Annotated in this window: 49 protein-coding genes and 1 pseudogene; 21 read left to right on the forward strand and 29 right to left on the reverse strand. The window is 61.5% G+C overall.

Annotation, left to right across the window (positions count from 1 at the left end; all coding sequences use genetic code 11):
• Positions 1 to 37: 37 nt before the first annotated feature.
• The gene (locus tag APH41_RS00915) at positions 38 to 412 is read right to left on the reverse strand and encodes a DUF423 domain-containing protein (protein ID WP_054917012.1); all 375 of its coding nucleotides are present in this window, start codon (positions 410 to 412) and stop codon (positions 38 to 40) included.
• A gap of 74 nt (positions 413 to 486) precedes the next feature.
• Here APH41_RS00915 and mtgA point away from each other — a divergent pair, with 74 nt between their 5' ends.
• Positions 487 to 1,209, forward strand: a complete 723-nt coding sequence (mtgA, locus tag APH41_RS00920; RefSeq protein ID WP_054917014.1) for a monofunctional biosynthetic peptidoglycan transglycosylase — start codon at positions 487 to 489, stop codon at positions 1,207 to 1,209.
• Positions 1,210 to 1,397: 188 nt separating this feature from the next.
• Here mtgA and rpoH read toward each other — a convergent pair whose 3' ends face one another.
• From rpoH to ftsY, 4 genes are all read right to left on the reverse strand, one after another.
• Positions 1,398 to 2,252, reverse strand: coding sequence for an RNA polymerase sigma factor RpoH (gene rpoH, locus APH41_RS00925; protein WP_003176698.1), 855 nt, complete (start codon positions 2,250 to 2,252; stop codon positions 1,398 to 1,400).
• Positions 2,253 to 2,382: 130 nt separating this feature from the next.
• Positions 2,383 to 3,405 carry a permease-like cell division protein FtsX gene (ftsX, locus tag APH41_RS00930; RefSeq protein ID WP_054897584.1) on the reverse strand — a complete coding sequence of 341 codons (1,023 nt, stop codon included), beginning with the start codon at positions 3,403 to 3,405 and terminating at the stop codon, positions 2,383 to 2,385.
• A complete protein-coding gene (gene ftsE, locus APH41_RS00935; RefSeq protein WP_003195112.1) occupies positions 3,402 to 4,073 on the reverse strand; it encodes a cell division ATP-binding protein FtsE in 672 nt (223 codons plus the stop codon). Before ftsE ends, ftsX begins: the two co-directional genes overlap by 4 nt.
• Positions 4,070 to 5,470: a signal recognition particle-docking protein FtsY gene (gene ftsY / locus APH41_RS00940; RefSeq protein ID WP_054897585.1), complete on the reverse strand. Its 1,401-nt coding sequence runs from the start codon at positions 5,468 to 5,470 to the stop codon at positions 4,070 to 4,072. Before ftsY ends, ftsE begins: the two co-directional genes overlap by 4 nt.
• Before the next feature lie 232 nt (positions 5,471 to 5,702).
• Between ftsY and APH41_RS00945 the strand changes: the two genes are divergently transcribed.
• From APH41_RS00945 to APH41_RS00960, 4 genes are all read left to right on the forward strand, one after another.
• On the forward strand, positions 5,703 to 7,058 hold the full coding sequence (locus APH41_RS00945) for a pitrilysin family protein (RefSeq protein WP_003195117.1): 1,356 nt from the start codon (positions 5,703 to 5,705) through the stop codon (positions 7,056 to 7,058).
• Positions 7,051 to 8,541, forward strand: coding sequence for a pitrilysin family protein (locus tag APH41_RS00950; protein WP_020301928.1), 1,491 nt, complete (start codon positions 7,051 to 7,053; stop codon positions 8,539 to 8,541). The genes APH41_RS00945 and APH41_RS00950 overlap by 8 nt, the downstream gene beginning before the upstream one ends.
• Positions 8,541 to 9,158 (forward strand): 16S rRNA (guanine(966)-N(2))-methyltransferase RsmD, encoded by a 618-nt coding sequence (gene rsmD, locus APH41_RS00955; RefSeq protein ID WP_034128953.1) that lies wholly within the window; start codon positions 8,541 to 8,543, stop codon positions 9,156 to 9,158. Before APH41_RS00950 ends, rsmD begins: the two co-directional genes overlap by 1 nt.
• Positions 9,159 to 9,318: 160 nt before the next feature.
• Positions 9,319 to 10,317 carry a hydrolase gene (locus APH41_RS00960; RefSeq protein ID WP_054917016.1) on the forward strand — a complete coding sequence of 333 codons (999 nt, stop codon included), beginning with the start codon at positions 9,319 to 9,321 and terminating at the stop codon, positions 10,315 to 10,317.
• 116 nt (positions 10,318 to 10,433) lie between these two features.
• Here APH41_RS00960 and APH41_RS00965 read toward each other — a convergent pair whose 3' ends face one another.
• Positions 10,434 to 11,288, reverse strand: coding sequence for a sulfurtransferase (locus tag APH41_RS00965; RefSeq protein ID WP_054897588.1), 855 nt, complete (start codon positions 11,286 to 11,288; stop codon positions 10,434 to 10,436).
• Positions 11,289 to 11,321: 33 nt separating this feature from the next.
• Positions 11,322 to 11,993, reverse strand: coding sequence for a TetR/AcrR family transcriptional regulator (locus tag APH41_RS00970; protein WP_005792294.1), 672 nt, complete (start codon positions 11,991 to 11,993; stop codon positions 11,322 to 11,324).
• 145 nt (positions 11,994 to 12,138) lie between these two features.
• Here APH41_RS00970 and APH41_RS00975 point away from each other — a divergent pair, with 145 nt between their 5' ends.
• The 5 genes from APH41_RS00975 to APH41_RS00995 all read left to right on the forward strand — a co-directional run bounded on the left by APH41_RS00975 (position 12,139) and on the right by APH41_RS00995 (position 16,787).
• Positions 12,139 to 13,566, forward strand: a complete 1,428-nt coding sequence (locus tag APH41_RS00975) for a coniferyl aldehyde dehydrogenase (RefSeq protein WP_054917018.1) — start codon at positions 12,139 to 12,141, stop codon at positions 13,564 to 13,566.
• A 29-nt stretch (positions 13,567 to 13,595) separates the two neighbouring features.
• Positions 13,596 to 14,141 carry a hypothetical protein gene (locus tag APH41_RS00980; protein ID WP_020301931.1) on the forward strand — a complete coding sequence of 182 codons (546 nt, stop codon included), beginning with the start codon at positions 13,596 to 13,598 and terminating at the stop codon, positions 14,139 to 14,141.
• Between the two features lie 53 nt (positions 14,142 to 14,194).
• Entirely contained in the window at positions 14,195 to 15,790 is a 1,596-nt protein-coding gene (locus APH41_RS00985; RefSeq protein ID WP_054917020.1) for a GMC family oxidoreductase, read from the forward strand.
• A 103-nt stretch (positions 15,791 to 15,893) separates the two neighbouring features.
• Entirely contained in the window at positions 15,894 to 16,373 is a 480-nt protein-coding gene (coaD, locus tag APH41_RS00990) for a pantetheine-phosphate adenylyltransferase (RefSeq protein ID WP_003195136.1), read from the forward strand.
• Between the two features lie 162 nt (positions 16,374 to 16,535).
• Complete coding sequence (locus APH41_RS00995) at positions 16,536 to 16,787, forward strand: YfhL family 4Fe-4S dicluster ferredoxin (RefSeq protein ID WP_003195146.1); 252 nt, start codon at positions 16,536 to 16,538, stop codon at positions 16,785 to 16,787.
• Positions 16,788 to 16,910: 123 nt separating this feature from the next.
• Here the strand turns inward: APH41_RS00995 and mutM are convergent, their stop codons facing one another.
• Positions 16,911 to 17,723, reverse strand: a complete 813-nt coding sequence (gene mutM / locus APH41_RS01000; protein WP_003195148.1) for a bifunctional DNA-formamidopyrimidine glycosylase/DNA-(apurinic or apyrimidinic site) lyase — start codon at positions 17,721 to 17,723, stop codon at positions 16,911 to 16,913.
• A gap of 21 nt (positions 17,724 to 17,744) precedes the next feature.
• A complete protein-coding gene (locus APH41_RS01005; protein WP_169918786.1) occupies positions 17,745 to 18,557 on the reverse strand; it encodes an HDOD domain-containing protein in 813 nt (270 codons plus the stop codon).
• 277 nt (positions 18,558 to 18,834) lie between these two features.
• Here APH41_RS01005 and APH41_RS01010 point away from each other — a divergent pair, with 277 nt between their 5' ends.
• From APH41_RS01010 to ilvD, 3 genes are all read left to right on the forward strand, one after another.
• Positions 18,835 to 20,031, forward strand: coding sequence for a class I SAM-dependent rRNA methyltransferase (locus tag APH41_RS01010; RefSeq protein ID WP_054917021.1), 1,197 nt, complete (start codon positions 18,835 to 18,837; stop codon positions 20,029 to 20,031).
• A 124-nt stretch (positions 20,032 to 20,155) separates the two neighbouring features.
• Positions 20,156 to 21,346: an MFS transporter gene (locus APH41_RS01015; RefSeq protein WP_054917024.1), complete on the forward strand. Its 1,191-nt coding sequence runs from the start codon at positions 20,156 to 20,158 to the stop codon at positions 21,344 to 21,346.
• Positions 21,347 to 21,575: 229 nt separating this feature from the next.
• A complete protein-coding gene (ilvD, locus tag APH41_RS01020) occupies positions 21,576 to 23,417 on the forward strand; it encodes a dihydroxy-acid dehydratase (RefSeq protein ID WP_003195159.1) in 1,842 nt (613 codons plus the stop codon).
• A gap of 205 nt (positions 23,418 to 23,622) precedes the next feature.
• Here ilvD and APH41_RS01025 read toward each other — a convergent pair whose 3' ends face one another.
• The 4 genes from APH41_RS01025 to APH41_RS01040 all read right to left on the reverse strand — a co-directional run bounded on the left by APH41_RS01025 (position 23,623) and on the right by APH41_RS01040 (position 28,945).
• Positions 23,623 to 26,064, reverse strand: coding sequence for a TonB-dependent siderophore receptor (locus APH41_RS01025; RefSeq protein ID WP_054917025.1), 2,442 nt, complete (start codon positions 26,062 to 26,064; stop codon positions 23,623 to 23,625).
• A 129-nt stretch (positions 26,065 to 26,193) separates the two neighbouring features.
• Positions 26,194 to 27,141, reverse strand: coding sequence for a FecR family protein (locus APH41_RS01030; RefSeq protein ID WP_054917027.1), 948 nt, complete (start codon positions 27,139 to 27,141; stop codon positions 26,194 to 26,196).
• On the reverse strand, positions 27,138 to 27,671 hold the full coding sequence (locus APH41_RS01035) for an RNA polymerase sigma factor (protein ID WP_034128963.1): 534 nt from the start codon (positions 27,669 to 27,671) through the stop codon (positions 27,138 to 27,140). Before APH41_RS01035 ends, APH41_RS01030 begins: the two co-directional genes overlap by 4 nt.
• 212 nt (positions 27,672 to 27,883) lie before the next feature.
• Positions 27,884 to 28,945, reverse strand: coding sequence for a hypothetical protein (locus APH41_RS01040; RefSeq protein WP_054917029.1), 1,062 nt, complete (start codon positions 28,943 to 28,945; stop codon positions 27,884 to 27,886).
• A 242-nt stretch (positions 28,946 to 29,187) separates the two neighbouring features.
• On the opposite strand from APH41_RS01040, the gene APH41_RS01045 reads away from it, so the two are divergent.
• Positions 29,188 to 30,579 (forward strand): L-cystine transporter, encoded by a 1,392-nt coding sequence (locus tag APH41_RS01045; RefSeq protein WP_054917031.1) that lies wholly within the window; start codon positions 29,188 to 29,190, stop codon positions 30,577 to 30,579.
• 12 nt (positions 30,580 to 30,591) lie between these two features.
• On the opposite strand, the pseudogene APH41_RS29585 reads toward APH41_RS01045, so the two are convergent.
• Together APH41_RS29585 and APH41_RS01050 are read right to left on the reverse strand one after the other, a co-directional pair.
• A pseudogene (locus tag APH41_RS29585) lies at positions 30,592 to 30,678 on the reverse strand (outer membrane lipoprotein carrier protein LolA); the annotation flags it as partial.
• A gap of 13 nt (positions 30,679 to 30,691) precedes the next feature.
• Positions 30,692 to 31,204 (reverse strand): dihydrofolate reductase, encoded by a 513-nt coding sequence (locus APH41_RS01050; RefSeq protein WP_034128966.1) that lies wholly within the window; start codon positions 31,202 to 31,204, stop codon positions 30,692 to 30,694.
• A gap of 69 nt (positions 31,205 to 31,273) precedes the next feature.
• On the opposite strand from APH41_RS01050, the gene APH41_RS01055 reads away from it, so the two are divergent.
• Both APH41_RS01055 and APH41_RS01060 read left to right on the forward strand, forming a co-directional pair.
• The gene (locus tag APH41_RS01055; protein WP_034128967.1) at positions 31,274 to 32,653 is read left to right on the forward strand and encodes a DUF2868 domain-containing protein; all 1,380 of its coding nucleotides are present in this window, start codon (positions 31,274 to 31,276) and stop codon (positions 32,651 to 32,653) included.
• Positions 32,646 to 34,013 (forward strand): DUF3482 domain-containing protein, encoded by a 1,368-nt coding sequence (locus APH41_RS01060; protein WP_054898687.1) that lies wholly within the window; start codon positions 32,646 to 32,648, stop codon positions 34,011 to 34,013. Before APH41_RS01055 ends, APH41_RS01060 begins: the two co-directional genes overlap by 8 nt.
• A 29-nt stretch (positions 34,014 to 34,042) precedes the next feature.
• Here APH41_RS01060 and APH41_RS01065 read toward each other — a convergent pair whose 3' ends face one another.
• The 6 genes from APH41_RS01065 to APH41_RS01090 form a co-directional block, all read right to left on the reverse strand.
• Entirely contained in the window at positions 34,043 to 35,170 is a 1,128-nt protein-coding gene (locus APH41_RS01065; protein WP_054917032.1) for a TIGR03364 family FAD-dependent oxidoreductase, read from the reverse strand.
• Between the two features lie 123 nt (positions 35,171 to 35,293).
• Positions 35,294 to 36,307, reverse strand: coding sequence for a putative 2-aminoethylphosphonate ABC transporter substrate-binding protein (locus tag APH41_RS01070; RefSeq protein ID WP_034128970.1), 1,014 nt, complete (start codon positions 36,305 to 36,307; stop codon positions 35,294 to 35,296).
• A gap of 22 nt (positions 36,308 to 36,329) precedes the next feature.
• Positions 36,330 to 38,042 (reverse strand): putative 2-aminoethylphosphonate ABC transporter permease subunit, encoded by a 1,713-nt coding sequence (locus tag APH41_RS01075; protein ID WP_054917034.1) that lies wholly within the window; start codon positions 38,040 to 38,042, stop codon positions 36,330 to 36,332.
• 1 nt (position 38,043) lies between these two features.
• Positions 38,044 to 39,108 carry a putative 2-aminoethylphosphonate ABC transporter ATP-binding protein gene (locus APH41_RS01080; protein ID WP_054917035.1) on the reverse strand — a complete coding sequence of 355 codons (1,065 nt, stop codon included), beginning with the start codon at positions 39,106 to 39,108 and terminating at the stop codon, positions 38,044 to 38,046.
• Between the two features lie 224 nt (positions 39,109 to 39,332).
• Entirely contained in the window at positions 39,333 to 40,196 is an 864-nt protein-coding gene (locus APH41_RS01085) for a LysR family transcriptional regulator (protein ID WP_054917036.1), read from the reverse strand.
• 16 nt (positions 40,197 to 40,212) lie between these two features.
• Positions 40,213 to 42,513 (reverse strand): heavy metal translocating P-type ATPase, encoded by a 2,301-nt coding sequence (locus APH41_RS01090; protein WP_054917037.1) that lies wholly within the window; start codon positions 42,511 to 42,513, stop codon positions 40,213 to 40,215.
• Between the two features lie 85 nt (positions 42,514 to 42,598).
• On the opposite strand from APH41_RS01090, the gene cadR reads away from it, so the two are divergent.
• On the forward strand, positions 42,599 to 43,039 hold the full coding sequence (gene cadR / locus APH41_RS01095) for a Cd(II)/Pb(II)-responsive transcriptional regulator (RefSeq protein WP_003195185.1): 441 nt from the start codon (positions 42,599 to 42,601) through the stop codon (positions 43,037 to 43,039).
• 130 nt (positions 43,040 to 43,169) lie between these two features.
• Here the strand turns inward: cadR and APH41_RS01100 are convergent, their stop codons facing one another.
• Together APH41_RS01100 and lgt are read right to left on the reverse strand one after the other, a co-directional pair.
• Positions 43,170 to 44,003, reverse strand: coding sequence for a thymidylate synthase (locus APH41_RS01100; RefSeq protein ID WP_014720362.1), 834 nt, complete (start codon positions 44,001 to 44,003; stop codon positions 43,170 to 43,172).
• A 51-nt stretch (positions 44,004 to 44,054) separates the two neighbouring features.
• On the reverse strand, positions 44,055 to 44,867 hold the full coding sequence (gene lgt, locus APH41_RS01105; protein ID WP_003195189.1) for a prolipoprotein diacylglyceryl transferase: 813 nt from the start codon (positions 44,865 to 44,867) through the stop codon (positions 44,055 to 44,057).
• Positions 44,868 to 45,083: 216 nt separating this feature from the next.
• Here lgt and APH41_RS01110 point away from each other — a divergent pair, with 216 nt between their 5' ends.
• On the forward strand, positions 45,084 to 45,830 hold the full coding sequence (locus APH41_RS01110; RefSeq protein ID WP_054917038.1) for an NRDE family protein: 747 nt from the start codon (positions 45,084 to 45,086) through the stop codon (positions 45,828 to 45,830).
• Positions 45,831 to 46,068: 238 nt separating this feature from the next.
• On the opposite strand, the gene ptsP is transcribed toward APH41_RS01110, so the two are convergent.
• Together ptsP and APH41_RS01120 are read right to left on the reverse strand one after the other, a co-directional pair.
• On the reverse strand, positions 46,069 to 48,348 hold the full coding sequence (gene ptsP / locus APH41_RS01115) for a phosphoenolpyruvate--protein phosphotransferase (protein WP_003195193.1): 2,280 nt from the start codon (positions 48,346 to 48,348) through the stop codon (positions 46,069 to 46,071).
• Positions 48,349 to 48,370: 22 nt separating this feature from the next.
• Complete coding sequence (locus tag APH41_RS01120) at positions 48,371 to 48,850, reverse strand: RNA pyrophosphohydrolase (RefSeq protein WP_003176750.1); 480 nt, start codon at positions 48,848 to 48,850, stop codon at positions 48,371 to 48,373.
• Between the two features lie 143 nt (positions 48,851 to 48,993).
• Here APH41_RS01120 and APH41_RS01125 point away from each other — a divergent pair, with 143 nt between their 5' ends.
• On the forward strand, positions 48,994 to 49,650 hold the full coding sequence (locus APH41_RS01125; protein WP_054917040.1) for an HAD family phosphatase: 657 nt from the start codon (positions 48,994 to 48,996) through the stop codon (positions 49,648 to 49,650).
• Between the two features lie 105 nt (positions 49,651 to 49,755).
• Here the strand turns inward: APH41_RS01125 and APH41_RS01130 are convergent, their stop codons facing one another.
• Together APH41_RS01130 and ilvA are read right to left on the reverse strand one after the other, a co-directional pair.
• Positions 49,756 to 50,169 carry a DUF2269 family protein gene (locus APH41_RS01130; RefSeq protein ID WP_054917042.1) on the reverse strand — a complete coding sequence of 138 codons (414 nt, stop codon included), beginning with the start codon at positions 50,167 to 50,169 and terminating at the stop codon, positions 49,756 to 49,758.
• Between the two features lie 40 nt (positions 50,170 to 50,209).
• Positions 50,210 to 51,724, reverse strand: coding sequence for a threonine ammonia-lyase, biosynthetic (gene ilvA / locus APH41_RS01135; RefSeq protein WP_034128978.1), 1,515 nt, complete (start codon positions 51,722 to 51,724; stop codon positions 50,210 to 50,212).
• A gap of 138 nt (positions 51,725 to 51,862) precedes the next feature.
• Here ilvA and rpiA point away from each other — a divergent pair, with 138 nt between their 5' ends.
• Both rpiA and APH41_RS01145 read left to right on the forward strand, forming a co-directional pair.
• A complete protein-coding gene (gene rpiA / locus APH41_RS01140) occupies positions 51,863 to 52,534 on the forward strand; it encodes a ribose-5-phosphate isomerase RpiA (protein ID WP_003195201.1) in 672 nt (223 codons plus the stop codon).
• A 333-nt stretch (positions 52,535 to 52,867) separates the two neighbouring features.
• Positions 52,868 to 54,814 (forward strand): autotransporter domain-containing protein, encoded by a 1,947-nt coding sequence (locus APH41_RS01145; protein WP_054917044.1) that lies wholly within the window; start codon positions 52,868 to 52,870, stop codon positions 54,812 to 54,814.
• On the opposite strand, the gene APH41_RS01150 is transcribed toward APH41_RS01145, so the two are convergent.
• Positions 54,815 to 55,723: an SdiA-regulated domain-containing protein gene (locus tag APH41_RS01150; protein ID WP_038451901.1), complete on the reverse strand. Its 909-nt coding sequence runs from the start codon at positions 55,721 to 55,723 to the stop codon at positions 54,815 to 54,817. It abuts the gene before it with no gap.
• Between the two features lie 121 nt (positions 55,724 to 55,844).
• Positions 55,845 to 56,423, reverse strand: a 579-nt coding sequence (locus APH41_RS01155) for an SdiA-regulated domain-containing protein (RefSeq protein WP_177333538.1), incomplete at its 5' end; no start/stop codon positions are given.

Genomic DNA, 56,423 nt, shown 5'->3' on the forward strand with positions numbered 1-56,423 from the left:
GATTGGAACCTGAAGGTCAGCTCCAAGCGTCAAGCGGTCAAAGCTGCAAACGCCACGCCGCCAGGCCCAGGAAGAACCAGCCGAGCAGGAACGCCAGCCCGCCAAACGGCGTGATGATCCCCAGTTTACTGATGCCGGTCATCGTCAGCACATACAGGCTGCCCGAGAACAGCAGGATACCGACGGTAAACGAAATACCCGCCCAAGTGACCAGCCGACCCGGAATATGCGCCGCCAGCAAGGCCACGCCGAACAGTGCCAGGGCATGCACCAACTGGTAGGTCACACCAGTATGAAAGATCGCCAGGTAGTCGATGCTCAGGCGGTTTTTCAGGCCGTGGGCGGCGAACGCGCCCAGGGCGACACCGGTAAAGCCGAAAAAGGCAGCCAGCATCAGAAAGCTACGCAGCATGGGGAACTCCAGTCAGACTCATCGGGCAGGGTCTGTATAATGGCCCGCTCAACGGGTTCGGCCAAGCCATCTCTATGCTGCGTGTCCTCTTCAAACGCTTTCTCAACGTCGTGAAATGGTTTGCCATCGGCAGTGTGTTGCTGGTGCTACTGTTTCGTGTGGTGCCGCCACCGTTCACTGCGCTGATGGTGGAGCGCAAGGTCGAGTCCTGGGTCGACGGTGAGCCTATCGACCTGCAACGCAGCTGGGTGCCATGGGATGAAATATCCAATGACCTGAAAGTGGCGGTGATGGCCGGTGAAGACCAGCGCTTCCCACAACATTGGGGTTTTGATTTCGGCGCGATCCAGGCGGCGATTCTGCACAACGAACGCGGCGGCTCGATTCGCGGTGCCAGCACCCTGAGCCAGCAGGTGTCGAAAAACCTGTTCCTGTGGGCCGGCCGCAGCTATTTGCGCAAAGGCCTGGAGGCGTGGTTTACCGGTTTGATCGAGGTGTTGTGGCCCAAGCAGCGGATTCTTGAGGTGTACCTCAACAGCGTGGAATGGGATGAAGGTGTGTTTGGCGCAGAGGCAGCGGCGCGGCACCATTTTGGCGTGAGCGCCAAGGGCCTTTCGCGGCACCAGGCCAGTTACCTGGCGGCGGTATTGCCCAATCCACGGGTGTGGAGTGCCAGCCATCCGACGGCCTATGTGGCACGGCGGGCGGCGTGGATTCGCCAGCAGATGAGCCAATTGGGCGGGGATGGTTACCTGGTGGAGCTGAACAACTCTCGAAAGGCACCGTGGTCCGACTGACACAATATGGGACCTGTGGGAGCTGGCTTGCCTGCGATAGCGGTGGGTCAGTAACCCATGCTTCAGCTGACACGGCCTCATCGCAGGCAAGCCAGCTCCCACATTAAACCGAGTTGGGCTTGAGACTTTTCGAACACAAACAAAAATGCCCCGGTCTTTCGACCGGGGCATTTTTTGTTCGCTGCATTTTAAGCGGCGATCGACAACTTCAGCTTGTTCATCGCGCTTTTCTCAAGCTGACGAATCCGCTCGGCCGACACGTTGTACTTCTGCGCCAGGTCGTGCAGCGTGGCCTTTTCTTCTGCCAGCCAACGCTGGTAGAGGATGTCACGACTGCGGTCGTCCAGCACTTCCAGCGCTTCGTGCAGGTTGTGGTTGGAGTTGTCGCTCCAGTCGGCGTCTTCCAGTTGACGCGCCGGGTCGTACCGGTGGTCTTCCAGGTAGTTGGCCGGCGATTGGAAGGCGCTGTCGTCATCCGCTTCGGCGGCTGGGTCGAAGGCCATGTCATGGCCGGTCAGGCGGCTTTCCATCTCGCGCACTTCACGCGGCTCCACGCCGAGGCTTTCGGCCACGCGGTGGACTTCTTCGTTGTTCAGCCACGCCAGGCGTTTTTTCTGGCTGCGCAGGTTGAAGAACAGCTTGCGCTGGGCCTTGGTAGTGGCCACTTTCACGATGCGCCAGTTGCGCAGGATGAACTCGTGGATTTCCGCCTTGATCCAGTGCACGGCAAACGAAACCAGGCGCACGCCCATTTCAGGGTTGAAACGCTTCACTGCCTTCATCAGGCCAACGTTGCCTTCCTGAATCAGGTCGGCCTGGGCCAGACCGTAGCCGCTATAGCTACGGGCGATATGTACGACAAAACGCAGGTGGGCGAGCACCATCTGCCGAGCCGCCCCCAAATCCTGCTCATAGTAGAGACTCTCGGCCAGTTCACGCTCCTGCTCGGGCGTCAGCAATGGAATGCTGTTGACCGTGTGCACATAAGCCTCCAGGTTCGCACCCGGGACCAAGGCATAAGCAGGTTGCAAAGAAGTGGTCATACGAAAAAACCTCCGACTCACATAACTCGTGCAGTTCAGCACTGCGAAAATTGACCTGGGAACCGTAGGACAAGTTCCCTAAACCGCTGATACGGTCAATACAAACGAAACCACATTAATCTGGCATTAACTACTTCGGTGCCAGCTCGCGTAAATGCCGTGCCACCGCAATCCACGCACCGATATACCCCAACAACACCGCGCCAAGCAAGAGACTCAGACCATCGGCTACCGGCACACCGGCCAGCGCGAAATCACTGCCGTAGAGCCCGGCCAGGCCAACAACCGCGTCGTTCAACCAATCCAGGCCAAACGCCAGTACGCCCCAGGACAAGATCCCCGCACCCAAGCCATACAGCGCGCCCATGTACAGGAAAGGCCGACGCACATAGCTGTCTGTGCCGCCCACCAGTTTAATCACTTCTATCTCGGTGCGACGGTTTTCAATATGAAGACGAATGGTATTACCTATCACCAAAAGTAATGCAGACACTAATAACACCGTCAGGCCGAACACAAAGCGGTCACCCAGCTTGAGGATTGCGGCCAGGCGCTCTACCCAGACTAGATCAAGTTGGGCCTGTTGCACCTTCGGCATCTCTGCGAGTTTTTGTCGCAGGGCTTCCAGCGCCGGCTTGTCGACCTCGTTCGGCGTTACCAACACCACGCCCGGCAGCGGGTTCTGCGGCAGCTCCTTGAGCGCCTCGCCCAGGCCCGATTGCTGCTGGAACTCTTCGAGGGCTTGGTCGCGGCTGATGTACTCGGCCTCGGCTACCCCCGGGATGTTCTTGATGTCGTCACGCAGCGCTTCGCCTTCCTTGCTGCTGGTGTCCAGGTTCAGGTACAGCGAAATCTGCGCCGCCCGCTGCCAGGAACCGCCCAGGCGCTCCACATTATTAAGCAACAGCGACAAGCCCATCGGCAGGCTCAAGGCCACCGCCATCACCAGGCAAGTGAAAAAACTACCGATCGGCTGTTTGCCCAGGCGCCGCAGGCTGTCCAGCAGGCTAGCGCGATGGCTTTCAATCCAGGCGTGCACCAGGGTACCGAAGTCCGGGCCGTCGTCGTCGTCGTGTTTTTTCTTTTTCGGTTGCGGGTCGGCCGGTTTCGGCGCCACGCGTTCGGATACTTTAGGGCTGCGTGTAGCACTCATACGCCCGCCTCCCCATCGCCGATCAGGCGGCCGCGCTGCAGGGTCAGCATGCGATGACGCATACGGGCAATCAGGGCCAGGTCGTGGCTGGCAATCAATACGCTGGTGCCCAGGCGGTTGATATCTTCGAACACCCCCATGATCTCGGCCGCCAGGCGCGGGTCGAGGTTACCGGTGGGTTCGTCCGCCAGCAGCAAAGCCGGGCGATGGACGATGGCGCGGGCGATACCGACACGCTGTTGCTGGCCGGTGGACAGGTCGCCGGGGAAGAGGTCGGTCTTGTCCGACAAGGCTACACGCTCCAGGGCCGAGTCCACGCGCTTGACGATCTCGGCCTTGGACAGCCCCAGTATCTGCAACGGCAGGGCCACGTTGTTGAACACCGTACGGTCGAACAGCAACTGGTGGTTCTGGAACACCACGCCGATCTGGCGGCGCAGAAACGGAATTTGCGCATTGCTGATGGTAGCCAGGTCCTGGCCCGCCAGCAGCAACTTGCCTGTGGTCGGGCGTTCCATGGCCAGCAGCAGGCGCAACAGCGTACTTTTGCCCGCGCCCGAATGGCCGGTGACAAACAAGAATTCGCCGCGACGCACTCGAAAGCTCAGCTCATGCAAGCCCACATGCCCGTTGGCATAGCGTTTACCGACCTGTTCGAATCGAATCATGAACGCTCCCGCTCGGCAAACAGTGCCTGTACAAAGGGTTCGGCTTCAAAGGTGCGCAGGTCGTCGATGCCTTCACCGACGCCGATATAGCGAATCGGTAACCCGAACTGTTTGGCCAGGGCGAAAATCACACCGCCCTTGGCCGTGCCGTCGAGCTTAGTCAATGCCAGGCCGGTCAGTTGCACCGTCTGGTTGAATTGCTTGGCCTGGCTGATGGCGTTCTGGCCGGTACCAGCGTCGAGCACCAGCAAGACTTCGTGGGGTGCATCGGCGTCAAGCTTGCCGATCACGCGGCGCACTTTCTTCAGTTCTTCCATCAAATTGTCTTTGGTGTGCAGGCGGCCGGCTGTATCGGCGATCAGCACATCGATGTTGCGCGCCTTGGCGGCTTGCACAGCATCGAAAATCACCGACGCAGAGTCGGCACCGGTGTGCTGGGCAATCACCGGGATCTTGTTGCGCTCGCCCCACACCTGCAACTGCTCGACGGCTGCGGCACGGAAGGTGTCACCGGCGGCGAGCATGACTTTCTTGCCCTCCCCCTGCAGCTTCTTGGCCAGTTTGCCGATGGTGGTGGTCTTGCCAGCGCCGTTTACACCTACAACGAGGATGACGAACGGCTTTTTCGGGGTGATCACCAGCGGCGCTTCAACCGGCTTGAGCATGGCGGCCAGCTCAGCCTGCAGGGATTTGTACAGGGCGTCGGCGTCGGTCAACTGCTTGCGCGCGACCTTCTGCGTCAGGCTCTGGATGATCACGGCGGTGGCTTCGACGCCCACGTCGGCGGTGAGCAGGCGGGTCTCGATGTCTTCCAGCAGCTCGTCATCAATGACTTTCTTGCCCAGGAACAGGCTGGCCATGCCTTCGCCAATACTGGCGCTGGTCTTGCTCAGGCCCTGCTTGAGACGGGCAAAAAACCCGGTTTTGCTGGTTTCGGTGGTGGCGACGACAGGCTCTGGCTCGACGACGGCAGGTGCGGCAACAACCGGTGCCGGCACTTCAACGACGGGCGGAACTTCAGCCACAACCTCTACCGGCGCCGGCTCAACCACTGCAGGAATCGGCGGCACGACGTGCTCGGCCTGAACATCCTCCACCAACGCCACAGGCTCTTCGGCCACCGGCAGTTCCAACCAAGGCTTGTGCTCAGGCGCAGGCTCAAGTTCCGGCTCGGCCTCGACGACCGGCTGCAACACCGGCTCAGCCATCGGCAACACCACCGGAACTGGCGTCTCGGCAACCGGTTCGGCTTCTATTACGGGTTCAGGGGTGGGTTCAGCGTGAACCTGTGGCTGTTCGACGACGGTTTCCTGCGGCTTTTTGCGCAGCCATCCGAACAGGCCTTTCTTCTCGCCAGCCGCAGCTGGGGTCTTCTTGTCGTCGTTGGAACCAAACATGGAGACGGCTATCTCAAGGTAGCGACGCGCCAAGGGGCGCTTCGGTAAATAAAATTCGATGCGTAACAGACTGTTTTTTAGCCAGCTCGTTCATGCGCAACATTTTGTAAGGCCTAAATAGGGCCTCAACAAGACAGCCACAGTGGCCGTCCCTAGGTCGGATCAGTATCCTAGCACCTCCTCGCCCGCCGACGCTAAGACCAAGCGGGCAGCCCAACAGGTTTAAAAACGAATGAATGCTCTAGCCCGCCGCGCCGCAGGCCTGCTGTTCAGCACAGTTTGTCTGCCTCTCTCAGCTTTGGCTGCCGATCCACAACCCACCCATGAATTCACCCTCGATAACGGCCTCAAGGTGGTCGTGCGCGAAGATCATCGCGCGCCGGTGGTGGTTTCCCAGGTCTGGTACAAGGTTGGCTCAAGCTACGAAACCCCGGGCCAGACCGGTTTGTCCCACGCCCTGGAACACATGATGTTCAAGGGCAGCGCCAAGGTTGGCCCCGGCGAAGCCTCGCTGATCCTGCGCGACCTGGGCGCCGAAGAAAACGCCTTCACCAGCGACGACTACACCGCGTATTACCAGGTATTGGCCCGTGATCGCCTGGGTGTGGCCTTTGAGCTGGAAGCCGACCGCATGGCCAGCCTGCGCCTGCCGGCCGACGAATTCAGCCGTGAAATCGAAGTAATCAAGGAAGAACGCCGCCTGCGCACCGACGATAACCCCATGTCCAAAGCGTTCGAGCGCTTCAAGGCCATGGCCTTCCCCGCCAGCGGCTACCACACGCCGACCATCGGCTGGATGGCCGACCTGGACCGCATGAAGGTCGAGGAACTGCGCCACTGGTACCAATCCTGGTACGTGCCGAACAACGCCACCCTGGTGGTGGTCGGCGACGTGACCCCGGACGAGGTGAAAAACCTCGCCCAACGTTACTTCGGCCCGATCCCCAAGCGTGACGTGCCGCCGGCAAAAATCCCGATGGAACTGGCCGAGCCCGGCGAGCGCCTGCTGACCCTGCACGTGCAGACCCAATTGCCAAGCGTGTTCCTGGGCTTCAACGTGCCTGGCCTGGCCACCGCCGAAGACAAACGCTCGGTGCAGGCCCTGCGCCTGATCTCGGCGCTGCTGGACGGCGGCTACAGTGCACGGATCTCCGAGCAACTGGAGCGCGGTGAGGAACTTGTGTCCGCGGCTTCCACCAACTACGACGCCTACACCCGTGGCGACAGCCTGTTTACCCTCTCGGCCACGCCGAACCAGCAGAAGAAAAAAACCGTCGCCCAAGCCGAAGCCGGCCTGTGGCGCCTGCTCGATGAGTTGAAGGCCAAGCCGCCGACCGCTGAAGAACTGGAGCGCATCCGTGCCCAGGTCATTGCGGGCCTGGTGTACCAGCGTGATTCCATCACCAGCCAGGCCACGGCCATCGGCTCCCTGGAAACGGTCGGCCTGTCCTGGAAGCTCATGGACACCGAATTGGCCGACCTGCAAAGCGTGACGCCGGAAGATATCCAGAAAGCCGCGCGCACCTACTTCACCCGCGAACGTCTGAGCGTCGCCCATGTTTTGCCTGAGGAGACCGCTCATGAGTGATCGCAAAAACAGCCGCCTGATCCTGCCCGGCCTGATCGCCGTCACCCTGATGGCGGCCAGCGCCGTTTACTTCTTGCGCCCCAGCGAGTCGGTCGCCAGCCAGGCCCTGGACAAGGCTCAAACGGCCAGCACCCTGCAGTCCCTGGCGGAACTGGATGGCAAGGCACCGACCAACCGCAAGCTCGACGTACAAACCTGGACCACCGCCGAAGGCGCCAAGGTGCTGTTCGTCGAAGCCCACGAATTGCCGATGTTCGACATGCGCCTGCTGTTTGCCGCCGGCAGCAGCCAGGATGGCGACGTGCCAGGCCTGGCGCTGATGACCAACGCCATGCTCAACGAAGGCGTGCCGGGCAAGGATGTCAGCCAGATCGCCAGTGGTTTCGAAGGCCTGGGGGCCGACTTTGGCAACGGCGCGTACCGCGACATGGCGCTGGTGACCCTGCGCAGCCTGAGCGACAGCGCCAAGCGCGACGCCGCCCTGTCACTGTTCAACCAGGTGATCGGCCAGCCGACTTTCCCGGCAGACTCCCTGGCACGCATCAAGAACCAGATCCTGGCCGGTTTCGAGTACCAGAAACAGAACCCCGGCAAACTGGCGAGCATCGAGCTGTTCAAGCGTCTGTACGGCGACCATCCTTACGCGCATCCGAGCGAAGGCACCCCAGAAAGCGTGCCGAAAATTACCCTGGCACAGTTGCAGGCGTTCCATGCCAAAGCCTATGCGGCGGGCAATGCCGTGATTGCGGTCGTCGGCGACCTGACCCGTGCAGAAGCCGAGGCCATGACGGCCAAAGTGTCGGCATCGCTGCCCAAAGGCCCGGCCATGGCCAAGATCGCTCAACCGACCGAGCCAAAAGCCGGCCTGAGCCGTATCGAGTTTCCGTCCAAGCAAACCCACCTGCTGTTTGCGCAATTGGGCATCGACCGCGCCGACCCGGACTACGCAGCCTTGTCCCTGGGCAACCAGATCCTTGGCGGCGGCGGCTTCGGTACCCGTTTGATGAGCGAGGTGCGTGAAAAACGCGGCCTGACCTACGGCGTGTACTCCGGTTTCTCACCGATGCAGGTGCGCGGCCCGTTCATGATCAACCTGCAGACCCGCGCCGAAATGAGCGGCGGCACCCTGCGCCTGGTTGAGGATGTACTGGCTGATTACCTCAAGAACGGCCCAACACAAAAAGAACTGGACGACGCCAAGCGCGAACTGGCCGGCAGCTTCCCGCTGTCCACCGCCAGCAACGCCGATATCGTCGGGCAGTTGGGCGCCATGGGTTTCTACAACCTGCCGCTGAGCTATCTGGAAGATTTCATGAAACAATCCCAGGCCCTGACCGTCGATCAGGTCAAGGCTGCAATGAACAAACACTTGAGCGCCGACAAGATGGTCATCGTGACCGCCGGCCCGACGATTGCGCAAAAGCCACTACCGCCCCCCACTGATAAACCTGCCGAGCAGCCGCTCGGGGTTCCGGAGCATTAATGGCCAGTTCATCTCGCCCGAAAAAACCTGTCCACAACGTGCATAACGGTGTGGGCCAACTGCGCATCATTGGCGGTGAATGGGGCAGCCGCAAGCTGAGCTTCCCCGACGTCGTGGGCCTGCGCCCGACGCCCGATCGCGTGCGTGAAACCCTGTTCAACTGGCTCGCGCCGTACATAGGCGGGGCCAAAGTGCTGGACCCGTTCGCCGGCAGCGGCGCGCTGTTCCTGGAGGCGCTGTCCCGTGGCGCGGCCCAGGGCCAGGCGCTGGACGCCAGCAATGTGGCGGTGTCCAGCCTCAAGGAGCACCTGGGCACACTGCGTTGCACCACCGGCCAGGTGCAGACGGCCGACGCGCTGCGCTACCTGGAAACCCAGGCGGCCACTGAATACGACGTAGTGTTCCTCGATCCACCGTTCAACCAGAACCTGCTGCCGACCGTCTGCACACTGCTGGAAGAACGCCAGTGGCTGGCACCGGATGCCTGGATCTACACTGAGAGCGAGACCGCGCCCTCCACGCTCGGCCTGCCAAGTGGCTGGCGCCTGCACCGGGAGCAGAAGTCCGGGCGGGTGTATTACGCGTTGTGGCATCGTTTGGTCGAAAACGCCGCCTGATCGTGTGGCTAGAGATTGCTCCCGCTGGGCTGCGAAGCGGCCCTGAAACCTGCCAAGGTGTTCCGACTGAATAAACGCAGTGTTCTTGATGGGGCCGCTACGCGGCCCAGCGCGAGCAAGCTCGCTCGCCACAGTGAGTTCACTTGCCACCGAGAGCGTCATGACCCCTTCTTGCGACCTGTTCAAACCCGCCTTCGGCCTCGGCAACCCTCACTTGCAGACACTGTGGGGGCCGCTGTGGCGCCCGACCACCCACCTCGAGCGTCAGCGTGAGCGCCTGTGGCTGGAGGATGGCGACTTCCTCGATCTCGACTGGCACGGGCCTCATGACGTGCAAGCGCCTTTGGTGCTGGTGTTGCATGGGCTGACCGGTTCGTCCAATTCACCCTATGTGGCCGGCCTGCAAAAAGTCCTCGCCGCCCAAGGCTGGGCCAGTGCTGCGTTGAACTGGCGCGGCTGCTCGGGCGAGCCCAACCTGCTGGCTCGCAGTTATCACTCCGGCGCCAGCGAAGACCTGGCGGCAGCGATTGCTCATCTGCGCGCCAAGCGGCCGTTGGCGCCCTTGTATGCGGTGGGTTATTCCCTGGGTGGCAATGTGTTGCTCAAGCATCTGGGGGAAACCGGCAAGGCTTCGGGGCTGCAGGGCGCAGCGGCGGTGTCGGTACCGTTTCGCCTGGATCAATGCGCGGATCGCATTGGGCTGGGGTTCTCGCGGGTGTATCAGAAGCACTTCATGCGCGAAATGCTGGCGTATATCCGCGTCAAGCAACGCCAATTCCTGCAGGACGGTCGTGAGGATGGGCTCAAAACCCTGGAGGCCCTTGGCTCTCTGGAAAAGATGCGCACGTTCTGGGACTTCGACGGGCGGGTAACCGCGCCGCTGCACGGTTTCTTGGGTGCCGAGGATTACTATCGCCGCGCCTCCAGTCGCTATTACCTGGGCGGTATCCGCACGCCGACGCTGATTATCCAGGCGGCTGATGATCCGTTTGTGTTTGCGCACAGCTTGCCTGACGCCAGTGAGCTGTCGGCCTGCACCGAGTTCGAGTTGCTGGCCAAGGGCGGGCATGTGGGGTTTGTGGAGGGTTCGCTGAAGCGCCCTGGTTACTACCTGGAACGCCGGATCCCGCAGTGGCTCCAGACCCAATACGGTCAATAGTGTGGGAGCTGGCTTGCCTGCGATAGCGGTGGGCCAGCCAATGTTGAGGTGGCTGACACTCTGCTATCGCAGGCAAGCCAGCTCCCACATTTCAATGAAACGTTTACACCGGTCGTTTACTCGCCCGTGGCTATTTCCCGAGCTGGATCAGTAATCCACTCACTCCACGACCCCGCATACAACTTACCCAACGGGTACCCCGCCAGGCTCAACGCAAACAGGTTATGGCACGCCGTCACCCCAGACCCGCAATACGCCACCAACTCCTGCGGCGGGCGCCCTTGCAGCTGCGCGGCAAAGCGTTGCTTGAGCTGATCAGCCGGCAAGAAACGACCATCACTGCCCAGGTTTTCACTGAACGCCGCACATTGCGCACCAGGGATATGCCCGGCAATCGGATCGATGGGTTCTACTTCGCCACGAAAGCGCGGCTGGGCGCGGGCGTCGATCAAGGTCAGGCCGGGTTGGCCCAGGCGTTTTTGCAAGTGTTCGGCATCCAGCAGCAACCGATGATCCGGCGTACCGGCGAAGGTACCTGGCTCAACCACGGGCGCGTCCAGGCTCAGGGGGAAACCGGCGGCATGCCAGGCCTTGAGGCCACCATCCAGAATGAACACGCCATCACGCTTGCCCAGCCAGGCCAGCAACCACCAGGCACGGGCGGCGTAGGCTCCGGGGCCGTCGTCATACAGCACCACATCGGTGTCGGCACTGATACCCCAGGCCCGCAGTTGCCTGGCGAACGTGTCCGCCGCCGGCAAAGGATGACGACCGGTCACGCCCTTGGTCACCGGGCCGCTCAGGTGGCGCTCCAGGTCGGCGTATTGCGCGCCCTCGATATGCCCTTCGGCGTAACTGCACAAGCCATAGTCGGGGTCTTCCAGGGCAAAGCGGCAATCCAGGATCACCCACCCGCTCGACTGTTGGCGCTCGGCCAATTGCTGGGGGCTGATCAGTTGGGCAAGCGGCATGACTGACTCCTGTGAATACAAAGGGGAAAGGTCTTACTTCACTTCTTCCAGTGCCTGATTCAACGGCACGTAAAACTCTTTGAACAAGGCGTCCACCGCCTCTTTGGCCTGTGGCGTGACAAACCCCGCCTCCAGCACCAGCACCTGATAGACCCCACGCTTGATCGCCTCGGCGCTCAGGTGGGTGGATTTTTCATTGGTGGTACACAAAAAGCGCACCCACGAGGTGAGGATGATCCACGCATTCAGGGTCAGGGCTTCTGTTTGCACCGGGTCCATATTGAGAATGCCGGCATCGACAAAGCCCTGGTAGATCGCGCCGCCCTGAATCAGGCAACGCTGGGAAAAACGCCGGTAGCCGGTCGCCAGTTCCGGGTCGCTCTCCAGCAGGTGTTCGAGGTCGCGATGCAGGAAGCGATAACGCCACATGCCGGCCAATACGGCTTGCAGGTAAAAGCGTTTATCCTCCACCACCATCGTGCGTCCCTGGGGTGGGCGCAGGAAACTGTCTACCAACGCTTCATATTCGCGGAACAGCACGGCGATGATCGCCTGCTTGTTAGGGAAGTGGTAGTACAGGTTGCCCGGGGAAATTTCCATGTGGGCGGCAATGTGGTTAGTACTGACACTGCGCTCGCCCTGCTGGTTAAAAAGCTCCAGGCTGGTTTGCACAATGCGCTCGCTGGTCTTTACTCGTGGTGCCATAGGGGATCAGCTTCTATACACGGGATGGGGCATCTTACGGCCTAACCCGGCCAGGATAAATCTGGATGTTACTGCAATGTTATTTGACAATTTAGAGCAATGACTCTAAAAATCCAGGCAGACCAATAACAATCGGTGCCGCGCCATGTCTGCCAACGTTGCCTACCTGCAAGATTCCCAGGCGCTGGATCAACTCCAGGACCTGTTCGACGCCCAACGCCGCGCCTATGCCGCCAACCCGATGCCGCCGGCCGGGCAGCGCCAGCAATGGCTCAAGGCTCTGCGGGATCTGTTGAGCGACGAACGCCAGGCGCTGATCAATGCGATCAGCCAGGATTTCAGCCATCGCAGCGCCGACGAAACCCTTTTTGCCGAATTGATGCCTAGCCTGCATGGCATTCACTACGCGAGCAAACACCTCAAGGGCTGGATGAAACCTTCCCGCCGCGCTGTAGGCATTGCCTTCCAGCCCGCCTCAGCCAAAGTCATTTACCAGCCACTGGGCGTCGTCGGCGTCATCGTGCCGTGGAACTACCCGCTGTACCTGGCCATCGGCCCACTGGTTGGGGCATTGGCTGCCGGTAACCGAGTGATGCTCAAGCTCAGCGAGTCCACGCCGGCCACCGGTGAGCTGCTCAAGGCGTTGTTGGCCAAGATCTTCCCCGAGGACCTGGTGTCCGTCGTGCTGGGCGAAGCTGACGTGGGCATGGCGTTTTCCAAGTTGCGCTTCGATCACCTGCTGTTCACCGGCGCTACCAGTATAGGCAAGCACGTGATGCGTGCGGCGGCTGAAAACCTCACGCCGGTGACCCTGGAGCTGGGCGGCAAATCGCCAGCCATTGTCTCGGCCGACGTGCCGCTCAAGGATGCTGCCGAACGCATCGCTTTCGGCAAAGCCTTGAACGCCGGACAAACCTGCGTGGCGCCAGATTATGTGCTGGTACCGGAAGATCGCGTGGAGGGCTTTGTCGAGGCGTATTCCAAAGCCGTGCGCGGGTTTTATCCGACGCTGGCCGACAACCCGGACTACACCGCCATCATCAACGAGCGCCAACTGGCCCGGCTCAATGCCTACGCCAAGGACGCCACCGACAAAGGCGCCACCTTGATCCCGCTGTACGAGCAAGGCCAGGCGCGGCGAATGGCCCACAGCCTGCTGTTGAATGTCAGCGACGACATGACCGTGATGCAGGACGAAATCTTCGGCCCGCTCCTGCCCATCGTGCCGTATCGCGGCCTTGACCAAGCCTTTGCCTACATCAACCAGCGCCCTCGCCCACTGGCCTTGTATTACTTCGGCTACAACAAAGGCGAACAAGCGCGGGTGCTCCACGAAACCCATTCCGGCGGTGTGTGCCTGAACGACACCTTGCTGCACGTCGCCCAGGACGATATGCCGTTCGGTGGCATCGGCCCGTCAGGCATGGGCCATTACCACGGTCACGAAGGTTTCCTGACGTTCAGCAAGGCCAAGGGTGTGCTGGTCAAACAGCGCCTGAACGCAGCGAAGTTGATCTACCCGCCCTATGGCAAGTCGATCCAGAAGCTGATCCAGAAGCTGTTTATACGCTGATAACCGCCACCTTCGGGACTATAAAAACAATGAACCCCAGCCTGACTGATTCACCCGCGCTGTCACGGCGCGGCGTCTTGAAAATCGGCCTGTGTGCCAGCGCCTTCCTCGCCACCGCCGGGTTGGGCGCCAGCCTCAGTGGTTGCTCCAGCAGTACGCCGGCCAGCGGCTTTGCGATGTTGCGCACCAGCGACTTGCCGTTCTTGCGGGCGGTAATCCCGGTGCTGCTAGAAGGCGCGGCCAGTGCCGAACAAGTGCTTGCAGGTATTGAGGGCACCCTGAAAAAGCTCGATTACAGCCTGCAGCACTTGTCGCCCGAGATGTTCAAGCTCACCCAGCAATTATTCGACGTACTGGGCATGGGCATTACCCGCGGCCCGCTGACCGGTATCTGGGGCAGTTGGGAAAACGCCAGCAGCGAACAGATCCGCAATTTCCTGCACCGCTGGGAAAACAGTTACCTGAACCTTTTGCGCATGGGCCAGGGCTCGCTGCTCAAACTGGTGATCATGGCCTGGTACTTCCGGCCCGAGTCCTGGGCCCATTGCGGCTACCCCGGCCCGCCCAAGATCTAGCCTGGGCAATCCCCCAAGATTGCATCTTCCGACAAGAATAAGAGAGCACACCTATGCCCGTACCCGATCTGTTCCGCGACGGCCTGGCCCGTGGCTGGAAAACCCACAATGGCGCCGCCCTGGATCACGACCTGACCCTGGAAGCGGATGTCGCCATCATCGGCAGCGGCGCCGGGGGCGGTACCACCGCCGAAATCCTCAGCGCCGCCGGCTACAAAGTGTTGCTGATCGAAGAAGGCCCGCTCAAGACCAGTAGTGATTTCAAGCTGCTGGAAGACGAAGCCTACGCCAGCCTTTACCAGGAAGGCATCGGCCGCATGAGCAAGGACGGCGCTATCACCATCCTGCAGGGCCGGGCGGTGGGCGGTACCACCTTGATCAACTGGACCTCCAGCTTTCGCACCCCTGACGCTACCCTCGCGCATTGGGCCAGCGAATATGCGGTCAAAGGCCACAGCAGCGCCGAAATGGCGCCCTGGTTCGAAAAAATGGAGCAGCGCCTGGGCATCGCGCCCTGGGCGCTGCCGCCGAATGCCAACAACGATGTGATCCGCAAAGGCTGTGAAAAGCTCGGCTACAGCTGGCATGTGATCCCGCGCAATGTGCGCGGCTGCTTCAACCTGGGGTATTGCGGCATGGGCTGCCCGGTCAACGCCAAGCAGTCAATGCTGGTGACGACCATCCCGTCCACCCTGGAAAAGGGCGGCGAACTGCTTTACCTGGCCCGCGCCGAACGGCTCACATACAGCGGCGACACCATCAGCAGCCTCGAATGCGTGGCCATGGACGAACGCTGCGTAGCGCCAACAGGGCGCAAGATCAGGGTGAAAGCCAAGCACTATGTGCTGGCGGGCGGCGGCATCAACAGCCCGGCCCTGCTGATGCGCTCCGACGCGCCCGACCCACACTCGCGGCTGGGCAAGCGCACCTTCCTGCACCTGGTCAATTTCTCCGCCGGGCTGTTCGACGAAGTGATCAACCCCTTCTACGGTGCGCCGCAATCCATCTACTCCGACCACTTCCAATGGCAGGACGGCACTACCGGCAAAATGTCCTACAAACTGGAAGCACCGCCCCTGCATCCAGGCCTGGCGAGCACCCTGTTTGGTGGCTACGGCAACCAGAACGCCCTGGACATGAACCAATTACCCCACACCCACGCCATGCTCGCCCTGCTGCGCGACGGCTTTCACCCCGACAGCCCAGGCGGCACGGTGGAGTTACGCGGTGACGGCACGCCAGTGCTCGACTATCAGGTCTCGCCCTACGCCTGGGACGGCCTGCGCCGGGCCTTCCACAGCATGGCCGAGATTCAGTTCGCGGCGGGAGCCAAATCGGTCAAGCCCCTGCATCACGACGCGCGCTTTGTGAACAACTTGGCCGAAGCGCGCAGGGTGATCGACGGTCTGAACCTGGAACTGCATCGCACCACCCTGGGCAGCGCCCACGTGATGGGCGGTTGTGCCATGGGTGAAGATCCGAAAAATGCCGTCGCCGACAGCCTGGGTCGCCATCATCAGTTGCGTAACCTGTCGATCCACGATGGCTCGCTGTTCCCCACCAGCATTGGCGCCAACCCGCAATTGTCGGTGTACGGATTGACCGCGCAACTGGCGAGCGCATTGGCCGAACGTCTGAAAACGGCATGAAAAGACAGGGTATTCACGGTATCTATCTACATAAGTCGACTTGGCCCACCGGTAATGCTGCGATACCATCCGGTTCCCCAACGGACTCCGCCAGGACGACGCGATGAACCGAGTGTTGTACCCAGGTACCTTCGACCCGATTACCAAAGGCCATGGCGATCTGGTCGAACGCGCCTCTCGCCTGTTCGACCATGTGATCATCGCGGTCGCGGCCAGCCCCAAGAAAAACCCGCTGTTTCCCCTGGAACAACGTGTGGAGCTGGCGCAAGAGGTCACCAAGCACCTGCCGAATGTGGAAGTAGTGGGCTTTTCGACACTGCTGGCGCATTTCGCCAAGGAGCAGAACGCCAATGTGTTCCTGCGTGGCCTGCGTGCGGTGTCGGACTTCGAATACGAATTCCAGCTGGCCAACATGAACCGCCAATTGGCGCCGGACGTGGAAAGCCTGTTCCTCACGCCGTCGGAGCGTTATTCGTTCATTTCCTCGACGTTGGTTCGTGAAATCGCTGCTTTGGGCGGAGATATCACCAAGTTCGTGCATCCAGCTGTAGCAGACGCACTGACATTGCGCTTCAAGAAGTAAGGCTCATTGTGGCGAGGGAGCTTGCTCCCGCTGGACTGCGCAGCAGTCCCAATCCTTTCATCCCTCACCACAGAGACAGGCTCGCACTGCGGGCGTCAATGCGGCACAATTGCGCGCATTAGTTTTCAGATGCCTTGGCAGAGTGCCCTGGCAGGAGTTTCCATGTCCCTGATCATCACCGACGATTGCATCAATTGCGACGTCTGCGAACCCGAGTGCCCGAACGCCGCCATTTCCCAAGGCGAAGAGATCTACGTGATCGACCCCAACCTGTGCACCCAGTGCGTCGGCCACTACGACGAACCGCAGTGCCAGCAGGTATGCCCGGTCGATTGCATTCCTCTGGACGAGGCACACCCTGAGACTGAAGAGCAGTTGATGGAGAAGTACCGCAAGATTACCGGTAAGGCCTAAGCCTCTTCGTTGCCCGTAAAGGCCTCATCGCAGGCAAGTCAGCTCCCACACTTGGATATGTGAATACATTCAAATGTGGGAGCTGGCTTGCCTGCGATAGCAATCTCAGCCCTCACCCAACCATCAGCTCTGACACCTAGGGCAAAACACACTCGCCCGCTGCCCCAGCACCACATTGCGCAGCTCAGTGCCGCAGACCTTGCACGCCTCGCCGCCCCGGCCATACACGAACAGTTCCTGCTGGAAATACCCCGGCTGCCCATCGCCACCGATAAAGTCCCGCAACGTGGTACCGCCCCGCTCGATGGCAGCGGCCAGCACCCGCTTGATCTCAATCGCCAGCTTCAAATAACGCCCGCGTGAAATTCCCCCGGCGGCGCGGCGCGGGTCAATCCCAGCTGCAAACAGCGCTTCTGTCGCATAGATATTGCCCACGCCTACCACCACCGCGTTGTCCATGATGAACGGCTTCACCGCCATCGACTTGCCGCGAGACAGCTGGAACAAACGCTCGCCATCAAACAGGTCGGTCAACGGCTCCGGCCCCAGCCGCATCAGCAACTCATGGTTGTGCGGGTCGAGGCTCCAGAGCATCGCACCGAAGCGCCGCGGGTCGGTGTAGCGCAGGGCCATACCCGATTCCAGCTCGATATCCACATGTTCATGCTTGGCCGCCGGCATACCTACCTCCACCAGGCGCAAGTTGCCCGACATGCCCAGGTGGCTGATCAAGGTGCCCACCTCGGCATTGATCAACAGGTATTTGGCCCGGCGCTCCACCAGCACGATGCGCTGCCCTGACAGGCGCACATCCAGGTCTTCCGGAATTGGCCAGCGCAGGCGCCGCTCACGCACTACCACGCGGCTGACGCGCTGGCCTTCCAGGTGCGGGGCAATGCCGCGTCGGGTGGTTTCGACTTCTGGTAACTCGGGCATGTGTACCTCTTGAATGACGGGTTAGTGCGCGCCCAGTTCGCGGATCGACAACTTCAGGCTCTCGAAGTCGTAGTCCGACAGGCCCACGTAATCCAGCACCAGGTGGCCGATGGCATTCCACTCATGGTCCACCGCCTGGTTACCCAGTACGCGGTAAGACGAACAGATATGCTCGGCCATCTTCAAAATGGCCAGCAGGTTCTTGAGCTGCGGGTTGCGCGTCGTCTCATCGCTGAAAATCACCAGGGCGTTATGGTGATTGGCGATGGCGTCGGTGACATGCTCCGGCAGGCGCCAGGACTTGGCGGTGTAGTAGCCGACTACCGCATGGTTGGTGTGGAACGCATTGTTCTCGGTATCGACCACGCGGCAATCCGGGCCGGCGTTGGCGTAAGCCTGTTCCAGCACGGACATGTAGTTGGGGAAGCGCTTGAGCATCAACGGCACGCCGCAATCGTGGAACAGGCCCAGGGCATAGGCTTCGTCGACGGTTTGCGAGCCGGTGCGCTTGGCCAGTGTGAGGCAGGTCATGGCCACATCCTGGGCAGTGTCCCAGAAGCGGTTGAGGGTGACGATGGTGTCGTCGCACATCTCGCCCTTGATTGACTGCGCGTTGATCAAATTGATGATCGAGCGGCTGCCCAACAGGTTTACCGCGCGCTGGATCGATGCAATTTTGTTGCTCAGGCCGTAATACGGCGAATTGACGATCTTGAGCAGCGCGCCGGACAAGCCCGGGTCCTGGGAGATCAACCTTGCAATCACTTCCAGGTCCGGGTCGGGCATGTACTGCTCCATCTGCAAATCCACCATGATTTGCGGTTGGGGCGGCACGCTGATGCCTTGCAGGGCCTGTTGGATCTGCTCGGGGGAAAGCTCTTGGGACATAAGTACACACTCTGGGCTAGGCGCGAATTCTACCCCTTATGCCGATGTGGCCGACACCCAAAAACCCAACTGAAACCCGATCGAATGTGGGAGCTGGCTTGCCTGCGATAGCCTCACCACCGTACGTCTGATACACCGCGCCGCCCGCATCGCAGGCAAGCCAGCTCCCACATGAAAGAGTGCGCAAAGGGTATACTCCCGCTCTTTTTTCCGGAGCGACGTCATGTCCCTGCCAAGCCTGCGTCTCAAAGCCAACGCCGATCGTCGTTTGCGCAACGGCCACCTGTGGGTCTACAGCAACGAAATCGACGTGGCCGCCACCCCACTCCACGGCTTCCAGGCAGGCGACCAGGCTATCCTGGAAGCGGCCGGCGGCAAGCCCCTGGGCATCGTGGCCATGAGCCCGAACAACCTGATCTGTGCCCGCCTGCTGTCGCGCGACATCAAGTTGCCACTGGACAAGTCGCTGCTGGTGCACCGCCTCAACGTCGCGCTGTCCCTGCGTGACCGCCTGTTCGACAAGCCGTTCTACCGCCTGGTCTACGGTGATTCCGACCTGCTGCCGGGCCTGGTGGTCGACCGTTTCGGCGACATCCTGGTAGTGCAGATCGCCTCGGCGACCATGGAAGCCCATAAAGAAGACGTGATCGCCGCGCTGACCCAAGTGCTCAAGCCCAGCGGCATCCTGTTCAAGAACGACTCCGCCGCACGCGACGCCGAAGGCCTCAACCGCTACGTCGAAACCGTGTTCGGCCTGGTGCCGGAGTGGGTGGCGCTGGAAGAAAACGGCGTCAAGTTCGAAGCCCCGGTGATCCAGGGCCAGAAAACCGGCTGGTTCTACGACCACCGCATGAACCGCGCCCGCCTGGCCCCGTATGCCAAGGGCAAGCGAGTACTGGACCTGTACAGCTACATCGGCGGCTGGGGCGTGCAGGCTGCAGCCTTCGGCGCCAGTGAAGTGTTCTGCGTCGACGCTTCGGCCTTCGCCCTCGACGGCGTAGAGCGCAACGCCGCGCTGAACGGTTTTGCCGAGAAGATGACCTGTATCGAAGGCGACGTCTTTGAAGCGCTTAAAGAACTGAAAGCCAGCGAAGAACGCTTCGACGTGATCGTCGCCGACCCACCGGCCTTCATCAAGCGCAAAAAAGACATGAAAAACGGCGAAGGCGCCTACCGCCGCCTCAACGAGCAAGCCATGCGCCTGCTCAGCAAGGACGGCATCCTGGTCAGCGCGTCGTGCTCGATGCACCTGCCGGAAGACGATCTGCAGAACATCCTGCTGACCAGCGCCCGCCACCTGGACCGCAATATCCAGATGCTCGAACGCGGCGGCCAGGGCCCGGACCACCCGGTGCACCCGGCGATTGCCGAGACGCGGTATATCAAGAGCATTACCTGCCGGTTGCTACCCAATAGCTGATGCTGTTCCCTGTAGGGACTTGCGGGTTCCTACAGGTTTTCAGGAAATGTCGTACTGCCCCAGGCTTTGACTTTCCGTAGCGCAGACTCGATCCTCGCCCCTCTCATGGAACCGAGGCTCGCGCATGTCGAAGGCAATTACACAGGCTGAAAAACCGCTCTTGGTTTTCTGGCTGATGACCATGACTTTGCTGGGCGTCTTCCCCCTTGACGTCGTACTGCCCTCCTTTCCCGCCCTGGCTGAACACTTCCATACCTCGACCACCCATATCGCTCGATCCGTCAGCCTGTTCGCCATTGGATTTTCCTGCTCAATGCTGCTGATCGGCCCGCTGTCCGACAGAATCGGTCGCAAGAAGCTACTCCTGGCCAGTATGGTAGTAGCCATCCTGGGTGCAGTCGGGTGTCTGGCCGCCAGAAACACGCCCCAATTCCTGTTCTTCCGGGTCATTCAGGCCATAGGCTGCGGTGGTTTCATACTGTCCCAAGCGCTGGTGCAGGACCTTTTTTTCGGCAGGGAACAGGAGCGGTTGCGCATAGCAATGGCCACGGCCGGAGGCATTTTCATGTCGATTTCCCCAGTGCTGGGCGCATGGCTGCAATTGCACTGGGGATGGAAAGCCAGCTTCTACGCGTTTATCGCCCTCTGTGCCGCAACGTGGATTATGGCTCACCGATTACTGCATGGCGGCTTCCCTCCAACCGCGCCAGGCGAGCGGGGTATTTTCAGGGCCTACGCCAAGGTTTTCGCCAACAGACATTTCGCCAGCTACGCCACGATCTCCGCGATCACCTTCGCCTGTCATTTCTCATTCATCGTTGTGTCACCGCTCATTTTCATGGACCAGTTAAAGCTGTCACCCCATGAGTACTCATTGACCTTGCTTCTCTACGGCGCCGCCTACGTAGTGGGTGGCCTCTGTGCAGGCGTCCTGCACAAACGGCTGGCGGCGGCTACCCAGATGGCAGTCGGGCTGGTTCTGATCGCTATCTCTGGCGTGGTCATGCTGCTGTTGGCCTACCTGTTCGGCTTATCAACCCCGACAGTGTTGGTGCCCATGCTGCTCTGCACGGCGGGCACCACCATCACCCGGCCCATTTCCAACTCCAAGGCCATGAGCCTGTTTCCAGACAATGCGGGAGCCGCGGCTTCCGCCGTTGCGGCAGTGCTGTTCATTGCTGGCGGCTGTATCAGTGCGTTTATCAGCACCTTTACCCACCAGTTGAGTACTGCGCTTGGCTTGTGTTTTCTGATCCTGAGCCTCGCCGCCCTTGCGTTGAACTCATGGGCAAGGCGCCACCCGCACGTCCTGTAGCGGCTAACTTCAAGGTTGCGCCCATTCCCTCCAGCCGCCAGCGGTGTAGAATCGGCCCTATTCATCGCCAGTCATCCCCCGGCGGGTTTATGAGCTCGAGGCCCAAGCAAGCGGCGATCCCGCGATGCGAGTGGCAACTTCCGGACACACGGCCATTTTCTGAGTGTTCCAGTCGTCAATTAGAAGCTCACTCCCCTTTAGTACTTGATTAGCCGCCCGGAGTGCTCCAATGCCTGATTACCGCTCGAAAACATCCACCCACGGCCGCAACATGGCCGGTGCGCGCGCGCTGTGGCGTGCCACGGGGATGAAAGATGACGACTTCAAAAAGCCGATCATCGCGATTGCCAACTCGTTCACCCAGTTCGTGCCTGGCCATGTCCACCTCAAGGACCTGGGCCAACTGGTCGCCCGCGAGATCGAACGCGCCGGTGGCGTGGCAAAGGAATTCAACACCATTGCCGTGGATGACGGCATCGCCATGGGCCATGACGGCATGCTGTATTCGCTGCCGAGCCGCGAGATCATCGCTGACTCCGTGGAGTACATGGTCAACGCCCACTGCGCCGACGCCATTGTGTGCATCTCCAACTGCGACAAGATCACCCCCGGCATGTTGATGGCTGCCTTGCGCCTGAACATCCCGGTGATCTTCGTCTCCGGCGGGCCGATGGAAGCCGGCAAGACCAAACTCGCCTCCCACGGCCTCGACCTCGTCGACGCCATGGTGATCGCCGCCGACTCCAGCGCTTCTGACGAGAAGGTCGCCGAATACGAGCGCAGCGCCTGCCCGACCTGCGGTTCGTGCTCCGGCATGTTCACCGCCAACTCGATGAACTGCCTGGTGGAAGCCCTGGGTCTCGCCTTGCCGGGCAACGGTTCCACACTGGCCACTCACAGCGACCGCGAGCAGTTGTTCCTGCAGGCCGGCCGCACCATCGTCGAGCTGTGCAAGCGTTACTACGGCGAGAACGATGAGTCGGTGTTGCCGCGCAATATCGCCAACTTCAAGGCGTTCGAAAACGCCATGACCCTGGACATCGCCATGGGCGGTTCCACCAACACCATCCTGCACCTGCTGGCCGCGGCCCAGGAAGCCGAGATCGACTTCGACCTGCGCGACATCGACCGCCTGTCCCGTCACGTGCCGCAACTGTGCAAAGTCGCGCCGAACATCCAGAAGTACCACATGGAAGACGTGCACCGCGCCGGCGGGATCTTCTCGATCCTCGGCTCCCTGGCCCGTGGCGGCCTGCTGCACACCGACCTGCCAACCGTGCACAGCAAGTCCATCGCCGAAGGCATCGCCAAGTGGGACATCACCCAGACCGACGACGAAGCCGTGCACACCTTCTTCAAGGCCGGCCCGGCCGGTATCCCGACGCAGACGGCGTTCAGTCAGTCGACCCGTTGGGACACCCTGGATGACGACCGTGAAAACGGCTGCATCCGCAGTGTCGAGCACGCCTACTCGCAAGAAGGCGGCCTGGCCGTGCTGTACGGCAACATCGCCCTCGACGGCTGTGTGGTCAAAACGGCAGGCGTGGATGAGTCCATCCACGTCTTCGAAGGCCGCGCCAAGATCTACGAAAGCCAGGACAGCTCGGTACGCGGCATCCTCGCGGACGAAGTCAAGGAAGGCGATATCGTGATCATCCGCTACGAAGGCCCCAAAGGCGGCCCGGGTATGCAGGAGATGCTTTACCCCACGTCCTACCTGAAATCCAAAGGCCTGGGCAAAGCCTGCGCCCTGCTGACCGACGGCCGTTTCTCCGGCGGCACGTCGGGCCTGTCCATCGGCCACGCTTCGCCGGAAGCCGCTGCCGGTGGCGCGATTGGCCTGGTGCAGGATGGCGACAAGGTGCTGATCGACATCCCGAACCGCTCGATCAACCTGTTGATCAGCGATGAAGAACTGGCAGCACGCCGGGTTGAGCAGGACAAGAAAGGCTGGAAGCCAGTGGAGAAGCGCCCGCGTAAAGTCACCACCGCATTGAAGGCCTACGCGTTGTTGGCCACCAGTGCCGACAAGGGTGCCGTACGCAACAAAGCCATGCTCGACGGCCTGTAAGCCCCGCGCATAAAAAAGCCCCGCCAGGTGCGGGGCATTTTTATGCCTGGAAATCCCATATGGGACGGGGCTTACCCCTAATGCCAGTGTAGGAGCGAGCTTGCTCGCGAAAAGCGTCAACGATAACGCGTACTTACTGAATAAACGCGGTGCCTTTGAGTTTTTCGCGAGCAAGCTCGCTCCTACAGCAATGATGCGTCAAGCTTTAGAACTGTGGGGTATAGGTCATGGTGAACATCACATTGCGTGGGTCCCCGTAGTAGTTGCTGCCCCAGTTCGCGTTGTAGGCTGGGATGTAATACTTCTTGTCGAACATGTTGTTCAGGTTTGCCGCCACGGTGAATTCCTGGTTGATCTTGTAGGCCACCCGCGAATCCCACAATGCATTGCCCGGCACGCTGAACGTACGGTCATAGGCTTCGGTGCTGCTTTGCGCGGTCACACCGGCACCCACGCTCCAATGTTGCCAATCGCCCGGCAACTGGTAATCACCCCAGACCTTGAGCAAGTGCTTGGGGGTCCAAGTGCTGAAAATCTTGCCTTCGTAGGTGTCGTCCTTGAGGAATTCAGTGGTGTTGTAGGTGTAGCTGGAGGCCAGCTGCAGGCCTGGCAGCACCTCACCACTGAGTGTGGCTTCAAAGCCTTGGCTGCGGACCTTGCCAGAGGCGACCGAGCAGTACCAACCATTGCAGTTCATTGGCCCTTGCAGGTCCTGCACGCTACGGTTTTCCTGATCGTAACGGAAGATCGCAAACGAGGTATTGAGGCGCCCGTCAGCCAGCTCTCCCTTGATGCCCAACTCGTAGTTTTTGCCCTCGATAGGCTTGAGCAGGGAGCCGGAGGTGGTCAGGTTGGTTTGCGGCTCAAAGGCATCGGCATAGCTGGCGTAGGCCGACCACTGCTCGTTGAGCGCATAGACCAGGCCGGCGTAGGGCGTAACCTTGCCATTGGACTGGGTGGTATTGTCCTGCGGGGCACCATATGTGCCTTTGAAACCACTCTGGCCAATGTAGGAATAGTCATACCAACTGGTACGCGCACCGACGATCAACGTCAGCGGGTCCAGGACTTTCACACGCCAGGTGCCATAGATGCCTTTCTGGCGAATGTCATACCAGCTCTTCGAGGCGGCACCCTCCTGGAACAATTGGTATTTGTCGCGCTGTGGGCGGTTGTGGTCGATGTTGAAGATATCCGCGCCGGGGTTTGAAGCCCGTGCCCACTGGTCGTCGGTGGTGAGCTTGGAATAGTTGGCGCCCAGCACCACTTCCTGCTGGAAGCCCAGCCCCTCAAACTTGCCGTTTACATACACATCCGCGCCGCGGCTCTTGGTATTGAAGTCGGTGATCCAATCTACATAGGGCACAGTGCCACCGCCGACGGGTACCGTGTCCCACGTCGCCTGGTAGGTTGCGTCGTTGTGCTCATCCATGGCTACCAGTGCGGCTTTCACTTTCCAGTTATCGTTGAAGCGGTGCTCGATGTCGGCAAACACCTGAGTCTGATTGTTGACGCTGCGGTTCCAACTGGCGCCGACAAATGTCGAACGCGGCAGACCGATATCACTGCCGTCGGCATAACGGGGCAACGACATGAAGTTGGGGCGCGAATGGCCCTTCTGGTTACTGATGCCCAGGCCGACGGTGGTGTCGGGAGTGAAATCGTAGTCGACGGCGCCATAAACCGTCTGGTTCCAGCCGCCCGCATAGTCGACGAAGGAGTCGGTGGTGTCGTAATCCGCCACGAAGCGTCCGCGCAAGGTGCCTTCGGCGTTCAGCGGGCCACCGACATCGACCTGAGTGCCGTAGTGGTCCCATGAGCCAGCCTTGGCGGTAATGGTCGCCGTCGGCGCTTGCTGCCCGCGCTTGCGCACCAGGTTCATGGTGCCGCCGGGGCTGTTGGCACCTTGCAGCAAGGCGGCCGGGCCGCGCAGCGTCTCGACGCGGTCGTAAATGGCCATGTTTTCGGTGAGATAGCTGCCCAAGGTGTAAGTGTTACGTGGAATCCCCACACCGTCGTATTGCAGGGTGCCAACCTCGAAGCCACGGGAGAAGATGAACATACCGGAGCCGGGAGACTTGGTCGCTGTCAGGCCGGGCGTGCGCTTGACCACTTCAGAGAGCTTGGTGGTGTTCTGATCATCCATCTGCTTGCGGGTCATGACGCTGACCGACTGCGGGATGTCCTTGAGTTTTTGCTCGCCCTTGCCCAGGGTCACAGCCCCCGTGGTGTACGAGCCCGTGCCTTCGGTGGTGACGCCCAGGCGTTCGGCCGTGATGGTGGTGGCGCCCACTTCCAGGGCAGAACCTGGTACCACACGTTTTTCCAGGGTGACGGTATCGGCATTGATAAACGCCGCGCTCAGTCCCGTGCCGCCGAGCAGTTGCCCCAAGGCTTCACGCTGCCCCAGGTTGCCCTTCACACCCGGCGATATCACCCCCTGGGTCAACTCCCCATTCACTAGCACCTGAACCCGCGTCACCGCCGAGAACGCCGCCAGCGCAGCGTCCAGGCCCTGCCCGGGAATATCGAAGCGGTAGGTCTGGGCCTGCTTGGCCTCAGCGGCCTGCAGGTACGACGGCGCGATACAGCTGGCCAAGGAAATGGCCAAGGCCAGCAAGGGCCGTGTGGCGAATCGGTGTGCCATGAATGGTGCTCCCCGGTACAAAAGTCTGTGATCGGCGCCGCACTACTTGAGAGTGCTTACTATTTACGCCTCAGTGATCAAGGACGATGGCTTGCGGGGAAACCCTGAAAATATTTTGAGAAATTGCCGTCAGGACGCATTGCCTTCACGCAACACCAGCAAATACGGGGTGTAGTGCTCGGCACGCAGGTTGAGGGTGTATTCCAACGCCTTGAGCACGGCATCGGGCTTGTCGATTTCGAACACGCCGGACACTACCCGACTGCGCAACGCATCACCGAGCACCAGCGTCTTGCCGGGCCAGTAACGGTTCAGTTCAGAGACCACCACCGACAAAGGTTGCTGACGGAACACCAGTTGCCGCTGACGCCAGGCAAAGCCGCTGGCCGGGTCGAAACCGTGGACGTGTGCAAGGTGCCGGCTCTGATACTCCACGGCCCGCCCCGGTTCCAGATAGACCGGCGTGCCGCTCCCTGCACTGACTTCAACCTTGCCCTGCGCCACCTGCACACGCGTCTGGTCATCACGCCGCGCCACACTGAACTGGGTGCCGACCACTCGCACCCAGCCGTCGCCCGACTGCACCACGAAGGGCCGTGCGGGGTCCTTGGTCACATCGAAGAAACCTTCGCCACGCAGCAAACGAATCTGCCGCTCACCCGCAGTCATGCGGATTTGCACCGCACTGTCGGTGTTGAGTTGAAGGTGGGAACCATCGGCCAGTTCAATGCTGCGCGACTCGCCAGTGCCGGTGGCGTAGTCGGCGCGCAAGCGGTCAAGCCAGGGAGTGTTCTGCACGGTCAGGCCCACGGCCAGCAACACGGCAGCCGCATACGCCCAGCGCCGCAGCGGTTTACGCCAGGTGGCCTGCTCGGCACGGCGAATGACGCGCGCCGGCTCACGCAGGCCACCGAGCATCGCCTGCACTTCCTGCCAGGCATCATCCTGCGCCTGGCCCTGACCGAGCCACGCAGCAAAGGCGTCCATTTCAGCCGGGGTCAAGTCCTCGGCGTGCAGGCGGAAATACCAGCCGGACGCCTCTTCGAACAACACATCAGCAGTAGGCAGGGCAGTCATGACCGACGTCCTTGTGCATCGCAGGCTAGGCGCGTCTTGATGTACCCACGGCATTCAATCAAGGCGCGACGCAATTGGTATTCCACACTGCGCGGGCTGATCGACAGGCGTTCGCCAATCTCGCGGTAGGAAAGCTCGTCGACATGATAGAGCAGGAAGATCTGCCGAGTCGCCTCGGGCAGGCCCAGGATCGCATCCTGCATCAGTTGCTCCTGCTGATAGGCGGCCAGTTGTTCGTCGGCACCGGGGTTGCTGCAGGGCAGTTCTTCGCTCGGTGCGCCGGCATCCAGACGCTCGCGGCGGATAGCCTGGCGCTGGTGGTCGCGCACCAGGTTGCTGGCAATGGTGAAGAGGAACGCGGGTAGGTTATCGATCTTCTCGCCGGACTCCAGGCGCGCCAGGCGCAGGAAGGATTCCTGGGTCAGGTCGGCAGCCACCTGGGCGCTGCCGGTGCGGCGCGTGACGAAGGCTTCGAGGGCTTTCTTCTGCTCCGCGAACAGGCGCGCGATCTGCGTATTCCAGGAGGACACAGCACTACCTTGAGAAGAACGGACGGTTCAGGGAGTGCGCACGCTAGCAAAGAATGAGATTAGTTCGCAATTGATATCTATTTTGCCTTTGAGTCTGCGGTGTTCTTAAGACCGCCTTCGCGGGCAAGCCCGCTCCCACAGTTGACCGCGCCCCAACATGAGAATGCGGTCGACGGTGGAAGCTGGCTTGTCTGCGATGCAGTGACTCGGTCTTACTGGATCTCTTCCGGCTTGACGACCACCCAGTTCTTGTCCGCCGTCACCGGCAGCCCTTCCTTGGCTTGCGCCGCCGCGTGCTTGGCGATCATGCCGTTGAGTTGGGTCATGTACTTGTCTTTGCGGTTGATCCACAGGTGGACGCCGCCCTTGGCCACGTCCACATCGTGGAACAGCATGTAGCCGTCGCTGGTCGGTGTGTCACCGCCGACAATCACTGGTTTTTTCCATTCGTCGATGTAGGTGAGGATCGCCGCGTGCTTGCCGGCCATCCAGGTCGCCGGGGTCCATAGGTAGGGGGTCAGTTCCAGGCCGAGGTTGCTCTTCTCGTCATACTTGCCGGCAGTGATCTGTTTGCGTGCGGTGGTCAGCTCGCCGGTCTTGCGGTCCTTGAGCATCGTGGTCACGCCGATGACGTTCTCGGGTTTGACGTTGTAGCCGTACTTCGGATCAGCCGCGACCATGCGCACCAACTCCTCGGACGCGGCGGTCATCACATAGACCTCGATGCCGTTTTCCATCAGTTTGTTGTACAGCTCGGCCTGGCCGGTGAAGACTTTTGGCGGCTGTACCTCGGATTTTTTCACCACGTCGCCTTCGAAATAGCTGACCGGCACGGGCTTGCCGGAGGCCATCAGCTCGTCGACCTGCACTTTGAGTTCCTTGAGGGTGAAGCCGGAAAAAATCTGCGCAACCCAGGGGTAGCAGACCATGTCGTCGACTTCGCACAGGCGATAGTAGTAGCTGAACAGACTTTCCTTATGGTCGGCGGTGTCTTTGAAGGGGATAAGCTTGAGCGAAGGGTCCATGGTTTCGCGGGTGATCAGGCCCTTGTTTTCCATGAACGGCAGCAAGGACTCTTCAAGGTCGTAGCGGTAACTGGTGTTGTCCATATCGAACACCGCGTAGTTACCCTTGTTGGCGTTGGCGGCGATCATTTCATTGAGTTGTTTGGCGGCAGGTGCCGGCCAGTGTTTCAACTCGGTGGCGGCAAACGCCTGGCTGGCGAGCCCGAGGCAAAAGGCGGCGGATAACAGTAGTTTCGGCGCGAGCTTCATAGGCGTTGTCTCCCTCAAGTGAAAGACATCGACGCTAACAAATCCGTATGACAGTTATCGCCCGAGCGCGACCGCTGACGTCGCGATTGCGCCAAGCGCATACGCCTGGGCGTCAAACGCTTATTCCAAAAACGACAGTCGCCATTCCATATTGGTATTAAATCAATATATTTCAAGCTGTTAGGCTTCCCGGTTCGCAATCGCAGGCTCACGCGATTGGCTGCCTTCTCAACGGAGCTTCAATGAATCTGCCCCTGATTCTCAATTTATTGGTGTTCGTGGCCCTGTTGCTGGGCCTGGCACAAACCCGCCGTACAAACTGGAGCCTCGCCAAGAAGGTGCTGTTCGCCCTGGTGCTTGGCGTGCTGTTCGGTGCGGCGTTGCATACGATCTACGGCGACGGCAACCCGGTGCTCAAAGCTTCGATCGGCTGGTTTGACCTGGTCGGCAACGGCTATGTGCAGCTGCTGCAAATGATCGTGATCCCGCTGGTATTCGCCTCGATCCTCAGTGCCGTGGCACGCCTGCACAACGCCTCGTCCCTGGGCAAGATCAGCTTCCTGACCATCGGCACGCTGCTGTTCACCACGGCCATCGCGGCCCTGATCGGCATCGGCCTGACCAACCTGTTCGGCCTCACTGCCGAAGGTCTGGTGGCCGGCACCCAGGAAATGGCGCGCCTGCAAGTGATCCAGAGTGATTACGCGGGCAAGGTTGCCGACCTGAATATCCCGCAGTTGCTGCTGTCGTTCGTACCGGCCAACCCGTTCGCCGACCTGGCCCGGGCCAAGCCGACGTCGATCATCAGCGTGGTGATTTTCGCCGCGTTCCTTGGGGTTGCCGCGCTGCAACTGCTCAAGGACGACGTGGAAAAAGGCCAGAAAGTCCTTAACGCCATCGACACCCTGCAAGCCTGGGTGATGCGCCTGGTGCGCCTGGTGATGAAGCTGACCCCCTACGGTGTGCTGGCGCTGATGACCAAAGTGGTCGCCGGTTCCAACCTGCAAGACATCATCAAGCTGGGCAGTTTCGTGGTGGTGTCGTACCTGGCCCTGGGCCTGATGTTCGTGGTGCACGGCCTGCTGCTGTCCTTGGCCGGGATCAACCCGCTGCGCTTCTTCCGCAAGGTGTGGCCGGTGCTGACCTTCGCCTTCACCAGCCGCTCCAGCGCTGCAAGCATCCCGCTGAGCATTGAAGCGCAGACCCGTCGCCTGGGCATCCCGCAATCCATCGCCGGCTTCGCCGCCTCGTTTGGCGCGACCATCGGCCAGAACGGTTGTGCCGGTCTTTACCCTGCGATGTTGGCGGTGATGGTCGCGCCGACTGTGGGCATCAACCCGTTGGACCCGCTGTGGATCGCGACCCTGGTGGCGATAGTGACCTTGAGTTCGGCGGGCGTTGCCGGCGTGGGCGGCGGTGCGACCTTTGCCGCGCTGATCGTGCTGCCGGCCATGGGCTTGCCGGTGTCACTGGTGGCGCTGTTGATTTCCGTGGAGCCGCTGATCGACATGGGCCGTACGGCGTTGAACGTCAATGGTTCGATGACGGCGGGGGCGATTACCAGCCAGATCATGGGGCAGACGGATAAAGCGTTGCTGGATGCCGATGAGCATGCCGAACTGGCGCAGGCATAAAGGCTTATAACCTGTAGGAGCGAGCTTGCTCGCGAAGAACCTGAGGGCGCCGCGTTCATTCAGAATGCCCGCGTCATCGTTGACGATCTTCGCGAGCAAGCTCGCTCCTACACTAGTTGCGCTCCCACACCTCGAAGTTGTAGGCCGGCTTATCACCCTCAGCCGGATTCTCGACATTCGACACCAGCTTCCACTGGTTCCCATCAAACTGCGGAAACCACGCATCCCCTTCCGGGCTCAGCGCCACGCGGGTCAGGTACAAGCGATCGGCCTGTTCCAGCCCCTGCGCATACAACTGCGCGCCGCCGATCAGCATCAGCTCGTCCACGCCTTGCGCCTTGGCCCATTCCTCAGCGCGCTCGACCGCTGCACCCAGTGACGGAAAAACTTCCGCACCTTCCAGCACAAGATCGGTCTGACGGCTGACCACCAGGTTCAAGCGCCCCGGCAGCGGTCGGCCCAGGGAATCCCAGGTCTTGCGCCCCATGATGATCGGCTTGCCAAGGGTGGTGGCTTTGAAATATTTGAAATCCCCCGGCAAATGCCAGGGCATGCTGTTGTCGACGCCGATCACACGGTTTTCACCGAGGGCTGCGATCAGGCTTAAAGGGAGAGTTTTTTTCATGGCGACGAGAATACCAGAGCGGCGAGCCAGCGGTTATGCTCCAACCTCATCAACACGACAGGACGGCGCGTGACTGCACTGAACCCGCTGCACAGACTTTGGCTGACAGAAACCGTGCGCCTGCGGGAAGAACACGCCGGCCCCCTGGAAGACCTGGAAGCCAACCGCTTGGCCCGCACCGCCGGGGGCGACCTGGCCACGCGCATCCAGCAGCGTGCGCTGCACCTGGCCGAGCGCGATGGTTTGGCCGCCGCGCTCAGCCGCTGGCTGCAAGGCGCACGCCTGGCGCTGTTGTTACTGGCGGCGGTCGCCGTCATCAGCGGCGCCGGTTTGGCGTTCGCCGCGCTGGGTAATGGCCTGGCCCCGGTGAATGTGTTCTGGGCCTTGGGCAGCCTGCTCGGCCTGAACCTGATCTTGCTGATCAGTTGGGCCCTGGGCCTGCTGTTTGCCGGCGAACACAGCGCCAGCCTTGGCCGGCTGTGGTTGTGGCTCAGCGAGAAACTGGCCCGTGACGCCAAGGCCGCGCAACTGGCCCCGGCGTTGTTGCTGTTGCTGCAACGGCAAAAACTCAATCGCTGGGCGGTGGGTGTGCTGGTCAACAGCTTGTGGTTGCTGGCCTTGCTCAGCGCCCTGGTGATCCTGCTGACTCTGCTCGCCACCCGCCGCTATGGGTTTGTGTGGGAAACCACCATTCTCGGCGCCGATACCTTTGTCGCCGTGACCCAGGCCCTCGGCACACTCCCGGCTCTGCTCGGTTTCAATGTGCCCACCGTGGAGATGATCCGCGCCAGCGGCGACTCCGCGCTGAATATCGAAAGCGCCCGCCAGGCCTGGGCGGCCTGGCTGGTGGGCGTGTTGCTGGTCTACGGTCTGCTGCCGCGGTTGATCCTTGCCTTGCTGTGCCTGTGGCGATGGAAACGCGGGCGCGCAGCGTTGCACCTGGACCTCAACCTGCCCGGCTACGCCCAACTGCGCGAACGCCTGATGCCCAGCAGCGAGCGCTTGGGGGTCAACGATGTGGCGCCCGATCACCTGCACCCGATCAGCGGCGGCGCAAGTGAGCTGGAGAGTGATGGCGCCTTGCTGGTCGCCATCGAACTCGACGACCAACACCCTTGGCCCCCCAAACTGCCTGCCAACGTCAAGAACGCCGGCATCCTCGACAGCCGCGAATCACGCAACAAACTGCTGGAGCAACTCAGCCGTTTCCCACCCGCGCGCCTGGCCATCGCCTGTGACCCGCGCCGCTCGCCCGACCGTGGCAGCCTGGCACTGATCGCCGAGCTGGCACGCAGCGCCACCGACACTCGCGTATGGCTGCTGCAGGCACCACCGGGCCAGGCGCTGGACGCCGAGCGCCTGGGCGACTGGCATGCCGCGTTGCAACAGCTTGAAGTGTCGTTTGCCGATTGCGCGCCGCTCACTTGGCTGGAGACAGGTCATGACTAAACCGCTGAAACTCGCCGTGGTCGGCCATACCAACGTGGGCAAAACCTCATTGTTGCGCACCCTCACCCGTGATGTCGGCTTTGGCGAAGTGTCCCATCGCCCCAGCACCACGCGGCACGTGGAAGGTGCACGCCTATCGGTAGATGGCGAAGCTTTGCTGGAGCTGTACGACACTCCCGGCCTGGAAGACGCCATCGCCCTGCTCGATTACCTGGAACGCCTCGACCGCCCCGGCGAACGCCTGGATGGCCCTGCGCGGCTGACGCGTTTCCTGGAAGGCAGCGAGGCGCGCCAGCGTTTCGAACAGGAAGCCAAGGTGCTGCGCCAGTTGCTGGCCTCCGATGCCGGCCTGTACGTGATCGACGCTCGCGAGCCGGTGCTGGCCAAGTACCGCGACGAACTGCAAGTGCTGGCCAGTTGCGGCAAGCCGTTGTTGCCGGTGCTCAACTTTGTCAGCAGCAGCGACCACCGCGAACCGGACTGGCGCGAAGCCCTGGCCCGCCTCGGCCTGCATGCGCTGGTGCGTTTCGACAGCGTGGCACCGCCCGAAGACGGCGAACGCCGGCTGTATGAAAGCCTGGCCCTGCTGCTGGAAAACTCACGGCCGCAGTTGGAACGCCTGATCCTCGATCAAGAAGCCCAGCGCCAGGCTCGCCAGCAAAGCGCCGCCCGCTTGATCGCCGAACTGTTGATCGACTGCGCGGCCTGCCGTCGCAGTGTGACAACCGAGAATGAGCCCCAAGCCGTCAGCGACTTACGCAAGGCCGTGCGCCAACGCGAACAAAAGTGCGTTGAAGCCCTGCTCAAACTGTTCGGCTTTCGCCCACAGGACGCGGCGGCCAGCGACCTGCCGCTGCTCGACGGTCGCTGGGGCGATGACTTGTTCAACCCCGAAACCCTCAAGCAACTTGGCGTGCGGGTCGGCGGCGGGATAGCTGCCGGAGCCGCTGCCGGTGCTGGCGTGGATCTACTGGTCGGCGGCCTGACCCTTGGCGCCGCGGCCCTGGCAGGCGCTATCGCCGGTGGCGCCCTGCAAACCGCACGCAGCTACGGCAGTCGCCTGCTCGGCAAGATCAAGGGCCAGCGCGAGCTGACCGTCGACGACAGCGTGCTGCGCCTGCTAGCCCTGCGCCAGCGCCAGTTGCTCAAGGCCCTGAACCTGCGCGGCCATGCGGCAATGCACAGCATCAAGGTCGATACGCCCCAGGACAAAACCTGGCGCGAGGGCAAACTGCCCGACGCCTTGAACAAAGCCCGCGCCTATCCGCAATGGTCATCCCTCAACCCCCACGCGAAACTAAGCCAGGCCGAGCGCCAGGAGCAGGTTGAAGCCCTGGCCCAACGCCTGGACCAGACCTGAACCGCCAATGCCTGCCTGTTCCGGGTTCATCACGCTTCTCCCCATAACCTGCGGATATTGCGCTCGGCCATGGCCGGCCCCACGCTCATCCCTACGCCGGTGTGCATCAAGGCAGCGCTGACGCCAGGTGCCGCCTGCACAAACGAAAACGGCCCGGGGCCGCGAGCGCCGTAGACGCCTTGCCAGCGCTCGACCACCTGGATGTTGCACCCCAGGGTCTGCTGCGCCAGCTCGATCATCCAGTCATCGATCTGCTCGGCATTGAAGGGCGACGGGTCGCTGTCGTAATGGTGGGAGTCGCCGATGATCAGTTCGCCATGGGGCGTGGGGCTGATCAGCAGGTGAATGCCGTGCTCCTGCAGATGCGGCGTTTCGCGCAGGATCTGCGCCTGGACCACAGCGGCTTCCGGCAGGTCGGCGAAAGCGCCGTAATGCACGCAACTCAAGCCGGTGAGCAGCGCGTGTTGCAGGTTCAGATTAAGCACCGGCCGCGCACGCAGCATTTGCAGGCGGCAGGTGTGCGGGTTGAGCGGGGCGATGGATTCGGCCAGCAGGGTCTGATAGTCGTGGCCTGAACAGACAACGATCTGCTCCCCGCGAAAGCTGCCGGCCGTGCTGTGCAGCTGGCCCGGCTCTACGTCACGTACCAGCGTGGAGAAGTGAAACTCCACGTGCAAGTGCTGGCTCAGGTAATGGATCAGCGCCGGGATCGCCTCGCGGGAGTACAACTGCTGGTCATCCTTGCCATGCAGGGCGGCGCGGTGATGGCGGAACTGGCCGGCGTACAGGTCGTTCATGGCAGCGCCCTGCAGCAGCTCGACGTTGTAGCCGTGCTCCCGCGCGCGCCCGGCGCAGAAGGCTTCGAGCAGATGTTCTTCGGCTTCGGTGCGGGCGAACAGGTAGGAGCCATTGCGCTTGAGCGCCAGGCCCGCCGCTTGCGCCCACTGGCCCCAGATTTCGCGGCTTTCCCGCGCCAGGTCCAGCATTGGCCCTGGTGGTTGACCGGTGACCAGTGCCTGGCCGAAGTTGCGCACTGAGGCGCCCAATGGCGTGGCGCTGCGCTCGAACACCTTGACCTTGAGGCCGCGCCTGGCGGCGGCATAGGCGTGGGAGAGGCCGAGGATGCCGGCGCCGACGACTAACAGATCACTACTCATACTGTCCTCTGGTTCCCGCGCTCCGCGTGGGAATTCATCCGGTGACGCTCCGCGTCACGACCTTTAAAAGCGGACGCGGAGCGTCCAGAGCGGCGTTACCACGCCGAGCGTGGGAACGATCGGTTACTGTTTTTCCGACTTACCGTCATAACGCTTACGCCATTCGGCCAGGATGCTGTCACGGTTCCTGGAAGCCCAGACAAAGTCGTTCTTGATCAACCGTTGCTCATAGTCCGCCGGCAATTCGGTCTGCGGCTTGGCGATACCCGGTTGCGCGAGCACGGCGAAGTTTTCCTTGTACAGGTCCATCGCCGCGGTGCTGGCAGAGAAGTCGGCGAGTTTTTTCGCCGCGTCGGCATGGGCAGTGCCCTTGATCACAGCGGTGGCTTCGATCTCCCAGCCCAGCCCCTCTTTGGGCAGGATGATCTCCAGCGGCGCGCCCTGGCGTTTGAGCTGAACCGCCGGGTATTCGAAGGAAATGCCAATCGGGAACTCACCGGACGCCGCCAGCTTGCACGGCTTGGAGCCGGAGTGAACGTACTGGCCGATGTTCCGGTGCAGGTCGTCCATGTACAGCCAGCCTTGCTTCTCGCCGAAGGTCTGGAGCCAGGCGCTGACATCCAGGAAGCCGGTGCCTGAAGACGCCGGGTTAGGCATCACGATCTTGCCCTTGTATTCGGGCTTGGTCAGGTCCTGCCAGCTCACCGGTTTGGTGAGGCCCTGCTTCTCGGCTTCGACGGTGTTGAAGCAGAGGGTGGCGGCCCACACGTCCATGCCCACCCAGGCCGGAGGGTTGGCGGCGTCGCGGTAATGCTTGCCGATCTTGTCCAGGTCCTTGGGCGCGTAGTTGTCGAGCATGCCTTGCTGATCGAGGATCGCCAGGCTGGAGGCGGCCAGGCCCCACACTACGTCAGCCTGGGGGCGGTCTTTCTCGGCCAGCAGTTTGGCGGTGATGATGCCGGTGGAGTCGCGCACCCACTTGATCTCGACGTCGGGGTTGGCCTGTTCGAAAGCTTTTTTGTAGGTCTTCAATTGCTCGGCTTCAAGGGCCGTGTACACGGTCAACTCGGTCTTGGCGAAGGCATTCAGACTGAATGCCGTGAGGACTGCAGCGACCAGCGCCAGGGGCTTGAACATGGAGCACCTCCTTCAGGGATGTTTATTGGCCAGGTGCGCGCTGGCGCCAGGCTTGGGAGCGGCGCAGCGCGCCACGTGAAGCCCACGCCAGCAGCAGCGAGACGCTGGCCGAGGTGAACAGGATCAGGGTCGACATGGCCGCCGCGCCCCCCACATTGCCGGCGTCGTCCATGTTCAGCACGGCGACGGCGGCGAGGATGGTGTCGGGGCTGTAGAGGAAGATCGCGGCGGAGACGGTGGTCATCGCCGAGACAAACAGGTAGCGCAGGATGTCCAGCAGCGCCGGCAGACAGATCGGCACCGTGACGCGCAGATAATGGCGGTACAACGGTGCCTTGAGGGACAACGCGGCAGCTTCGAACTCGGCGTCCAACTGGCGCAAGGCGGTGGTCGCGGTCATCTGCGCGGTGGTCAGGTAGTGCGCAATGGTGCACACCACCAGCAACGCCATGCTGCCGTACAACACATGCAACGGGTTGCCGTTGAGGTTGAAGAAGAACACGTAGCCCAGCCCCAGGACCAGGCCCGGCACGGCCATTGGCACGAAGCTGAGCATGCGCAGCGCCAGGTTGAGGTTTTTCTGGCCCTTGGTTTTTTCCATCAGGTAGGCGCCGGTGAAAATCAGCACGCTGCCGATCAACGCCGTACACAGCGCCATGGTCAGGCTGTTGCGATAGGCCAGCCAGCCGCCGCCGGCGGTGTCTTCGAATTGGTAGTGGTTGAGCGACAGCGACAGGTTGTACGGCCAGAATTTCACCAGCGAGGAGTACACCGCCATGCCGAACACCAGCAGCAACGCCGCGCAAATCAGCAGCACGACGGCCAGGTAGCACCCGTCGCGCAGCCGCGATGGCGCTGGCTGGAACACCTGGGCGCGGCCGCTCATCGCGTCGCCATGCCGACGGCGCAACCACGCATCCACGCCAAAGCTGAACAGCGCCGGCAGCAGCAACACCATGCCGATCAACGCGCCGCGACCGAACTGTTGCTGGCCCACCACCGCCTTGTAGGCTTCCAGCGCCAGCACCTGATAATCGCCGCCCACCACCACCGGTACTCCGAAGTCGGTGATGGTCAGGGTGAACACCAGGCAGAAAGCGGCGAACACCGCCTGGCGCGTGGCTGGCCAGGTAATGCTGCGAAACGCCCGTGCCGGGCTGGCGCCCATGCTCGAAGCGGCGTCAAACAAGCGTGCATCCGCCAAGGACAACGCCGACAGCAAAATCATCAAGGCATGGGGAAAGGTATAGATCACCTCACCGAGCACAATGCCCCAGAAACCGTAGATATTCTCTGAGAACAAACCTCGCAGCAGGCCCTGGTTGCCGAACAGATAAACCAGGGCAATGCCCGGCAGCATCGACGGCGCCATCAATGGCAGCAATGACAGGCCGCGCCAGATGGACTTGCCGGGGATCAGCGTGCGTTGCAGGGCATAGGCAAACAAGTAGGCCAGCGGCACGACGATGGCCGCCACGCTGAGGGAAACTTTCAGGCTATTGCCCAGCAACCAATGAAAGTTGGCGCTGCTCAGCAGTTCGCGAGCGGCTACCAGGCCACCGCCCTGCCCGGCTTCGCTGCTGAAGCCGCGCCAGAAGATCGCCAACAGCGGCGACAGCACCGCCACCACTAACAGGCCCAGCCAGAGCCACTTGCCGCCGACCACGAAGAGGCGGTCGCCCCACTCGGCGCGGGACACCTGGCGCGGTACCGGCAATGTCATCACCGCCCCCATCTCAGGCAAACACCTGCAGGCTGCGCGGCGGCAACGCCACCCAGATGTCCTGGGCGCCCAGGCGCGGCATCGCTTCCGGCGCCAGTTCAGCCAGCAACGCATGGCCTGGCAACTGCTCCAGCTCAAAGCTCATGCGGCAGCGGTTACCGAGAAAGGTAATCTCGCGAACCTTGGCCGGGAACAGGTTTTCTTCATGCACCGGTGGGTTGACGCAAATGGCTTCCGGGCGGCAGAACAAGCGGCCGGACTGGGCGACACCGGCGTCCTCAGCCAGGCGCATGTTCAACCCACCCACCTGAGCATGGCTGGCGCTGTTACGGCTGAACGGCAACCAGTTGCCCTGGCCGACAAACTCTGCCACGAACGGCGTGGCCGGGCGGTCGTAGATTTCCTGGGGCGTGGCGTACTGCTCGACCTTGCCGTTGTTCATCACGGCGATGCGGTCGGCCATCAACATGGCTTCGTCCTGGTTGTGCGTCACCATCAAGGTGGTGATGCCCAGGCGCCGCTGCAGTTGACGCAGCTCGGTGCACAGGTGCTCACGCACGCGGGCATCGAGGGCCGACATCGGCTCATCCAACAGCAATAACGACGGCGCCGGCGCCAGTGCGCGGGCCAGGGCGACGCGCTGTTGCTGGCCGCCGGAGAGTTGGCCGGGGTACTTCTTTTCGCTGCCCACCAGGCCCACCAGCTCAAGCATCTGCGCGACCCGCTTGCGCACTTCATCGCGGCCGCTGCCGGTGAGGCCGTAGCCGATGTTCGCTTCAACGCTGAGGTTGGGAAACAACGCATAGGACTGGAACAGGATGCCGTAGTCCCGCGCCTGGGGTGGCAGCAGGGACACGTCCCGCTCGCCCAGGTAAAGCTCACCGCTGTCCTGGCGCTCCAGGCCGGCGATGCAGCGCAGCAGTGTGGTCTTGCCACAGCCGGAAGGGCCCAGCAGGCACACCAGCTCGCCGGCGGCGACGTCCAGGGAGACGTTGTCCAGCGCGGTGAAGGCGCCAAAGCGTTTCTGGATTGCGCGCACTTTCATCGGTGCGCCGGGTTGGGTCAGGGCTGTGTGCATGGTGGCACCTCATCGAACGAATGAAGGCCATGCTAGGAGGGCAATGCGTAGCGGGTGTGGCAGAAAGGCAAAAAGAGGTGATAGTGGTATTGGTGGATTTGTGTAGGACTCACGACCGCTATCATGATCGTTCCCACGCTCTGCGTGGGAATGTCTCTAGTGACGCTCCGCGTCACGGACGCGGAGCGTCCTGAGCGGCGTTCCCACGCGGAGCGTGGGAACGATCAGAGGGGTGACATTTCCTGAGCCAGGCCAAGGAAAGCCGCCGGCAGGCGCGCTCCTTTGCGCTCCTTGAGGCAATACAGATACTCCGGAATCTGCGGTGCATTCTCGATGGTCAGCACGCGCAACTGCGGGTCGTGGGGCACTTCCTGGCGGGCGATGATGCTGATGCCGATATTGCGCAGCACCGCCTCGCGAATCGACTCACGGCTGCCAATCTCCAACAACGGCCCATATCCGACGCCCGCATTCTTCAACATCTCTTCCGTCAGCCTGCGGGTAGTGGAGCCCGCTTCACGCATCAGCAAGGTATGCCCGACTAGCGCGCTCAACGTTACGTGATCGAGCTTGGCCAACGGGTGATTGCGGTGCACCGCCAGCACCAGCGGGTCGGTGCCCAGCACGCGGCGGATCAGCCGGGCGTCTTCCAGCAATTGCGATGAGGCCGCGACATCGACGCGGTAATCGTCCAGCGCCTCAAGCACCTGCTGGGAGTTGCCGATTTCCACCGACACGTCCACCTGGGGCAGGCGCTCGCGAAAGGCTTTGACCAGATCGAGGATGTAATACGGCGCCGTTGCGGCAATTCTCAGCGCACCCTGGACCTGGCCGTTGTTGCGCAGGAAAAACTCGATATCCGCTTCCTGCTGCAACAGCGCCTTGACCATCGGCAACAGCCGCGCGCCCTCGTCGCTGACGGTGAGGCGGCGGCCGCCACGGTAGAACAACTCGACGCCGTAGTGGCCTTCGAGGTTGCGAATCTGGGTGGTCACCGTGGGCTGGCTCAAGCCGAGTTTCTTCGCCGCCTGGGTAATGCTGCCCAGCCGGGCGACCATGAAAAACGCCTTTAACTCAGCACTCAGCACACCACCCTCTCATCCACTATTTGCGCACCAGGCGCAGGCCATTGAACACCACCAGCAGGCTCACGCCCATGTCGGCGAAGACCGCCATCCACATGGTCGCCATGCCCATAAACGTGACGGCCAGGAAGATCGCCTTGATCACCAGCGCCAGGGCGATGTTCTGCTTGAGGATACTCGACGTTTGCCGCGACAGCCGAATGAAAGCCGGAATCTTGCGCAAATCATCATCCATCAACGCCACGTCGGCGGTTTCGATGGCGGTGTCGGTGCCCGCCGCGGCCATGGCGAAGCCGATCTCGGCACGGGCCAGGGCCGGGGCGTCGTTGATGCCATCACCGACCATGCCCACCCTATGGCCCTGGCCGTAGAGGGTTTCGATGGCTTGCAGCTTGTCGGTGGGCAACAGGTCGCCCTGGGCCTGGTCGATACCGACCTGGGCTGCAATGGCCTGGGCGGTGTGGGTGTTGTCACCGGTGAGCATCAGGGTCTTGATGCCCAGGTCGTGCAGTTGCTGAATGGCTTCGCGGCTACTGTCCTTGACCGTGTCGGCCACGGCAAACAGCGCCAGGGGGCCGGACTTGTCCAGCAGCAGCACGACGGACTTGCCTTGTTTTTCCAGGGCGAAGAGTTTTTCTTCCAACGCCTCTGAGCACAAGCCCAGGTCTTCCACCAGGCGGTGGTTGCCCAGGTGATAGGTCTGGCCGTTGATGTCGCCGCGCACACCGCGCCCGGCCAGGGCCTCGAAGTTATCCACAGCGTGAGTCGACAGGTTTTTATCCACAGCCGCGTTGGCAATCGCCAGGGAGACCGGGTGATCGGAACGCGATGCCAAGCTGGCAGCCAAGGCCGGCGCGCTGTCTTCGAGATTCGGGAACAGCGGCAGGTAATCGGTTTGCACCGGTTTGCCGTGGGTGATGGTGCCGGTCTTGTCGAGGGCCAGGTAGTCGAGCTTGTAGCCGCCCTCCAGGTAAACGCCGCCCTTGATCAGGATGCCTTTGCGCGCCGCCGCCGCCAGGCCGCTGACAATGGTCACCGGGGTGGAGATCACCAAGGCACAAGGGCAGGCCACCACCAGCAGCACGAGGGCGCGGTAGATCCAGTCAAACCACACGCCCGCCATGAACAGCGGCGGGATCACCGCCACACCGAGGGCAAACAGGAAGACAGCCGGGGTGTAGACCTTGGAGAAACTGTCGACAAAGCGCTGGGTCGGTGCGCGTGCGCCTTGAGCCTGTTCCACCGCGTGGATGATCCGCGCCAGCGTGGAGTTGTTGGCCGCGGCGGTGACCTTGTACTCCAGGGAACCGGCCTGGTTGATGGTGCCGGCAAACACCTTATCGCCCACGGTTTTTTCAATCGGCAGGCTTTCCCCGGTGATCGGTGCCTGGTCGATGGTGGACTGGCCGACCGTGACTTCACCGTCGAGCCCGATGCGCTCGCCGGGTTTTACTCGGACAATCGCGCCAAGATCAATGCTCTTGACCTCTTGTTCCAGCCAGGAACCATCGGCCTGGCGCACCGTGGCCTGTTCCGGGGTCATCTGCATCAGGCCGCTGATGGCGTTGCGCGCCCGGTCCAGGGACTTGGCCTCAATCAACTCGGCCACGGTGAACAGGAACATCACCATCGCCGCTTCCGGCCACTGGCCAATCAGGATCGCGCCCGTCACCGCGATGCTCATCAAGGCATTGATATTGAGGTTGAAGTTCTTCAGGGCAATCCAGCCCTTCTTGTAGGTGGTAAGGCCGCCGCTGAGAATCGACACCAACGCCACCAGCGCGATTACCCAGGTGGGCGCCACACCAGTGAAGTGCAACACCTCTGCCCCCAGGGCACCCACGCCCGACACCGCCAGCGGCCACCAATGTTTCTTGGCGGGCGGCGCGGCAGCGGGGCTGCCTTCTTCGATAGGGTCGGCCTGCATGCCGATGGACTTGATTGCCTCAATGATCGGCGCCGTGTTCGGCAGGTCATGGGTGACGCCGAGGATGCGGTTGATCAGGTTGAATTCCAGTTGCTGCACGCCAGCGAGCTTGCCCAGCTTGTTCTGGATCAGCGTCTGCTCGGTAGGGCAATCCATGGCTTCGATGCGGAAGGTGCTCAGGCGCGAGCCGGCGGTGGGCGCTTCACTCAAGGTCACGATGGCAGGCCCGGCAGCGCCGGAGCAGCAGGAGCCGGAATGGCCGTGGTTATCCACAGGCGTGAGTTTGGCGGGCCCATGGTCATGTTTGTGATCATGAGCGTGATCGTGATCGTGATCATGCTTGTGGTCGTGCTTGTGGTCGTGCTTGTGCGGGGTATGAATGGAGTGGCTCATCAGGTCGCGTCCGTAAAGGTGCCTGTTGCCAAGTAAAGACCCTGTAGCCACTATAGGGTCAAGCACCCATTTGGAGATTGCTGCGATGAAGATCGGCGAACTGGCCAAACTCACCGATTGCCCGGTGGAAACCATCCGTTATTACGAGAAGGAAAACCTGCTGCCGCCTCCGGCACGCACCGACGGCAACTACCGCGTGTACACCCAGGCGCACACCGAGCGGCTGACCTTTATCCGCAACTGCCGCAGCCTGGACATGACCCTCGAAGAAATCCGCAGCCTGCTGGGGCTGCGTGACAGCCCCCAGGACCAGTGCGAAAGCGTGAATGCGTTGATCGACGAGCATATCCATCATGTGAAAGCGCGGATCGACGGATTGCTGGCTTTGCAGGAACAACTGCTGGACCTGCGCCAACGTTGCGGCGGTGGCAACCAGTGCGGGATCCTGCAGCAGTTGGAAGTCAGCGGAGGGATTGCGGCCAGCGAGGCCGAGCCTTCGCATGTGGGCAGAAGCCACGGCCATTAACTCAGGTGAACACCAAACCCATGTGGGAGCTGGCTTGCCTGCGATGGCGGTGGACCAGCGACATTAATGTCGCCTGACACTGCGCTATCGCAGGCAAGCCAGCTCCCACAGTTTTTCACCGAGTAAGGCTTTAGATCGCCACGTCGGCCTTGATGCTTGGGTCGGCGTCGTAGCCCACGATTTCGAAGTCTTCGAACTTATAGTCGTAGATCGACGCAGGCTTACGCTTGATCACCAGTTCCGGCAGTTTTTTCGGCGTACGCGCCAACTGGGTCTGGATCTGTTCCATGTGGTTGCTGTAGGCGTGGGTGTCGCCGGTGGTGACGATGATCTCGTGGGGGATCAAATCGCACTGCTGGGCCAGCATGTGGGTCAGCAACGCCAGCGCGGCAGTGTTGTACGGCAGGCCCAGAAACACGTCGGAGCTGCGGATATACAGCTGCATCGACAGATGGCCGTCATGCACGAACGCCTGGTAAAGCAAATGGCACGGCGGCAGGGCTTGCTTGCCGTTACGCGCGTTTTCCTGCGGGCTCTGGGTTTCGTCCGGCAGGTATTCGACGTTCCAGCCGTGGAACAGGATGCGGCGGCTGTTGGGGTTGGTCTTGAGCGTGTGCACCATGTAGTCGATCTGGTTGATCGTGCCGCCGTCCTTGGTCGGCCAGGCGGTCCACTGCTCGCCGTAGACCGGCCCCAGGTCGCCGTCTTCGGTGGCCCACTCATCCCAAATCTTCACGCCATTTTCGTTGAGCCACTTGATGTTGGTGTTGCCGCTCAACATCCAGATCAGTTCGTTGGCGATGCTTTTGAAGTGCAGCTTCTTGGTGGTCAGCAGCGGGAAGCCGTCGGCCAGGTTATGCCGATACTGACGCGCAAACACAGCCTTGGTGCCGGTGCCCGTGCGGTCGCCCTTGGTCAGGCCATTGGTCACGACGTCCTGCAGCAGTTCGAGATATTGCTTCATGTTTTTACCCGTATCGTTGAAGCCAAGACCTCCTGGTCTTGGCATTCGAATTTAAAGCGCGGCGTTCTTCAGCGGCTGCGGGCGATTGTACGCCCACCACAGCATGCCCAGGCCCGCCAGGATCATCGGCAGGCTAAGCACCTGACCCATGGTCAGCCAGCCCCACGCCAGGTAGCCCAACTGCGCATCCGGTACCCGTACGAATTCGACGATAAAGCGGAAAATCCCGTAGAACAGCGCGAACATGCCCGAGACGGCCATGGTTGGGCGTGGCTTGCGCGAGAAGATATAGAGAATAAGGAACAGCGCCACACCTTCCAACGCGAACTGGTAAAGCTGCGACGGGTGGCGCGGCAGTTGTGCCGGGTCGCTGAACGGCGGGAACACCATGGCCCACGGCACGTCGGTCGGCTTGCCCCACAGCTCGGCGTTGATAAAGTTACCAATGCGCCCGGCGCCCAGGCCGATCGGCACGAAGGGTGCGACGAAGTCCATCAGTTGGAAGAACGACTTGCCATTGCGCCGACCAAACCACCAGGCGGCGATCATCACGCCGATAAACCCACCGTGGAACGCCATACCGCCCTTCCACACTTCGAAGATCAGGGTCGGGTTGGCGAGATACGCAGACAGGTCGTAGAACAGCACATACCCCAGGCGCCCGCCGACGATCACGCCCATCGACATCCAGAATACCATGTCGGAGAGCTTCTCCTTGGTCCAGGTCGGGTCGAAACGGTTCAGGCGCCGGGAAGCCAGCAGCCAGGCACCGCCGATGCCGATCAGGTACATCAACCCGTACCAATGGATTTTCAGCGGACCGATGGCCAGGGCCACCGGGTCGATCTGCGGGTAAGGCAGCATTGCGACTCCTCGTTAAAACATTTAGTCATGACGCACCGGACCATGCCGATGTGCGATTAAGCCTGCGTTACAGCTGCGAGATCAAATTAAGAAGTTCACATACACACCAAACAGCCCGGCATGTTAACGGATCAGAGGTGCGCGGCCCAACTTCGAGACGATGGAACACCGGCGCGTCTGTGGGTAGAGTGGCAAAAACACAAAAGGGGTCACCCGATGTGCCTGATTGTTTTCGCCTGGCGACCGGGCCATGCCCAACCGCTGATCGTTGCGGCCAACCGCGATGAGTTCTACGCCCGCCCCAGCCTGCCGCTGGCCCAGTGGGCGGATGCGCCCCAGGTCTATGCCGGTCGCGATCAGGAGGCCGGGGGCATCTGGCTGGGGATGAACGCGGATGGGCGCTTTGCCGCCTTGACCAACATCCGCGACCCGCACCAGCCACCGGCACGCAAGTCTCGCGGCGAACTTGTTGCGCGGTTTCTCAGCGGTTCGCTGCCGATCGACGATTATTTGGCCGATGTAAATGGCCGCTCGATTGAATATGCCGGGTTCAACCTGCTGGTGGGCACGCGGGATGAGCTGTGGCACTACAACGCCAATGATACCGAGCCGACGCGGTTGAAGGCGGGGGTGTACGGGTTATCCAATGCCGGCCTGAATACGCCATGGCCGAAGCTGGTGAAGGCCAAAGCAGCGTTCAGCGCCGTGCTGGAAAACCCCGAGCCTGAGGCACTGCTGGGAATTCTCAGCGACCCGCAGACTACCCCGTTTGCTGAGTTGCCGGACACCGGCGTAGGCCTGGCGACCGAAAGCCTGCTGTCGAGCGTGTTTATCGCCAGCCCCAGTTATGGGACACGGGCGAGCACGGCGCTGATCGTGAATGCCGATGGGACGCGGCGGATGCTGGAGCGCAGCTTTGGCCCGCACGGGGGGCGGCTGGGTGAGGTGGACCTGATGTTTTAGCGCTGCTTGGACCACCGCTATCGCAGGCAAGCCAGCTCCCACAGGGGAATGCATTCCACAGGTGGGAGCTGGCTTGCCTGCGATGAAGGCGCTTCGGTCTAGAGGGTTTTGATCGTTCCCACGCTCTGCGTGGGAACGCCTCTTGTGACGCTCTGCGTCACGCTCTAAAAGCCGACGCGGAGCGTCCAGGGCTGCATTCCCACGCAGAGCGCGGGAACGATCTGCTAGAAGCTCGCTCCTACAGGGTTTTGGCCGAGGCCGGGTTGATCATCCGGGTCAACCCCAGGTTTTTCAACGCCAATTGCAGCGAGCTGTGGATAACTTGCGGGTTGTCGATGGTCATCAACTCGGCGAGCAAATCCTTGGCCCTGCTCAATTCCACCTGGCGCAGCATCCACTTCACTTTCGGCAAGTTGGTGGCGTTCATCGACAGGCTGTCAAAGCCCATCGCCATCAACAGCACCGCCGCCGCCGGGTCACCGGCCATTTCGCCGCAGATACTCACCGGCTTGCCTTCGGCATGGGCGTCGCGCACTACGTGTTGCAGCGCTTGCAGCACCGCCGGGTGCAGGTAGTCGTAGAGGTCGGCCACCCGTGGGTTGTTACGGTCCACGGCCAGCAGGTACTGGGTCAGGTCGTTGGAGCCTACCGACAGGAAGTCCACCTGCCGCGCCAGTTCCTTGGCCTGGTACACCGCCGCAGGGATTTCGATCATCACGCCAATCGGCGGCATCGGCACATCGGCGCCTTCGTCGCGCACTTCGCCCCAGGCGCGGTGGATCAGGTGCAGGGCTTCTTCCAGTTCATGGGTGCCGGAGATCATCGGCAGCAGGATACGCAGGTTGTTCAAGCCCTCGCTGGCCTTGAGCATGGCGCGGGTCTGGACGAGGAAGATTTCGGGATGGTCGAGGGTAACGCGGATGCCACGCCAGCCAAGGAAGGGGTTGTCTTCCTTGATCGGGAAATAGGACAGTGACTTGTCGCCGCCAATATCCAGGCTGCGCATCGTCACCGGTAACGGGTGGAAGGCTTGCAATTGCTCGCGATAAATCGCCAGCTGCTCCTTCTCGCTCGGGAAACGCTGGTTGATCATGAACGGCACTTCGGTGCGGTACAGACCCACCCCTTCGGCGCCGCGTTGTTGCGCACGAGCTACATCCGCCAGCAGGCCGGTGTTGACCAGCAGCGGTACGCGGTGGCCGTCGGGGGTGACACACGGCAGCTCGCGCAGCGAATCCAGGCCCTGGGCCAGTTGCTTCTCTTCTTCCACCACCTCGGCGTATTGCTTGCGCAGCACGTCGCTGGGGTTGGTGAACACCTCGCCGCGATGCCCGTCGACGATCATGTCGATGCCATCGACCTTGGAGTACGGCAGGTCCACCAGGCCCATCACCGTCGGGATACCCATGGCCCGGGCCAGGATCGCCACGTGGGAGTTACCCGAACCCAATACCGAGACCAGGCCTACCAGCTTGCCTTCAGGCACTTCGCCAAGCTGGGTGGCGGTCAATTCTTCACTGACCAGGATGGTGTTATCGGGGAAGACCATGTTGGTGCTGCGGTCTTCCTGCAGGTACGCCAACAGACGGCGCCCCAGGTCGCGCACATCCGATGCCCGCTCGCGCAGGTAGGCGTCGTCCATCATTTCGAAACGGTTGACGTGATCGGTGACCACCTGGCGCAACGCGCCCTGGGCCCACTGGCCGGTCTTGATCACGGTCTTGACTTCGTTACCCAGGGACGCGTCGTCGAGCATCATCTGGTACACGTCGAACAGCGCACGCTCTTCGGGACGCAACTGGGTGGCCAGCTTGGTCGACAGGTTGCGCATGTCGGCGCGCACGCCTTCGAGGGCGGTCTTGAACAGTTTGATCTCGGCGTCGATGTCACTGACGCTCTTGTCCGGCACCACATCGAGGTCGGCTGGCGGCAGCATGACCACCGCGGTACCCACCGCGGCGCCTGGCGAACCCGGTACGCCGACGAACTTGGCTTCCTGGATACCCTTGCCCTGGCGCCCCAGGCCGCGAATCGAGCCGGTCGCTTCGGCGTGGGCGATAACCCCGGCCAGTTGCGCGCTCATGGTCACCAGGAAGGCTTCTTCGCCTTCGTCGAACTGGCGACGCTCTTTTTGCTGGATGACCAACACGCCGACAACACGGCGGTGGTGAATGATCGGTGCGCCAAGGAACGAGGCGTAGCGCTCTTCACCGGTTTCGGCAAAGTAGCGATAACGCGGGTGATCGGCCGCGTTCTCGAGGTTCAGGGGTTCTTCACGCGTCCCCACCAGGCCCACCAGACCTTCATTGGGCGCCATGCTGACCTTGCCGATGGAGCGCTTGTTCAAGCCCTCCGTGGCCATCAGCACAAAACGGTTGGTCTCGGGGTCCAGCAGGTAAACCGAGCAGACCTGGCTGCCCATGGCTTCCTTGACGCGCAACACAATAATCCCCAACGCCGCCTTGAGATCCTTGGCGGAGTTAACTTCCTGGACGATCTTGCGCAGCGTATTGAGCATGGCTCGGGGTCGAACTCCGTCGTCAGTCGCGCGCTAAAAGGCGCGGGGCAAGCTCTTTGAGAGCGCGACGATAAACCTCGCGCTTGAATGTCACCACCTGGCCCAACGGATACCAATAGCTGACCCAGCGCCAGCCATCGAACTCCGGTTTACCGGTCAAATCCATCCGCACCCGCTGCTCGTTGGAGATCAGGCGCAAAAGAAACCATTTCTGCTTCTGGCCGATGCACAGCGGTTGGCTGTGGGTACGCACCAGGCGTTGCGGCAAACGATAGCGCAACCAGCCACGGGTACAGGCCAGAATTTGTACATCTTCGCGCTCAAGGCCGACTTCTTCGTTCAACTCACGGTACAAGGCGTCTTCAGGGGTTTCGTCGGGGTTGATTCCACCTTGAGGAAACTGCCAGGCATCTTGGTTGATTCGGCGAGCCCATAGCACCTGTCCGGCATCATTCGTCAGAATAATGCCGACATTAGGACGGAAACCATCGGGGTCGATCACGGCAACAACCTCGCAAACGCATGTCGCCGCATTGTTCCACAAAGGTTGTTCCAGCGGCAACGAGGCTTCTTACCTTATGTGCACTCTTGTGAAAAGACCGTATTCTGGACGCCTTTTTACAGACTTTTCAGCGAGTAACTGCAATGCGCCTGGCTTTATTCGACTTGGACAATACCCTTCTGGGCGGTGACAGCGATCACGCCTGGGGCGATTACCTGTGTGAACGCGGAATTCTCGACGCGGTAGCCTACAAGGCCCGCAACGACGAGTTCTACCAGGACTACCTGGCCGGCCGGCTGGATAACGCCGCCTACTTGAACTTCTGCCTGGAAATCCTCGGCCGCACCGAGATGGCCCAGCTGGACGCGTGGCACAACGACTACATGCGCGACTGCATCGAGCCCATCATGCTCCCGAAGGCCGTTGAACTGCTGGCCAGGCACCGCGCCGCCGGTGACAAGCTGGTGATCATCACCGCCACCAACCGCTTCGTCACCGCGCCGATTGCCGCCCGCCTGGGCGTCGAGACCCTGATCGCCACCGAATGCGAAATGGTGGATGGCCGCTATACCGGGCGCAGTACCGATGTGCCGTGCTTTCGCGAGGGCAAGGTGACGCGTTTGAACCGCTGGTTGGAAGAAACCGGGCATAGCCTGGAAGACAGCTACTTCTACAGCGATTCGATGAATGATTTGCCGTTGCTGGAGCAGGTAACGCACCCGGTGGCAGTGGATCCGGATCCGAATCTTCGTGCTGAAGCCCAGAAACGGGGTTGGCCGGTGATTACGCTGCGCAGCTGACAACGCTATCGCAGGCAAGCCAGCTCCCACATTTTGACCCTGTTCTCATGTTGGAATCCGGTCAAGTGTGGGAGCTGGCTTGCCTGCGATGAAGGCGACGCGGTTTCAAACAGGCTTGGCGCCCATGAGCCCTGCAATCGCCACAAACCCCACCAGGCTGACCACCGCCAGCACCAGGGTGAAATTCAGGCTCCCGCCCTCGCCCTTGCGCAGCCGATTGAGCCGCGCCACCAGCCAGAACCAGGCCAGCGCCGCCACGGTGTAGAGGATGCTGGAGCCCAAGATCCAGGTTTGCCCCAATGGCCAGCCGAGCAGGTGCACCAGCCACCAGCCGGTGAAGGGCATGCTCACCAGGCAAATCCCCATCAGCAGCCATATAAATGCCCAGGGGCGCTGCACGGTCGCGGCCGGGCCGGCGCTGCGTTTACGCCACGCCAATACGGCCAGGCCGAGGCCGCTGAGCAGCAGCAATACGGTGGCGGTGATGTGGATCACCTTGAGGGTAGTCAGCGTTTCCATGGTCTCTATTCCTTATAGGCCGCTCAGTCAGCGTAGTCGCTCAACCGAGGAACAGCTGGTAAGCCGGGTTTTCGCTTTCATCCCAGTACGGGTAACCGATTTGCGCCAGCGCGGCAGGCACCAGGTGGCGCTCGTCCGCAGGTACTTGCAAGCCCGCCACCACTCGGCCGTCAGCCGCGCCGTGGTTGCGGTAGTGGAACATCGAGATGTTCCAGCGCCCGCCGAGCTTGTGGAGAAAGTTGAACAACGCCCCCGGCCGCTCCGGAAACTCGAAACGAAACACCAACTCGTCGCTGACTTTGGCCGCATGCCCACCGACCATATGGCGGATGTGCAACTTGGCCAGTTCGTTCTCGGTAAGGTCCAGCACCGGGAAACCCTGGCTGGTCAAACTGGCCACCAAGGCGCTGCGCGGGTCGTTTTCCGGGTGGGTCTGCACACCGACGAAAATGTGCGCTTCGCTGCCGGAGTGGTAGCGGTAATTGAATTCGGTGATCTGGCGCTTGCCCACCGCCTCGCAGAAGGCCTTGAAGCTGCCCGGCCGCTCGGGGATGGTCACGGCGATAATGGCCTCACGACCTTCACCGAGTTCGGCGCGCTCGGCCACATGGCGCAAACGGTCGAAGTTGACGTTGGCGCCCGAGTCGATGGCGACAAAGGTCTGGCCGCTGACACCGCGGGTCTCGACGTACTTTTTGATCCCGGCCACGCCCAGCGCACCCGCCGGCTCGGTGATGGAGCGGGTGTCGTCGTAGATGTCCTTGATCGCCGCACAGATTTCATCGGTGCTGACGGTGATCACTTCATCCACATAGTCCTTGCAGATGTCGAAGGTGTGCTGGCCGATCTGCGCCACTGCCACGCCGTCGGCAAAGAGGCCGACGGTCGGCAATACCACGCGCTCGCCCGCCGCCATGGCGGCTTGCAGGCAGTTGGAGTCGTCCGGCTCCACGCCGATGATCTTGATCTCCGGGCGCAGGTATTTCACGTACGCCGCAATCCCGGCGATCAGACCGCCGCCGCCCACCGGTACGAAAATCGCGTCCAGCGGCCCTGGGTGCTGGCGCAGGATTTCCATCGCCACGGTGCCCTGCCCGGCAATGGTGTGCGGATCATCGTAGGGGTGGATGTAGACGTAGCCTTTTTCGTCGACCAGCTTGAGCGAGTAGGCCAGGGCTTCCGGGAAGGAATCACCGTGCAGCACCACTTTGCCGCCACGGGAGCGCACGCCTTCGACCTTGATCTCCGGGGTGGTCTTGGGCATCACGATGGTGGCTTTCACCCCCAGCACCTTGGCCGCCAGGGCCAGGCCCTGGGCATGGTTGCCGGCCGACGCGGTGACGACGCCGCGCGCACGTTCTTCGGCACTGAGCTGGGTCAGCTTGTTGTAGGCGCCGCGAATCTTGAACGAGAACACCGGCTGCAAGTCTTCGCGCTTGAGCCAAATCTTGTTACCCAGCCGCTCGGAGAGCTGGCGGGCAGTCTGCAAGGGGGTTTCCACGGCGATGTCGTAAACACGCGAGGTGAGGATTTTTTTGACGTAGTGTTCAAGCATCGGCAGGCATCTACTTCACGGGTTGGGCAGGGCCAAGGAGTCTAACCCAGCGTTTGGCCGGGCGACCACACGAATCCCGAGGTTTTGTTGGGTTATACTCGCCGCCCTCGTTAATTCCCCGCCCGTTCCGGAGCCCGCATGACCCAGGATCAACTCAAACAGGCAGTGGCCCAGGCCGCTGTCGATTTAATCCTTCCTAAGCTCGACGACAAGAGCATCGTCGGCGTCGGCACCGGTTCCACCGCCAACTGCTTTATCGACGCACTGGCCCAGCACAAGGGCGCGTTCGACGGCGCCGTGGCCAGTTCCGAAGCCACCGCCGCCCGCCTCAAGGGTCATGGCATTCCGGTGTACGAGCTCAACACCGTGAGCGACCTGGAGTTCTACGTCGACGGCGCCGATGAAAGCGACGAGCACCTGAACCTGATCAAAGGCGGCGGCGCGGCCCTGACCCGCGAGAAGATTGTCGCGGCCGTGGCCAAGACCTTCATTTGCATCGCCGACGCAAGCAAGCTGGTTCCCGTGCTGGGCACGTTCCCACTGCCGGTGGAAGTCATCCCCATGGCCCGCAGCCACGTGGCCCGCGAGCTGGTGAAACTGGGCGGCGACCCGGTGTACCGCGAAGGTGTGTTGACCGACAACGGCAACATCATCCTCGACGTGTTCAATATGCAGATCACCAACCCGGTGGAGCTTGAGACGCAGATCAACGCCATTGTGGGCGTGGTCACCAACGGCCTGTTCGCAGCGCGCCCGGCGGATGTATTGCTGCTGGGCACCCCGGAAGGCGTGAAAACCCTCAAGGCCTGACCCTGTGGGAGCCGGGCTTGCCCGCGATGCAGACGACTCGGTGTATCAATGGATACCGAGGCGATGCCATCGCAGGCAAGCCAGCTCCCACATGTGTTAGCGCTCGACTCTAGAGCGATGTAACAAAAACGCTACTTTTCGCAGCACTCCTTGCCAAAACCGTGCGCTCTGTCACGGCATCCCCTGCCACGCCTGGTATCCAATCCGTTACAAATTACAGCCACGCGACCCACGCGTTTAACAATGCGCCAATTCGCAGCCGCCCATGGAATGAGGCGCGCATTGTGCAAAGGGTCTGGGCTTGCACATTCCCATCACCTCAAGGAAGACCTTGTGATAAAGCCTCTAGCCCTCGCCATCAGCGTTGCCGGTGCCCTGCTGTCCACGCATACCCAGGCCTACGATTACGGCCAGCACGCCAACACCACCCTGGAAAAACTGATCAACGACTACCCTGGCCGATATCGAGGCACGGCAAATTTTGCCGGGGCAGCCGACTGGATGCAGAGCCAGATGGGCACGGCCTATAACTTCAGCCGCCAGGACTTCACCTGGAACAACGGCAGCCGGGCTTCGCAAAACGTGGTGGCCTCTGCCGCTGGTACCAAGGCCCAGTACGTGGTGATTGGCGCGCACTTCGACACTTACTTCGGCCGCCCGACCCTGCAAGGCCTGGATGACAACGGTTCCGGCGCCAGCGTGTTGACCGAGGTGGCGAAGAACCTCGGCGGCCTGTCACTGGAAAATGGCCTGCAAATCGTTGGCTTCGGCGCCGAAGAAGAAGGCCTGCGCGGCTCCCGTGCCTTTGTCGACTCACTCAGCGCCAGCGAGCGCGCCAACATGCTCGCGATGATCAACCTCGACAGCCTGATCACCGGCGACATGATGTACGCCCACGCCGGCCAGAACAGCACCGCCAACCCGGCCTTGGCCTCCTTGCGCGAGCACACCTTCCAGATCGCCAGGGAATTGAACATCCCCTTGTTCAGCAACCCCGGCCTCGACCCGCAGTACCCAAAGGGCACCGGCTGCTGCAGCGATGGTGAAGCGTTCGAACCGCTGAATATCCCGATCCTTTATATAGAGGCCACCAACTGGGAACTGGGCGACCTGGACGGCTACACCCAGACCGACAACCCGAAAATCCCCGGCGGCTCGACCTGGCACGACCCGAACGAAGACAACAAAGCCGTGCTGACCGATGCGTTCGGCCAGGCGCGCATTGACCAGCGCCTGCGTGACTATTCACGCCTGCTCAGCCGCCTGGTGTTGGAACTGACCAACGCCGACCTGATGGCCTCGACCGCTTCTGGCGGTGCCGTTGCGCGCAATATGCAAGACAACCTGCAGCGCCAGCATCAGGCCCTGGTGCGCCTGCATGATCGCCGCTGGCTGACCCTGCAAGCGGCCAGCCGCGAGGTCGCAAGCTTTGATGGCGAGATCGGTGTGGATGGCGAATACAACCCGGACAGCGGCTTCGACACGGCCCCCAACCCCGAAGCCCGGCGCGTGGGTCTGCATGCCCTCGGTGACTACCAACTGACTTCAAGCCTGAATATCGGCGCCAGCCTCAGCTACCTCAATGGGCGCGACAAACTGGAGCATCACGGCAAGCTCGACAGCGACACCTGGCAGGCAGCCGTCTATGCGCTGCTCAACGATGGCGGGCCAAGCTGGCTGGCCGGTGACCTGAGCGTGGGCCACACGCGCTTCGACTCCAAGCGCAACCTGGTCATCCAGGCCAATGGCGGGCCGATCCTGCTCAACCAGCAACTGACGGGCGATACTGATGCCCTGGCGCTGGGCGCAAGGTTGCTGGGTGGCTATGACTTTGAGTTTGGCGCGATCAAGAGCGGGCCGTTCGCCGGCCTGGACTACAGCCATTACCGCATCGACAAGTTCCACGAAAAGCAGAACCTGCGCACGGCCCTGGAGTACGAAGAGCAGTCTTTCGACTCCCTGGAAGCCAGCCTCGGCTGGCGCGTGCGCGGCGCTGTTGCCCTGCCCTATGGCCTGAACCTGATGCCCTACGGCGACATCGCCTGGGTCAAGGAATTGGCCGACGGCCGCCTGGACGACCTGCAACTCACCGCACGCGCCGATGGCCAGGCCCGCACCGCCAGGCTGGGCTCAGTGGATAAGAGCTTCGCTCGCGCACAACTCGGCAGCCAACTGGTGATCACCCCACAGTTGGGCGTGTTTGCCGAGGTCAATGGCCGCCTAGGGCATGCTGAAGGCAGCCAGACCGGTTATTCGCTGGGCGTGCAATGGATGTTCTGATCAGGGTTTCTTGAACACGTAAAACAGGTTGGGCTCGCTGACCATGTACAGCGTGCCGTCGTCATCCATGGCGATCCCTTCGGCCTGGGGCACGCGCTTGCTCAGCCCATGGCGCCCTTTAAGCAACGACAGACTGCTTAGAGGGCGACCATCAATATCCAGCTCCAAGACCAGGAACGACTCATCCGACAGCGCCAACAGATGGCCACTGCGCTCGTCGTATTGCAGGCTCGACAGGTCGCGCACAAACAGCCCGGCATCGCGCTTGGGGTTGTTGATCACATGTACCGAATAGGTTTTTTCCGGCTTGAAATGGGGAAACCCGTGCACCTCGTAGATCAGCATGGGGTCGCGTTCCTTGGCCACGAACAAGCGCTTGCCCACCGAGTCGTAGGCCAACCCTTCAAAGCCCTTGTTGCCGCCAACGTGCACGCCCAGGGTCATTTGCTCCGCATCGGCGGCGTCGAGGAACTTGGTGTCATCGTCCACATGCACTTTGATCAAGCGCTGCTGGCGCTCATCGCTGATGACGTAGATGTTGTCGCTGATAAATTCCACCGCTTCGGCATCGCCAAAGCCCACCAGCGGAATGCGCCGCAGGATCTTGCCCTCCAGCGACAACTCGACCAGTTCGGCGTTTTTATTGGTGACGGTAAACAGGCTTTTGCGCACGGGGTCGTAGGTCAGGGCCGAGACATCGTCGTCGAGCCCTTCGATCACCTGGCCTTCGAGGGTGACACGGTAGTCCGCCAGGCCAATGGCGCGCTCATCCGCAGGCTGGTACCACACCTGCCAGTTGAACCAGGCGCGTTCGAACAGGCGGAACTGCTGTGCCACCAGCCCGGCAGCGACCAAGGCGAGCAACAGCAGGATAAAAACAGCAGGTTTGGGGCGGGCAAGTCGACGCATCGGGGCGGGCTCAGAGAAAAAACTGGCGAATAGATATCAAGGTCACCTGAATTTAAACTTAAACGCACCGGACTGCCTGGCGAATGCCGTTTATAAAGAAAACTCTGACGTAATTCGTCAGTTATTTCTGCTTTTCAAAGCGATAGAACAGGTTTGGCTCACTGACCATGTACAGGTTGCCGCTCTCGTCCATGGTCACGCCTTCGGCACGTGGGATCGTGTCTTTCAGGCCATTGAAGCCGCCAAGCAAGGTCATGAAGCTGACTTGCTCGCCCGTTTCATCCAGTTCCAGCAGCAGGTGGGAATCGGCCGACAGCACCAGCAAATGCCCGGTACGTGGGTCGATGGACAGGGCCGACAGGTTGCGCACATCCAGTTCGGTGCTGGCCAGTTTTTGCTTGTCGCCGGTCAGCGTATTGCCATCGCTTTTCCAGGTAAACAAGGCCGGCGGACGCTCTTCGCCCAGCACCAGCTGCTGGTTGCGCTTGTCCCATGTGACGGCTTCAAAGGCTTTGTTCTGATCTTTGGACGGGCCCAGGTCATGGCTGGGGAAATCGGCCTTGTTCAGCGCCGTAGTGCCGGCGTCGACCTTGACCACGGTCAGGCTGTGATCGCGTTCATCGACCACCGCCATCAAGCCGTTTTCCATCACCGCCACGCCTTCCGGATTGTTCCAACCGTTGAGCGGCATTTTGCGCAA

This window comes from Pseudomonas sp. NBRC 111138 (assembly GCF_001320835.1).
Taxonomy (GTDB): Bacteria; Pseudomonadota; Gammaproteobacteria; order Pseudomonadales; family Pseudomonadaceae; genus Aquipseudomonas; species Aquipseudomonas paracarnis.

What these genes read in the sequence shown, in the direction of transcription:
- APH41_RS00915 (WP_054917012.1), bottom strand. Translation starts at nt 412, where the DNA reads ATGCTGCGTAGCTTTCTGATGCTGGCTGCCTTTTTCGGCTTTACCGGT.
- mtgA (WP_054917014.1), top strand. Translation starts at nt 487, where the DNA reads ATGCTGCGTGTCCTCTTCAAACGCTTTCTCAACGTCGTGAAATGGTTT.
- rpoH (WP_003176698.1), bottom strand. Translation starts at nt 2,252, where the DNA reads ATGACCACTTCTTTGCAACCTGCTTATGCCTTGGTCCCGGGTGCGAAC.
- ftsX (WP_054897584.1), bottom strand. Translation starts at nt 3,405, where the DNA reads ATGAGTGCTACACGCAGCCCTAAAGTATCCGAACGCGTGGCGCCGAAA.
- ftsE (WP_003195112.1), bottom strand. Translation starts at nt 4,073, where the DNA reads ATGATTCGATTCGAACAGGTCGGTAAACGCTATGCCAACGGGCATGTG.
- ftsY (WP_054897585.1), bottom strand. Translation starts at nt 5,470, where the DNA reads ATGTTTGGTTCCAACGACGACAAGAAGACCCCAGCTGCGGCTGGCGAG.
- APH41_RS00945 (WP_003195117.1), top strand. Translation starts at nt 5,703, where the DNA reads ATGAATGCTCTAGCCCGCCGCGCCGCAGGCCTGCTGTTCAGCACAGTT.
- APH41_RS00950 (WP_020301928.1), top strand. Translation starts at nt 7,051, where the DNA reads ATGAGTGATCGCAAAAACAGCCGCCTGATCCTGCCCGGCCTGATCGCC.
- rsmD (WP_034128953.1), top strand. Translation starts at nt 8,541, where the DNA reads ATGGCCAGTTCATCTCGCCCGAAAAAACCTGTCCACAACGTGCATAAC.
- APH41_RS00960 (WP_054917016.1), top strand. Translation starts at nt 9,319, where the DNA reads ATGACCCCTTCTTGCGACCTGTTCAAACCCGCCTTCGGCCTCGGCAAC.
- APH41_RS00965 (WP_054897588.1), bottom strand. Translation starts at nt 11,288, where the DNA reads ATGCCGCTTGCCCAACTGATCAGCCCCCAGCAATTGGCCGAGCGCCAA.
- APH41_RS00970 (WP_005792294.1), bottom strand. Translation starts at nt 11,993, where the DNA reads ATGGCACCACGAGTAAAGACCAGCGAGCGCATTGTGCAAACCAGCCTG.
- APH41_RS00975 (WP_054917018.1), top strand. Translation starts at nt 12,139, where the DNA reads ATGTCTGCCAACGTTGCCTACCTGCAAGATTCCCAGGCGCTGGATCAA.
- APH41_RS00980 (WP_020301931.1), top strand. Translation starts at nt 13,596, where the DNA reads ATGAACCCCAGCCTGACTGATTCACCCGCGCTGTCACGGCGCGGCGTC.
- APH41_RS00985 (WP_054917020.1), top strand. Translation starts at nt 14,195, where the DNA reads ATGCCCGTACCCGATCTGTTCCGCGACGGCCTGGCCCGTGGCTGGAAA.
- coaD (WP_003195136.1), top strand. Translation starts at nt 15,894, where the DNA reads ATGAACCGAGTGTTGTACCCAGGTACCTTCGACCCGATTACCAAAGGC.
- APH41_RS00995 (WP_003195146.1), top strand. Translation starts at nt 16,536, where the DNA reads ATGTCCCTGATCATCACCGACGATTGCATCAATTGCGACGTCTGCGAA.
- mutM (WP_003195148.1), bottom strand. Translation starts at nt 17,723, where the DNA reads ATGCCCGAGTTACCAGAAGTCGAAACCACCCGACGCGGCATTGCCCCG.
- APH41_RS01010 (WP_054917021.1), top strand. Translation starts at nt 18,835, where the DNA reads ATGTCCCTGCCAAGCCTGCGTCTCAAAGCCAACGCCGATCGTCGTTTG.
- APH41_RS01015 (WP_054917024.1), top strand. Translation starts at nt 20,156, where the DNA reads ATGTCGAAGGCAATTACACAGGCTGAAAAACCGCTCTTGGTTTTCTGG.
- ilvD (WP_003195159.1), top strand. Translation starts at nt 21,576, where the DNA reads ATGCCTGATTACCGCTCGAAAACATCCACCCACGGCCGCAACATGGCC.
- APH41_RS01025 (WP_054917025.1), bottom strand. Translation starts at nt 26,064, where the DNA reads ATGGCACACCGATTCGCCACACGGCCCTTGCTGGCCTTGGCCATTTCC.
- APH41_RS01030 (WP_054917027.1), bottom strand. Translation starts at nt 27,141, where the DNA reads ATGACTGCCCTGCCTACTGCTGATGTGTTGTTCGAAGAGGCGTCCGGC.
- APH41_RS01040 (WP_054917029.1), bottom strand. Translation starts at nt 28,945, where the DNA reads ATGAAGCTCGCGCCGAAACTACTGTTATCCGCCGCCTTTTGCCTCGGG.
- APH41_RS01045 (WP_054917031.1), top strand. Translation starts at nt 29,188, where the DNA reads ATGAATCTGCCCCTGATTCTCAATTTATTGGTGTTCGTGGCCCTGTTG.
- APH41_RS01050 (WP_034128966.1), bottom strand. Translation starts at nt 31,204, where the DNA reads ATGAAAAAAACTCTCCCTTTAAGCCTGATCGCAGCCCTCGGTGAAAAC.
- APH41_RS01060 (WP_054898687.1), top strand. Translation starts at nt 32,646, where the DNA reads ATGACTAAACCGCTGAAACTCGCCGTGGTCGGCCATACCAACGTGGGC.
- APH41_RS01065 (WP_054917032.1), bottom strand. Translation starts at nt 35,170, where the DNA reads ATGAGTAGTGATCTGTTAGTCGTCGGCGCCGGCATCCTCGGCCTCTCC.
- APH41_RS01070 (WP_034128970.1), bottom strand. Translation starts at nt 36,307, where the DNA reads ATGTTCAAGCCCCTGGCGCTGGTCGCTGCAGTCCTCACGGCATTCAGT.
- APH41_RS01075 (WP_054917034.1), bottom strand. Translation starts at nt 38,042, where the DNA reads ATGGGGGCGGTGATGACATTGCCGGTACCGCGCCAGGTGTCCCGCGCC.
- APH41_RS01080 (WP_054917035.1), bottom strand. Translation starts at nt 39,108, where the DNA reads ATGCACACAGCCCTGACCCAACCCGGCGCACCGATGAAAGTGCGCGCA.
- APH41_RS01090 (WP_054917037.1), bottom strand. Translation starts at nt 42,513, where the DNA reads ATGAGCCACTCCATTCATACCCCGCACAAGCACGACCACAAGCACGAC.
- cadR (WP_003195185.1), top strand. Translation starts at nt 42,599, where the DNA reads ATGAAGATCGGCGAACTGGCCAAACTCACCGATTGCCCGGTGGAAACC.
- APH41_RS01100 (WP_014720362.1), bottom strand. Translation starts at nt 44,003, where the DNA reads ATGAAGCAATATCTCGAACTGCTGCAGGACGTCGTGACCAATGGCCTG.
- lgt (WP_003195189.1), bottom strand. Translation starts at nt 44,867, where the DNA reads ATGCTGCCTTACCCGCAGATCGACCCGGTGGCCCTGGCCATCGGTCCG.
- APH41_RS01110 (WP_054917038.1), top strand. Translation starts at nt 45,084, where the DNA reads ATGTGCCTGATTGTTTTCGCCTGGCGACCGGGCCATGCCCAACCGCTG.
- ptsP (WP_003195193.1), bottom strand. Translation starts at nt 48,348, where the DNA reads ATGCTCAATACGCTGCGCAAGATCGTCCAGGAAGTTAACTCCGCCAAG.
- APH41_RS01125 (WP_054917040.1), top strand. Translation starts at nt 48,994, where the DNA reads ATGCGCCTGGCTTTATTCGACTTGGACAATACCCTTCTGGGCGGTGAC.
- APH41_RS01130 (WP_054917042.1), bottom strand. Translation starts at nt 50,169, where the DNA reads ATGGAAACGCTGACTACCCTCAAGGTGATCCACATCACCGCCACCGTA.
- ilvA (WP_034128978.1), bottom strand. Translation starts at nt 51,724, where the DNA reads ATGCTTGAACACTACGTCAAAAAAATCCTCACCTCGCGTGTTTACGAC.
- rpiA (WP_003195201.1), top strand. Translation starts at nt 51,863, where the DNA reads ATGACCCAGGATCAACTCAAACAGGCAGTGGCCCAGGCCGCTGTCGAT.
- APH41_RS01150 (WP_038451901.1), bottom strand. Translation starts at nt 55,723, where the DNA reads ATGCGTCGACTTGCCCGCCCCAAACCTGCTGTTTTTATCCTGCTGTTG.